Origin of the sequence: Dysgonomonas sp. HDW5A (genome assembly GCF_011299555.1) — a bacterium.
Classification (GTDB): Bacteria; Bacteroidota; Bacteroidia; order Bacteroidales; family Dysgonomonadaceae; genus Dysgonomonas_A.
The window spans coordinates 3,806,319-3,863,989 of the sequence record NZ_CP049857.1; the positions used below are offsets into that span (position 1 = coordinate 3,806,319).

At 34.5% G+C, this 57,671-nt stretch carries 46 protein-coding genes and 1 riboswitch (2 of these 47 cut by a window edge); of the genes, 36 read left to right on the plus strand and 10 right to left on the minus strand.

From position 1 onward, the window contains the following. Window positions 1-232: the 5' portion of a hypothetical protein gene (locus G7050_RS15630; RefSeq protein ID WP_166117128.1), read on the minus strand. The gene continues 785 nt to the left of window position 1, outside the view; only the first 232 of its 1,017 coding nucleotides appear in the window; the start codon lies at window positions 230-232; the stop codon falls past the left edge of the window. Window positions 233-462: 230 nt separating this feature from the next. Here G7050_RS15630 and tsaD point away from each other — a divergent pair, with 230 nt between their 5' ends. The 15 genes from tsaD (at window position 463) to G7050_RS15705 (ending at window position 15,910) form a co-directional block, all read left to right on the plus strand. Further along, window positions 463-1,479, plus strand: a complete 1,017-nt coding sequence (gene tsaD, locus G7050_RS15635; protein ID WP_166117129.1) for a tRNA (adenosine(37)-N6)-threonylcarbamoyltransferase complex transferase subunit TsaD — start codon at window positions 463-465, stop codon at window positions 1,477-1,479. A 10-nt stretch (window positions 1,480-1,489) separates the two neighbouring features. Further along, window positions 1,490-1,780: a YciI family protein gene (locus tag G7050_RS15640; protein ID WP_166117131.1), complete on the plus strand. Its 291-nt coding sequence runs from the start codon at window positions 1,490-1,492 to the stop codon at window positions 1,778-1,780. 16 nt (window positions 1,781-1,796) lie between these two features. Next, window positions 1,797-2,465, plus strand: a complete 669-nt coding sequence (locus G7050_RS15645; protein WP_166117133.1) for a hypothetical protein — start codon at window positions 1,797-1,799, stop codon at window positions 2,463-2,465. Window positions 2,466-2,505: 40 nt separating this feature from the next. After that, a complete protein-coding gene (locus G7050_RS15650) occupies window positions 2,506-3,735 on the plus strand; it encodes a M48 family metallopeptidase (protein WP_166117135.1) in 1,230 nt (409 codons plus the stop codon). Between the two features lie 6 nt (window positions 3,736-3,741). Next, on the plus strand, window positions 3,742-6,078 hold the full coding sequence (locus G7050_RS15655) for a glycoside hydrolase family 3 N-terminal domain-containing protein (RefSeq protein ID WP_166117137.1): 2,337 nt from the start codon (window positions 3,742-3,744) through the stop codon (window positions 6,076-6,078). Between the two features lie 95 nt (window positions 6,079-6,173). Next, a complete protein-coding gene (locus tag G7050_RS15660; RefSeq protein WP_166117139.1) occupies window positions 6,174-7,313 on the plus strand; it encodes a glycerate kinase in 1,140 nt (379 codons plus the stop codon). 201 nt (window positions 7,314-7,514) lie between these two features. Next, window positions 7,515-7,973, plus strand: a complete 459-nt coding sequence (argR, locus tag G7050_RS15665) for an arginine repressor (RefSeq protein WP_166117141.1) — start codon at window positions 7,515-7,517, stop codon at window positions 7,971-7,973. Window positions 7,974-8,001: 28 nt separating this feature from the next. Further along, on the plus strand, window positions 8,002-8,607 hold the full coding sequence (locus tag G7050_RS15670; protein WP_166117143.1) for a GNAT family N-acetyltransferase: 606 nt from the start codon (window positions 8,002-8,004) through the stop codon (window positions 8,605-8,607). Further along, window positions 8,604-9,803 carry an argininosuccinate synthase gene (gene argG / locus G7050_RS15675; protein WP_166117145.1) on the plus strand — a complete coding sequence of 400 codons (1,200 nt, stop codon included), beginning with the start codon at window positions 8,604-8,606 and terminating at the stop codon, window positions 9,801-9,803. Before G7050_RS15670 ends, argG begins: the two co-directional genes overlap by 4 nt. Before the next feature lie 51 nt (window positions 9,804-9,854). Then, window positions 9,855-10,205, plus strand: coding sequence for a cupin domain-containing protein (locus tag G7050_RS15680; protein ID WP_166117147.1), 351 nt, complete (start codon window positions 9,855-9,857; stop codon window positions 10,203-10,205). 24 nt (window positions 10,206-10,229) lie between these two features. Then, window positions 10,230-11,198: an N-acetyl-gamma-glutamyl-phosphate reductase gene (gene argC / locus G7050_RS15685; protein ID WP_166117149.1), complete on the plus strand. Its 969-nt coding sequence runs from the start codon at window positions 10,230-10,232 to the stop codon at window positions 11,196-11,198. Window positions 11,199-11,303: 105 nt separating this feature from the next. Beyond that, the gene (locus G7050_RS15690; RefSeq protein WP_166117151.1) at window positions 11,304-12,680 is read left to right on the plus strand and encodes a hypothetical protein; all 1,377 of its coding nucleotides are present in this window, start codon (window positions 11,304-11,306) and stop codon (window positions 12,678-12,680) included. A 32-nt stretch (window positions 12,681-12,712) separates the two neighbouring features. Further along, entirely contained in the window at window positions 12,713-13,834 is a 1,122-nt protein-coding gene (locus tag G7050_RS15695; protein ID WP_166117154.1) for an aspartate aminotransferase family protein, read from the plus strand. 78 nt (window positions 13,835-13,912) lie between these two features. Then, window positions 13,913-15,199 (plus strand): solute carrier family 23 protein, encoded by a 1,287-nt coding sequence (locus tag G7050_RS15700; protein ID WP_166117156.1) that lies wholly within the window; start codon window positions 13,913-13,915, stop codon window positions 15,197-15,199. 48 nt (window positions 15,200-15,247) lie between these two features. Continuing rightward, window positions 15,248-15,910 (plus strand): M949_RS01915 family surface polysaccharide biosynthesis protein, encoded by a 663-nt coding sequence (locus tag G7050_RS15705; protein WP_166117158.1) that lies wholly within the window; start codon window positions 15,248-15,250, stop codon window positions 15,908-15,910. A 63-nt stretch (window positions 15,911-15,973) separates the two neighbouring features. Here the strand turns inward: G7050_RS15705 and G7050_RS15710 are convergent, their stop codons facing one another. Beyond that, window positions 15,974-16,327 (minus strand): cupin domain-containing protein, encoded by a 354-nt coding sequence (locus G7050_RS15710; RefSeq protein WP_166117160.1) that lies wholly within the window; start codon window positions 16,325-16,327, stop codon window positions 15,974-15,976. A gap of 139 nt (window positions 16,328-16,466) precedes the next feature. On the opposite strand from G7050_RS15710, the gene G7050_RS15715 reads away from it, so the two are divergent. Then, window positions 16,467-16,781: a hypothetical protein gene (locus tag G7050_RS15715; RefSeq protein ID WP_166109442.1), complete on the plus strand. Its 315-nt coding sequence runs from the start codon at window positions 16,467-16,469 to the stop codon at window positions 16,779-16,781. A 144-nt stretch (window positions 16,782-16,925) separates the two neighbouring features. Then, window positions 16,926-20,612 carry a phosphoribosylformylglycinamidine synthase gene (purL, locus tag G7050_RS15720; RefSeq protein WP_166117162.1) on the plus strand — a complete coding sequence of 1,229 codons (3,687 nt, stop codon included), beginning with the start codon at window positions 16,926-16,928 and terminating at the stop codon, window positions 20,610-20,612. Window positions 20,613-20,707: 95 nt separating this feature from the next. Here purL and G7050_RS15725 read toward each other — a convergent pair whose 3' ends face one another. The 3 genes from G7050_RS15725 to G7050_RS15735 all read right to left on the minus strand — a co-directional run bounded on the left by G7050_RS15725 (window position 20,708) and on the right by G7050_RS15735 (window position 24,738). After that, entirely contained in the window at window positions 20,708-21,541 is an 834-nt protein-coding gene (locus G7050_RS15725) for an energy transducer TonB (RefSeq protein WP_166117164.1), read from the minus strand. 313 nt (window positions 21,542-21,854) lie between these two features. Continuing rightward, window positions 21,855-22,883, minus strand: a complete 1,029-nt coding sequence (locus G7050_RS15730; RefSeq protein ID WP_166117166.1) for a 2-oxoacid:ferredoxin oxidoreductase subunit beta — start codon at window positions 22,881-22,883, stop codon at window positions 21,855-21,857. A 4-nt stretch (window positions 22,884-22,887) separates the two neighbouring features. After that, on the minus strand, window positions 22,888-24,738 hold the full coding sequence (locus G7050_RS15735) for a 2-oxoacid:acceptor oxidoreductase subunit alpha (RefSeq protein WP_166117168.1): 1,851 nt from the start codon (window positions 24,736-24,738) through the stop codon (window positions 22,888-22,890). 238 nt (window positions 24,739-24,976) lie between these two features. On the opposite strand from G7050_RS15735, the gene G7050_RS15740 reads away from it, so the two are divergent. The 3 genes from G7050_RS15740 to rimM all read left to right on the plus strand — a co-directional run bounded on the left by G7050_RS15740 (window position 24,977) and on the right by rimM (window position 28,113). Beyond that, window positions 24,977-26,743 carry a S41 family peptidase gene (locus tag G7050_RS15740; protein WP_166117171.1) on the plus strand — a complete coding sequence of 589 codons (1,767 nt, stop codon included), beginning with the start codon at window positions 24,977-24,979 and terminating at the stop codon, window positions 26,741-26,743. 242 nt (window positions 26,744-26,985) lie between these two features. Next, window positions 26,986-27,582 (plus strand): DUF4290 domain-containing protein, encoded by a 597-nt coding sequence (locus G7050_RS15745; RefSeq protein ID WP_166117173.1) that lies wholly within the window; start codon window positions 26,986-26,988, stop codon window positions 27,580-27,582. A gap of 3 nt (window positions 27,583-27,585) precedes the next feature. Next, window positions 27,586-28,113 (plus strand): ribosome maturation factor RimM, encoded by a 528-nt coding sequence (gene rimM / locus G7050_RS15750; protein ID WP_166117175.1) that lies wholly within the window; start codon window positions 27,586-27,588, stop codon window positions 28,111-28,113. 392 nt (window positions 28,114-28,505) lie between these two features. Here rimM and G7050_RS15755 read toward each other — a convergent pair whose 3' ends face one another. The 4 genes from G7050_RS15755 to G7050_RS15770 form a co-directional block, all read right to left on the minus strand. Continuing rightward, entirely contained in the window at window positions 28,506-28,904 is a 399-nt protein-coding gene (locus tag G7050_RS15755; protein ID WP_166117177.1) for a thioesterase family protein, read from the minus strand. 58 nt (window positions 28,905-28,962) lie between these two features. After that, entirely contained in the window at window positions 28,963-30,990 is a 2,028-nt protein-coding gene (locus G7050_RS15760; RefSeq protein WP_166117179.1) for a TonB-dependent siderophore receptor, read from the minus strand. Window positions 30,991-31,148: 158 nt separating this feature from the next. Further along, window positions 31,149-32,123: a nitroreductase gene (locus tag G7050_RS15765; RefSeq protein WP_166117181.1), complete on the minus strand. Its 975-nt coding sequence runs from the start codon at window positions 32,121-32,123 to the stop codon at window positions 31,149-31,151. Between the two features lie 60 nt (window positions 32,124-32,183). Beyond that, the gene (locus G7050_RS15770; RefSeq protein WP_255499192.1) at window positions 32,184-32,783 is read right to left on the minus strand and encodes a TetR/AcrR family transcriptional regulator; all 600 of its coding nucleotides are present in this window, start codon (window positions 32,781-32,783) and stop codon (window positions 32,184-32,186) included. A gap of 167 nt (window positions 32,784-32,950) precedes the next feature. Between G7050_RS15770 and G7050_RS15775 the strand changes: the two genes are divergently transcribed. From G7050_RS15775 to G7050_RS15795, 5 genes are all read left to right on the plus strand, one after another. Next, entirely contained in the window at window positions 32,951-33,469 is a 519-nt protein-coding gene (locus G7050_RS15775; protein ID WP_166117185.1) for a hypothetical protein, read from the plus strand. Continuing rightward, window positions 33,450-36,824 (plus strand): AAA domain-containing protein, encoded by a 3,375-nt coding sequence (locus G7050_RS15780; RefSeq protein ID WP_166117187.1) that lies wholly within the window; start codon window positions 33,450-33,452, stop codon window positions 36,822-36,824. Before G7050_RS15775 ends, G7050_RS15780 begins: the two co-directional genes overlap by 20 nt. A gap of 574 nt (window positions 36,825-37,398) precedes the next feature. Continuing rightward, window positions 37,399-37,890, plus strand: a complete 492-nt coding sequence (locus G7050_RS15785) for a helix-turn-helix transcriptional regulator (RefSeq protein WP_166117189.1) — start codon at window positions 37,399-37,401, stop codon at window positions 37,888-37,890. A gap of 129 nt (window positions 37,891-38,019) precedes the next feature. Continuing rightward, a complete protein-coding gene (locus G7050_RS15790; protein WP_166117191.1) occupies window positions 38,020-38,799 on the plus strand; it encodes a dihydroorotate dehydrogenase electron transfer subunit in 780 nt (259 codons plus the stop codon). Next, window positions 38,787-39,698, plus strand: coding sequence for a dihydroorotate dehydrogenase (locus tag G7050_RS15795; RefSeq protein ID WP_166117193.1), 912 nt, complete (start codon window positions 38,787-38,789; stop codon window positions 39,696-39,698). Before G7050_RS15790 ends, G7050_RS15795 begins: the two co-directional genes overlap by 13 nt. Window positions 39,699-39,786: 88 nt before the next feature. On the opposite strand, the gene G7050_RS15800 is transcribed toward G7050_RS15795, so the two are convergent. Beyond that, entirely contained in the window at window positions 39,787-40,395 is a 609-nt protein-coding gene (locus tag G7050_RS15800) for a SagB/ThcOx family dehydrogenase (RefSeq protein WP_166117195.1), read from the minus strand. A 172-nt stretch (window positions 40,396-40,567) separates the two neighbouring features. Between G7050_RS15800 and G7050_RS15805 the strand changes: the two genes are divergently transcribed. The 11 genes from G7050_RS15805 to G7050_RS15855 form a co-directional block, all read left to right on the plus strand. Continuing rightward, entirely contained in the window at window positions 40,568-41,758 is a 1,191-nt protein-coding gene (locus tag G7050_RS15805) for a DUF4105 domain-containing protein (RefSeq protein ID WP_255499193.1), read from the plus strand. 62 nt (window positions 41,759-41,820) lie between these two features. Next, the gene (locus G7050_RS15810; protein WP_166117197.1) at window positions 41,821-43,404 is read left to right on the plus strand and encodes an alkaline phosphatase family protein; all 1,584 of its coding nucleotides are present in this window, start codon (window positions 41,821-41,823) and stop codon (window positions 43,402-43,404) included. 49 nt (window positions 43,405-43,453) lie between these two features. Beyond that, the gene (gene secA / locus G7050_RS15815) at window positions 43,454-46,750 is read left to right on the plus strand and encodes a preprotein translocase subunit SecA (protein ID WP_166117199.1); all 3,297 of its coding nucleotides are present in this window, start codon (window positions 43,454-43,456) and stop codon (window positions 46,748-46,750) included. 226 nt (window positions 46,751-46,976) lie between these two features. After that, the gene (gene gyrA / locus G7050_RS15820) at window positions 46,977-49,541 is read left to right on the plus strand and encodes a DNA gyrase subunit A (protein WP_166117202.1); all 2,565 of its coding nucleotides are present in this window, start codon (window positions 46,977-46,979) and stop codon (window positions 49,539-49,541) included. A gap of 24 nt (window positions 49,542-49,565) precedes the next feature. Beyond that, window positions 49,566-50,831 carry a hypothetical protein gene (locus G7050_RS15825; RefSeq protein WP_166117204.1) on the plus strand — a complete coding sequence of 422 codons (1,266 nt, stop codon included), beginning with the start codon at window positions 49,566-49,568 and terminating at the stop codon, window positions 50,829-50,831. Window positions 50,832-51,336: 505 nt separating this feature from the next. Then, entirely contained in the window at window positions 51,337-51,915 is a 579-nt protein-coding gene (locus tag G7050_RS15830) for a superoxide dismutase (RefSeq protein ID WP_166117753.1), read from the plus strand. Window positions 51,916-52,049: 134 nt separating this feature from the next. Further along, window positions 52,050-52,137: riboswitch (TPP riboswitch) on the plus strand. 110 nt (window positions 52,138-52,247) lie between these two features. Then, complete coding sequence (locus tag G7050_RS15835; RefSeq protein WP_166117206.1) at window positions 52,248-54,461, plus strand: TonB-dependent receptor; 2,214 nt, start codon at window positions 52,248-52,250, stop codon at window positions 54,459-54,461. A gap of 8 nt (window positions 54,462-54,469) precedes the next feature. Then, the gene (gene pnuC, locus G7050_RS15840; protein WP_255499194.1) at window positions 54,470-55,075 is read left to right on the plus strand and encodes a nicotinamide riboside transporter PnuC; all 606 of its coding nucleotides are present in this window, start codon (window positions 54,470-54,472) and stop codon (window positions 55,073-55,075) included. Next, complete coding sequence (locus tag G7050_RS15845) at window positions 55,072-55,716, plus strand: thiamine diphosphokinase (RefSeq protein ID WP_166117208.1); 645 nt, start codon at window positions 55,072-55,074, stop codon at window positions 55,714-55,716. Before pnuC ends, G7050_RS15845 begins: the two co-directional genes overlap by 4 nt. Before the next feature lie 157 nt (window positions 55,717-55,873). Then, the gene (locus tag G7050_RS15850; protein WP_221412848.1) at window positions 55,874-56,524 is read left to right on the plus strand and encodes a DedA family protein; all 651 of its coding nucleotides are present in this window, start codon (window positions 55,874-55,876) and stop codon (window positions 56,522-56,524) included. 59 nt (window positions 56,525-56,583) lie between these two features. Beyond that, on the plus strand, window positions 56,584-57,671 hold the 5' portion of the coding sequence (locus tag G7050_RS15855; protein WP_166117212.1) for an NAD(P)/FAD-dependent oxidoreductase. Its footprint extends 232 nt past the window's final position; only the first 1,088 of its 1,320 coding nucleotides appear in the window; its start codon is at window positions 56,584-56,586; the stop codon falls past the right edge of the window.

The window sequence follows — 57,671 nt, forward strand, 5'->3', positions numbered from 1 at the left end:
CAGTACCGAAAGCCTCTAAAAAATTCCCATATGATACAATCAAAGAGTCCTGTTTTTGAGAAGACGGACTCAATAAATATGCATACAAATCCTTATCAAAACGCTTAATATTGACTAAATCGCTCTGATTTTGTACAAATGCAACGTCATCCCTCTGTTTACTATTGCCGGTGCAACTATACAATGATGATAATGAAATGAAGAAGAGGTATAAAGTAATGACATATCTCATATATATTTAATAATCAGTGTAAAATTACTATGCGAGGCAAAGTTAAATATTTTTTTTAATTAAAGATGATACTTTATATAAAAAAAGGTCTCTTTGACACTTACTAAGAAATAGCCTGATAAGTAGTCTATTATATTAAAACGAACTACCCAGAAGGCTATTTTAGTATTTGAAAAACAGAAATAAACCTATACATTTGTATAACTATTTCATTAAAGATAATAACTATTATGATCAATATATTAGGCATAGAATCATCGTGTGATGATACTGCCGCTGCTGTAATACAAGACGGGGTTTTACTCTCAAATATCATATCAAGCCAAAAGGTACACGAAAGTTATGGAGGGGTTGTTCCCGAATTAGCTTCACGAGCTCATCAACAAAATATTATTCCGGTAGTAGATGAAGCTTTAAAAAAAGCAGGCATATCCAGAGAAGAATTAACTGCAATTGCTTTTACCCGTGGTCCCGGGCTTATGGGCTCTCTATTGGTAGGCACATCTTTTGCCAAAGGTTTATCTACAGCTTTAAATATACCTATGATTGATGTAAATCATTTACAGGCACATGTTTTAGCTCATTTTATAAAAGAAGATAAAGAGGATGATAATCAGCCTTCTTTTCCATTTTTATGTCTACTGGTTTCAGGTGGAAACTCACAGATTATCGTTGTCAAGTCTCACAAAGAAATGGAGATTATCGGACAAACTATTGATGATGCTGCCGGAGAAGCTTTTGATAAATGTGCAAAAGTAATGGGACTAGGTTATCCTGGAGGCCCCATTGTTAACAAGCTGGCTAACCTAGGTAATCCAGATAGATTTAAATTTAACAAACCTCATATACAGGGGTATGATTATAGTTTTAGCGGATTAAAAACCTCTTTCTTATACTTTCTTAGAGATGAACTGAAAAATGATCCTGACTTTATAGAAAAGAACAAAGAGGACTTATGTGCATCACTGCAAAAAACAATTATTGATATTTTAATGGATAAACTGCGTAAAGCCGCAAAAGATTTAAACATTAAAGAAGTGGCAGTAGCCGGTGGAGTTTCGGCAAACTCAGGATTAAGGGACGCTTTTGAAGATCACGCTCAACGTTTGGGGTGGAAAATTCATATACCTAAATTCTGCTATACAACCGACAATGCTGCTATGGTAGCTATATCGGGTCATTACAAGTATTTAGATAATGAATTTTGTCCTATGGATGCTGCTCCATTTGCAAGGGTAACCGTTTAAAAAACAGATTATGTTTATAGTTATTCTAACCTATAAAGTACCTCTTGAAGAAATTGAGGCTCATTTAGAAAATCATATTACCTATTTAAAAGAGCAATATAAAGCAGGTAACTTTTTAGCTTCAGGAAGAAAAGTTCCCCGATCGGGAGGGGTTATATTAGCTAAAACTGCCGAGAAATCGGAACTCGAATTAATATTACAGCAAGATCCTTTTAAACAGAATAATCTTGCTGACTATGAACTCATAGAGTTTTCGCCCTCTATGACCTGTAAGGAATTAGACTTTTTAATTGAACACTAACACTGAAAAATTATTTATGAGCGACAAGGAATTTGACGAAATTCATGATTACGATTATAATAAAGGCTTTGAAGAATCGGATATTACCAGAAGTGAAATAACTATTGATGATCATCAATCTGATATTTCGTGTCCAAGTGAGCCTGAAACAACGAGTCGATCGATGTTCTCCAATCAAAACGAAAATACTAGTTCTAGTGTATTCGATAATGAAGCTACAATGAACATGATTCAAGAAAATGTAGTGAATAGTATTGATATTGAAGAACTAAGGGAACAGCAAAATTTCCCGTTAGGGTTGATAGGAGGTGTCGTAGCTTCGTTTTTATGTATATTTATTTGGACATTAATTACGGTGTTAACCAAATACCAAATAACCTACATGGCAATAGGAGTCGGGTTTGCAGTCGGATTTTCTATTCAAAAACTAGGAAAAGGAATTACTCCAGTTTATGGCATTCTGGGAGCAGTACTGGCTTTATTGACTTGCTTTGTTGGTAATTTCCTAAGCTCAGTTTGTCTAATAGCAGATGAATTGAATTATAGTTATAGTGAAATGTTTTCGAGTCTCGATGTAGATACTTCAATCCTTATTGTAAAAGAAACTTTTCAGTTTATGGATATTGTATTTTATGGTATTGCAATATATACCGGATATCTATGTTCTGTAAAGAGTGAGTCTTAATAAATACCAAGCTCCCATTAATAAAGTACACCAATTATATATGATATATTACACCATCCTATTATTTGTTATTCTTGATTTTATCTGGACTCAATATCTGGCATATCGAAATAGAAAGCGAATGAGTCCAAACATTCCTGAGCAATTGATAGGAATATATGATCAAGAGAAATACGAAAAACAACAAGCATATCAAAAAGAAAATAGCCGGATGGGATTATTTTCGGGATTCATATCGTTTATAATAATTCTTCTGATTCTTATATTTCAAGGATTTGGATGGTTAGACCAATATGTAAGAGCATACACTGACAATATGATTTTTGTATCCCTTATTTTTATTGGTATCCTATATCTTGGAAATGAGATTGTTTCACTTCCTTTTTCTCTTTATGATACTTTTGTTATTGAGAAAAAGTATGGATTCAATAAATCCACTCCTAAATTATTTTGGATGGATCAACTCAAAAGCCTAGTTCTTTCTATACTTTTAGGAGGCGTAATATTATCTTTATTGATTTGGTTTTACAGTAGTTTAGAAAATTATGCCTGGTTATATGCTTGGGGACTTGTAACAGCATTTACTTTATTTATAACTTTCTTTTATTCCAATATTATTGTACCTCTCTTCAATAAACAAACTCCATTGGAAGCTGGAGAATTGCGGAATGCTATTGAAGAATTTTCAAACAAAGCAGGCTTTAAACTTACAAATATCTATGTCATGGATGCATCGAAACGATCAACCAAAGCCAATGCTTACTTCACGGGGTTAGGTAGTAAAAAACGAATTGTACTATTCGATACCCTGATAAATGATCTTTCTACAAACGAAATTGTTGCTGTATTGGCACACGAAATAGGCCACTACAAGAAAAAGCATATTATTCAGCATCTTATAACTTCTATCTTATATACAGGTGCTTTACTTTTTATACTTTCATTCTTTTTAAGCAGTACTGATCTGGCTTTAGCATTAGGAAGTAATATTCCGTCATTTCATTTAGGAATTATAGCCTTCTCGATTTTATTTACACCTATATCTATAATATTGGGATTGTTGATGAATATATCGAGCCGAAAGAATGAATATGAAGCCGATGCTTATGCTGCCGGTTTTGGTTTAGGAGATTCTTTAATCAGCGGTCTGAAAAAACTGTCGGTAGAAGCTCTTAGCAATCTGAATCCCGATCCTTGGAATGTATTCATTTACTATTCACACCCCACACTTTTGCAACGTATCGAACGACTAAAATTATATCTAAACTAATTTATAATGAAATTCACTTTATTACTTTTATGTGTAGCTCTTTCCTTTGGGCACACATATTCGCAACCCAAGTATAAAAACCCCAAACTAAGTGCTGAAGAACGGACTCAGGATCTGGTTAGCCGAATGACTTTGGAAGAAAAAGTAGGTCAACTTCTCTGTCCTTTAGGATGGGAAATGTATGAAAAACAAGGCAGCAAAGTTACTCAATCAAAAAAATTTGAAGATATTGTCAAAGAAAGACAGATTGGTATGCTATGGGCAACTTTCAGAGCAGACCCCTGGACTCAAAAAACATTGGAAAATGGATTAAATCCAACACAGGCAGCCGAAGCAGGAAATGCGCTTCAACGATATATTATAAATAATACCCGCTTAGGAATTCCTATTTTCTTGGCTGAAGAATGTCCTCATGGACACATGGCTATCGGAACAACTGTTTTTCCGACAGCAATAGGTCAAGCAGCAACTTGGAATCCTGAACTTTTAACCAAAATGAGTTCTACGATTGCACAGGAAGCTCGTTTACAAGGTTCTCATATCGGATATGGTCCTGTATTGGATTTAGCCAGAGAACCTCGCTGGTCTCGTACCGAAGAAACTTATGGTGAAGACCCCGTCTTAATAGCTCATATGGGCGAAGCATTTGTAAAAGGTTTCGGAAGCGGTGATTTAACGAAAGAAAACAGCCTTATATCAACACTTAAACACTTTGTTGCTTACGGTGTACCAGAAGGCGGACATAATGGAAATCCCAATAGTGTTGGAATGAGGGATCTCAAGGAAAATTACTTACCTCCTTTCCAAGCAGCAGTAAAAGCAGGTGCATTGTCTGTAATGACAGCCTATAATTCTGTAGATGGGATTCCTTGTACCTCTTACGAATATTTATTAAAAGATGTACTTCGTAAAGACTGGGGATTTAAAGGATTCACCGTTTCCGATCTAGGTAGTATCGAAGGTCTCAAAGGTAGTCACCATGTTGTAGAAACTATCCAAGATGCAGCTATATTATCTGCAAATGCCGGATTGGATGTTGATTTGGGAGGAAACGCTTTCTTCCTATTGATTGATGCAGTAAAAAATAATAAGATAAAAGAATCTGTTATTAATGATGCTGTAAGCCATGTTCTTAGATTAAAATTCGAAATGGGTCTTTTTGAAAATCCTTATGTGGATGTGAAAAAAGCTGCCGGAAATGTAAGAAATCAAGAGCATATCAACTTAGCTCGTAAAGTAGCACAGGAATCGGTTACCCTTCTAAAGAATGAGAGCAATATTTTACCACTAAACAAGAACCTCAAAAAAGTAGCTGTTATTGGACCTAATGCCGATAATATCTACAATCAATTGGGGGATTATACAGCTCCTCAGGAGAGAAATAATATAAAGACTGTATTAGACGGAATAAAATCGAAACTGAACGCTACTCAAATAGAGTATGTAAAAGGAACTGCAATCAGAGATACTACTAATTTAGAGATTGAACTAGCTGTTGCTGCTGCAAAACGAGCTGATGTTGCCATAGTTGTTGTTGGTGGATCGAGTGCCCGCGACTTTAAAACAAAGTATATTGATACAGGAGCTGCGGTTGCCTCAAAAGACAACATCAGTGATATGGAGAGTGGAGAAGGTTACGACAGAGCTTCACTGGATTTGATGGGAAAACAACTCGATTTATTAAAAGCCGTAAAAGCCACCGGAACACCAATCATTGTAGTCTACATTGAAGGTCGCCCCTTAAATATGAATTGGGCTAATGAAAATGCCAATGCACTTCTTACAGCGTGGTATCCGGGACAAGAGGGAGGAAATGCCATCGCTGATATTCTCTTTGGAGACTATAATCCGGCTGGTCGCCTGCCTATTTCTGTGCCACGTTCAGTAGGTCAACTTCCGGTATATTATAACAAAAAGAATCCCAAAGGACACGATTATGTAGAAATGTCGGAAGCTCCGCTTTATCCTTTTGGATTTGGTTTAAGTTATACTTCTTTTGAATATAGTAATCTGGATATACGCAAAGTAAATAATACGAGTTATGTTGCTGAATTTACAGTAACAAATTCAGGTAATTTTGACGGTGATGAAGTCGCTCAATTATATATAAGAGATGAAGTCGCATCCACTGTTCGCCCCGTAAAACAATTGAAACATTTTGCACGTATTAATTTGAAAAAAGGCGAAAGTAAAAAAGTGTCTTTCGAACTTTCTGAAAATGATTTCACAATCATCGATCAGCAAATGAACCGAATTGTTGAACCCGGAAAATTCACAATAATGATAGGTTCTTCATCCGAGGATATAAAATTAAAAGACATAATAAATATCGAAAATATTTAAACGATTTAATAAATCATTATTGATAAGCTCCGTAAGTAAATTATTTACGGAGCTTTTTTATTAACTTTATACTTATATCCATCTATAAAATACCCATGAAAAATCTAACATTTGTTTTAGCACCCGACTCATTCAAAGGTTCAATGACAGCACAAGAAGTATGCGATGCTATGGAAAGAGGCATCAGAAAAGTCCTTCCCGAAGCTACTTGCATCAAAATTCCAATGGCAGATGGGGGAGAAGGCACTGTTCAATCCTTAGTAGATGCAACAAAAGGGAAGGTTTACGAACTGGAAGTAATGGGACCATTAACATCTCTGGTTTTAGCTCAATACGGAATATTAGGAGACGAAAAAACAGCTGTTATCGAAATGGCTTCGGCAAGTGGCATACAATACATAAATGAAAAGACCCGAAACCCATTAATAACTACAACTTATGGAACAGGTCAATTAATAAAAGAATGCTTAAACAAAGGTGTTTCTAAAATTATTCTGGGTATTGGAGGTAGTGCAACTAATGATGGAGGAGCAGGTCTTGCTCAAGCATTAGGGGTGCGTTTTTCAGATAAACACAATGATGAGTTACCGTTCGGTGGAGCTGCTCTATCTCAATTAGAGAAAATTGATTTATCAAACTTAGATGCTCGTTTATGTAATGTTGAAATTGAAGTTGCCTGTGATGTAACTAACCCTTTATGTGGAGAAACAGGAGCTTCGAAAGTATTTGGTCCTCAAAAAGGAGCAACACCCGATATGGTATATATTTTAGATAAAGCACTTTGTCGTTATGCTGAGATAATAAAATGTCAGCTAGGTAAAGACATATCAAATATTCCAGGAGCAGGGGCGGCAGGAGGAATGGGTGCCGGTCTTCTAGCATTTACAAATGCGAGATTAGAACGGGGAGTAAATATCGTGATCAATTATACCAATCTGAGAGAAATTATCAAAAAAGCAGATTTTGTATTCACGGGAGAAGGAGGCATTGATTTCCAGACACAATACGGAAAAACACCTTATGGAGTTGCTCAAGTCGCTAAATCAGAAAACAAAAAAATAATTGCTATTGCCGGTTATATAGGCAAAGGTATTGATCAGTTATATGATTGTGGATTTGATGCAATTCTAGGAATTTTGCCACAAGCTACATCTTTGGAAGAAGCTCTATTAAAAGGTAAAGAAAATGTGGAGCGAACTATTGAAAATGTAGTCCGCATACTTCTTTTGAGATAAAAATCTATTGCGGCTTATTAGTAATAGCAAATATTCAATAATACATTCTAAAACCACAGCCATTTATTGTATTTAAACTTACCAAAGCAATAAATAGTTTTGCGAACTCAATACTATTATCCAATAAAAAATATATCCTCAAAATGTTTGAATATACAATATTATGTATAAATTTGCATCATAAATGTATATTTATTCAAAATGGGAAAGAAAAACCGACATACCACCATCAAAGAAATTATATTATCTGAAGATATAACCAACCAGGATATGCTTCTGAATGCTTTGATAAATAAGGGGTTTGATGTGACACAAGCAACACTTTCCCGTGACATTAAAGAACTGAAAATAATAAAAGCACCAACATCAAGGGGGAGCTATGCTTATCAATTGGCTGATGCAGTTGTAAATTCTCAAGACAATATAATGCCTTTGTCATCTTTTGGATTTTTGAGCATCGAATTTTCAGGACAATTGGCTGTTATCAAAACACGCCCCGGATATGCTATGGCAATTGCAGGGGAAATAGACTCGAAAGCTAACCAAACAATAATAGGAACTGTAGCAGGAGACGATACCATTTTATTAATACCCAAAGATAATATCAGTAGGGAAGAGGTATTGGCATCGCTTTCCTCGTTTATTCCAAATATGAAATGATCAACAATATTTTATCGACAGATAAAAAATGAAAGAAGAATTAGAACCAAAAATAACTATCGAAATAGCCAATGATAAACATATTCAATATGTTCAGACTATATTAGATACAATTGAAGCTGCAGCCAAAGTGCGTGGTACAGGTATAGCCAAAAGGTCGCCCGAATATGTCGAGCTTAAAATGAAAGAAGGCAAATCGATTATCGCACTTGCCGGAGACGAATTTGCCGGTTTTTGTTATATCGAAACCTGGGGTAATAAACAGTTTGTCGCCAACTCAGGATTAATTGTTGTCGACAAATTCAGAGGACATGGCTTAGCTAAACGCATAAAGCAAATGGCTTTTGCTTTATGTCGTCATAGATTTCCTGATGCTAAAGTTTTTGGCTTAACATCCGGTGCAGCTGTTATGAAAATTAATACCGATTTGGGTTATGTTCCTGTAACTTTCGCTCAATTGACGGATGATGAAGCTTTCTGGAGAGGTTGTCAAGGATGTGTGAATTATGACGTACTTACTCGTACCGACCGCAAATATTGTATTTGTACAGCCATGCTTTATGATCCTAAAACTCATGAGGACAAACCCGAAATTAAAGATTTACTGAAAAAATTAAAAGATACTGACAAATGAAAAAGAAAGTCGTTTTAGCTTTTAGTGGAGGATTAGATACTTCATTTTGTGCCAAATACTTATCGGAAGAAAAAGGATACGAAGTATATACAGCCATAGCTAATACCGGAGGCTTTTCGCCGGACGAACTAAAGATAGTTGAAGAAAAAGCCTATAGATTAGGTGCAGTAAAACATGTAACACTGGATGTAACGCAAGAATATTACGATAAAAGCATCAAGTACATGGTTTTTGGAAATGTTCTGAGAAACGGAACTTATCCTATTTCAGTAAGTTCAGAACGTATATTTCAAGCAATAGCTATTATTAATTATGCGAAAGAAATAGGTGCTGATGCTGTTGCACATGGTAGTACAGGTGCAGGTAACGATCAAGTACGTTTCGATTTGACTTTCGATGTATTAGCACCCGAAATAGAAATCATAACTCCAACACGTGATATGATTCTTACCCGTGAGTATGAGATTGATTATCTTAAAAAACACGGTTATGAAGCAGATTTCACTAAAATGGAATACTCTATAAATAAAGGTCTCTGGGGAACAAGTATTGGTGGAAAAGAGACTTTGAAGTCAAACCAAACTTTACCAGAAGAAGCTTATCCTTCTCAATTGACAAAGAAAGAATCGGAAATTCTTACAATAGATTTTGAACAAGGGGAAATTACAGGCGTAAACGGAACAAAATACACCAATAAAATTGAGGCAATCAATAAAATCGAAGAAATAGCTTCGGCTTTTGCCATCGGTCGCGATATGCATATTGGTGATACAATTATAGGAATAAAAGGACGTGTAGGCTTTGAAGCTGCTGCTCCTTTGGTAATTATCAATGCACATAAAATGCTCGAAAAGCATACTCTAACCAAATGGCAACAATATTGGAAAGAGCAATTAGGTAACTGGTATGGAATGTTTCTACATGAAGCACAATATCTTGAACCTGTAATGCGTGACATTGAGGCTTTTTTAACCAGCTCTCAGGAAAATGTAACAGGTACAGTAACTATAAAATTGATGCCTTATCATTATGTTTTAGTGGGTGTTGACAGTGAATTCGATTTAATGAAGGCTGACTTTGGAGAATATGGAGAAATAAATAAAGCTTGGACTTCTGATGATGCGAAAGGCTTTACTAAAATTTACTCTATCCCGACAAAAGTATTTCACAGTGTTCAAAAGAAAAACGGAAAGTAATTTACTTACTCACTTTTCTATATAAGATAGAATATAACTAAATAGGCTGTGATGTATAAGAAAGTATCTAAAAATGAGGCTGCTCATTATATTTGGGGCGATAGATGCGATAGTTGGGTGTTAGTAGATAAGGACACTCTATCTGTTAAACTAGAAAGTATGCCTCCAAATACTAGAGAAAATGCTCATTATCATGCAAAGGCTTCGCAGTTTTTCTATCTACTTAAAGGAGAAGCATTGTTTCATATAAATGACGGTGAATCTGTTACAGTATTGGCTCAGGAAGGATTACTAATACCTCCTCACACAATACATTTTATAGAGAATAAAAGTAATGAAGCTATTGACTTTTTAGTTATTTCTCAGCCTACAACAAATAATGATCGGTTTTTAGCTGATTAAAGAAGAATAAAGCACATAGAAAAAATGATAAAAGCAGGAATAATAGGAGGTGCAGGATATACAGCCGGAGAACTGATTCGTTTATTGATTAACCACCCTCAAGTAGAATTGGTTTTTGTAAATAGCACCAGCAATGCAGGCAATAAACTGACCGATGTTCATGGAGGATTATTAGGTGAAACAGAAATGACTTTTACCGATCAACTTCCTTATAACGAAATTGATGTGTTATTTTTCTGTACTGCACATGGTGATACGAAAAAATTCTTAGACTCAAATAATGTTCCAGAGAATCTCAAAATAATAGACCTTTCAACCGATTATCGTAAAGAATCACCTGAGCACGAATTTGTATACGGTCTACCTGAATTAAATAGGGAAAGAATAAAAAAAGCAAAACGAATTGCCAATCCAGGGTGCTTTGCCACTGCCATACAGTTAGCTTTACTACCTTTAGCAAAAGCTCAATTATTGAATACCGAAGTTCATGTGAATGCAATTACGGGATCGACAGGGGCAGGTGTAAAGCCTTCGGCAACCTCACATTTCAGTTGGAGAGAGAATAATATTTCGGTGTATAAAGCATTCGAACATCAGCACTTAGGCGAAATTCGTCAATCATTGAATCAACTTCAAAACAGTTTCTCTGAAGATATTAACTTCATACCTGTTAGGGGTAATTTTACCCGTGGAATATTTGCGAGTATCTATCTCAATTTTGCAGGGACTGAAGAAGATGCAGTTAAATTATACAAAGACTTTTATAAGGATAGTCCTTTTGTAATTATTACAGACAAGAATCCTGATTTAAAACAAGTTATCAATACCAATAAGTGTGTGCTATATGTAGAAAAGCATGGTAATAAACTGCTTATTCTTTCTTGTATCGACAATTTGGTGAAAGGAGCTTCGGGACAAGCTGTTCATAATCTAAATCTTATTTTTGGTTTGGATGAAACAGAGGGATTAAAACTGAAAGCAACAGGATTTTAAGGTTTCAAATCAATATATTTTCCACTAAATTAAACAACAAAAAATATTTAGTGATATATTTGAGATTAATAAGACCTTAAATTTATTAATTTAAAAGTTACGCCTATGTCTTTCCAGATAGACGATCAGACCAAAAAAGACCTTGATATTTTTGGTACATATAAAAGTGGAAAATCTGTATTCGACTTATTCGATCTTACCACATGTAAAGGTGGACAAGACAAATTATATAAGTTCTTGTCAGAACCAATGACAGATCTTGAAAAGATAAAAGAACGAAAAGATGCAGTCTTATTTTTCAGGAATCATGTAACATCAAGACTGAATATCGATAAAGATTCTTTGGATTATGCTGTTTACTATCTGAAAGATCGAAATTCATCCGTTAGGCGTGCCTCCAAAGTGTGGTCGGCAGAGAGAAGTATCATGAATAAATTGAACCCATCTCAAAGCTATCATGTTGTAGAAAACGGGGTTAACTCGTTGGTTAATATTCTTAAGACGCTCTATGCTTTTTCATCGAACTTATCAAAGGAAGTGGAGGATAGTAACTTTCCCTTGCTACTAAAAAAAGATAATGACAAAGTACTTGAAATATTCACTATAGAAGAGTTTCAAAATGCTCTTAAAGTAAAAAGTCTCAAGCCTTACGATGTGGATGTATATGATTCTATTTTCAGATATTACCAAAGTCGTAATATTCAGTTTTTGATTAATCTCATCTACGAATATGACGCCTTACAAGCTATAGCCAATGCTGCCGATAAATATAACCTTGCTTATCCTGAGGTTTTACCCAGATCGGCAAACTGCCTTGATGCAGAAGGGCTTTTTCATCCTTTTGTCGAAAATGCTGTAGCGAATAATGTGAGTTTCGGAGGAGATTCAAACCTTCTGTTTATTACCGGACCTAATATGGCAGGGAAATCTACTTTTCTTAAAGCTTTGGGAGTTTCTGCTTATTTGGCTCATGCCGGATTTCCGGTACCTGCCAAAAGAATGAAAATAAGTCTAATATCGGGATTATGTACTACGATCAATATATCTGATGATATACAATCGGGATACAGCCATTTTTATGCCGAAGTTTTAAGGGTAAAATATGTAGCAGCACAATTAAAGGAAAATAATAATCTGCTCGTAATCTTTGATGAATTGTTCAGAGGAACAAATGTAAAAGATGCTTACGACGGAACTTTAGCTATAGTATCAGCTTTTGCACGTATTAAGAGTTCATTCTTTGTTATATCGACACATATAATTGAGGCTGCCGAAAGCTTAAGTGCAAATGAGAATATAAGTTTCCGAAGTTTCGAAATACGCGAAGTTGACGGACATCCGACATATACTTATAAGCTGAAAGAGGGTATATCGACCGATAGATTAGGCATGTATATAATACGCAAAGAGAGGGTAGTGGAGATGATAAATGAAGTACTGACTACCAACCCCGAAGATATAAATATAGAAAATAATAAATAGGTCGTTTTTAGACCTTAAATATAAAATATAAGATGAAACTATTCGATGTATTTCCATTATTCGATCTCAATATAGTAAAAGGGAATGGATGTTATGTATATGATGAAAAGGGTAATGAATATTTAGACCTTTATGGCGGACATGCTGTAATTTCGGTAGGACATACTCATCCATATTATGTGGAAAAAGTTACAGACCAACTGAATAAGTTAGGTTTTTATTCAAACTCGGTTATCAATGAATTGCAACAAGAAGTTGCTCAAAAATTAGGAGAACAATGCGGCTATCCCGATTATTTTCTTTTCCTAATTAATTCAGGTGCCGAAGCAAATGAAAATGCAATAAAACTGGCATCTTTTCATAATGGAAGAAAGAAAGTTTTAGCATTCAAGAAAGCATTTCACGGACGTACATCTGTAACTGTTGCTACAACTGATATTCCGGCATACTCTGCTCCAGTGAATGAAAGTTCAAATGTTGTATTCGCTCCATTCAATGATATCGAATTTATCAAAAAGGAACTGGCTACAAAGGAATATTGCTCTGTTATCATAGAAGGTATTCAAGGAGTTGCAGGTATCCATATTCCTGATGACAGTTTTCTGAAAGAGCTTCGTGAGGTTTGTACCGAAACAGGAACCATCCTTATTCTGGACGAAATCCAATCGGGTTACGGACGTAGTGGAAAATTCTTTGCACATCAGTACGCAGGTATTGAAGCCGATATTATCACAGTAGCAAAAGGTATCGGTAATGGTTTCCCGATGGCAGGTGTTTTAATAAATCCTATGTTCAAAGCTGTTTATGGTCAATTGGGTACTACATTTGGCGGTAATCATTTGGCTTGTGCTGCTGCGATTGCAGTATTGGACATAATGAAAAAAGAAAATCTAGTTGAGAATGCGTTGAATATAGGAGAATATTTAATTACTGAACTAAAGAAACTATCGGGAATAAAAGAAGTACGTGGACGTGGTCTTATTATAGGTATCGAAATGAACGAGCCTATTAAAGAAAAAAGATCAAAACTCCTGTTCGAAGATAAGATCTTTACTGGATCAACCGGAACTCATGTATTTCGACTCTTACCCCCCTTGTGCTTAACTAAAGAGCAAGCCGATGTATTTCTGACTAAATTTAAGCAGATATTATAATTCTATATAAAAAGCACCTATTTTAGCGGTGCTTTTTTATTGCCTGAAAAATAAAATTAAACAACCAGATACTATACCATGACATCTTCGAGTAAAATAGTTCTTCGTATAGATGAAAAGCCCAAATTTCATCAGTGGATATTACTAAGTATTCAACACTTGTTTGCCATGTTCGGAGCAACAGTACTAGTTCCTGCTCTAACAGGAATGAGTCCTGCCGTAGCTCTCGTTTCAAGCGGCTTAGGAACATTGGCTTTTATAGCGATAACCCGCGGAAAAGTTCCTTCTTATCTGGGATCGTCTTTTGCTTTCATAAACCCACTTATTGCTGTAAAAGCTTTTGATGGATTTGCAGGTATAATGGTAGGCAGTTTTATGGTTGGGATCATTTATGCCATTGTTGCCTTGATTATTGCCAAAACGGGAATCAAATGGTTAATGAAATTATTACCTCCCATTGTTGTCGGACCTGTTATTATGGTGATCGGACTAGGCTTATCAACTGTAGCAGTGGGCATGGTTACCAATCATGGTGGAGGATATGATATAGATTATGTTCTGGTAGGACTTGTAACTTTAGTTATCACTATTATATTTGCTATTTACACCAAAGGATTTTTGAGCGTAGTTCCTGTTCTTATGGGTATTATCGGAGGATATATCTTTGCTGTCTTCATGGGAATAGTTGATTTTCAAAGGGTAATAGAAGCAAACTGGTTTGAAGTGCCTCCTTTCGAAATTCCGTTTGTAAATTTCACTCCTCACTTCACTTGGAAAGTATTCTTGTTAATGGTTCCCGTGGTTATCGTACCCATTGCTGAACACATAGGACATCAATTAGTATTGAGTAAGGTAGTCGGAAAAGATTTATTGGAAGATCCGGGATTGCATAAATCTCTATTTGGTGACTCTGTAGCATCTATAATTGCTTCCTGTATCGGAGGACCTCCCGTTACTACTTATGGTGAAAATATTGGTGTACTGGCTATTACCAAAGCATTCAGTATATATTTATTTATTGGTGCCGCATGTTTCGCTATCCTTTTCGGATTTTGCGGGAAAGTATCGGCTCTTTTATCTACTATTCCAACACCTGTTATGGGAGGGGTGTCTATACTTTTATTTGGAATTATTGCTTCCAGTGGACTGAGAATGCTTGTTGAAAATAAAATAGATTTTTCTCAAAAAAGAAACCTTATTATAGCATCTGTCATTCTGGTTATTGGGATAGGGGGAGCAGCATTGCATATTGGCAGTCATTTTTCACTCGAAGGCATGGCATTAGCCTCTATTATTGGAGTAGTGTTGAATCAGATATTACCGGGAAAACAAGTTGTTGATTTTAAAGATATGTTTGGAGAGTAAACATTGAAGTAATAGAAATCAACAGACTATATTCGAATTAAACTATAAATGAAAAAAATAATTTCACCAATCATCTGTGTAGCCTCTTTGTTATTTATGTTCTCGCCTTGTAAGGCTAAAGAAAAATCAGACATAGAAGATACAACTATTACTTTGATTAATAGCCTACCTAAAGAGTTAGTTTATGAAGGGAAAGTAAAAGAGGCTATTAATTGGGCGGATAAAGAAGGAAAACACATCGCTTTTATTACAGAGACAGGAATCTATGTAAGTGAAAAATTCGGACATGATAATGATGGAGCCGATGCTGAAATTTTTGCATACCATTATTTGTTTAATGAGAAAACAGATAGGCATGAGTTAAAATGGAAGATCTATGACTATATTTCAGATTGTCCTGTAGATATTGCTGCAAATTTCATAGAGAATACCTTTAAAGTAACAGATTTAGATAATAATGGAATACATGAAGTTTGGGTTATGTACCAGAAAGTTTGTCATGGAGATGTAAGCCCTTTTGAAATGAAAGTAATAATGTATGAAGGCAATACAAAATATGCCATGAGAGGAGAAAATAAAATACAACTTTCAGATAACGAATCCTTTGGAGGTGAATATAAGTTCGACAATAATTTCACTAAAGGAAAAAATGTATTTCGAGAATACGCCAGAAAAATCTGGTCTGATAATATTATGGTAAAATGGGAGTAATTGCCCTGATTATATAAAACATAAATACTTCGCATACAATAAAATAAGAGACACTAGTGTCTCTTATTTTATTGTATTATAAAAATCTTCTCTTACAGGACTAAAAGTATCAATAATAACACCTGCCTCTAAGCAAACTAATCCATGCATAATATTGGGTTCTGCAAAAAAGCCATCACCCGCTTTCAATGTTTTAGTCTCTCCATTTATGGTAACCTCATACACTCCCGATTCAATATAAGCTGTTTGTACATGAGGATGCGAATGTTGATAACCAATAGCTCCTTTTTCAAAGATTACTTTTACAGTCATAATCGCATTATTATACCCCACAAACTGGCGGGTTATACCTTTATCAGCAAGATATACTTGTTCTTCATCTTTTAGAAAGAAAGGTTTACTTTTAATCTTTTCCATTATTTCGTTTTTTATTTAGAAGCAAGATAGAGATTTATCTCAAATATTCAAAAGAAACCGATTATAAGTATAAATCGTTAAACTATTTTTTATACATTGGCGTTATAAGAAATAGAAAACCATTTAAACATTAAATAATATGGAAAACTTATTAAAAAGATTGCAGGAAGAAGCAGGCTTATCGGAAGAACAAGCCGTAAAGGCTGTAACTATAGTTAAAGATTTTATGGATAAAGAAGGTCTTGAGATAGATTGGGATAAATTCTTTAAAGGAAAATATGGGGATTTGAAAGAACAAGCTAAATCTTTGTTCGATGTACTTTCACACAAAGCACGTGAATATTCGGACAAGATAGAAGATAAAGTAGAAGATCTCACCATACAAGCAAAACGTACAGCTCGCGACCTTTCTCAAAAAGCAAGCGACTATCTGGACGACGAAAAGAAGAAATAAAGTCATTTATGACACTAAGGTTGGTAATTTAATTATCAACCTTTTTTATTTTATGTCTTAAATAAAGAATTTTGTCTTTATTAGTTGTATACTTTTGATTAACTTTGTCGAAGATTAATAAAGTGATAATATAGCTTAATCAATATGGTATCTTTCTTCCTTAATTCTGCTAAAAACATCATTGCAGTAGAAACCTCTTCTCCAATCGAATCTTCTGATATCCAAAAGTTAAAATGGCTCTTCGACGAAGCTCAATTAGTTGAATCTACTGAGATTCAAGGACACTTCGTTGGACCTCGTAAAGAGATGGTTACTCCTTGGAGCACCAATGCCGTTGAAATAACTCAAAATATGGGTGTTACAGGTATTATTCGTATTGAAGAATATTTTTCTGCAGAGCAAGATTCTAAATATGACCCAATGCTTCAACAAAGATATAATGGGTTAGGACAAATGTTATTCACAATCGATAAGAAACCCGATCCTATTCTTGAGATCGACGATATTGCAGCTTATAATGCCAAAGAAGGCTTGGCTTTAAGCTCCGACGAAATAGATTACCTAAATGGCTTAAGTGCTAAACTGAACCGAAAATTAACAGATAGCGAAGTATTCGGTTTCTCTCAGGTTAATTCAGAACACTGTCGTCATAAAATCTTCAACGGTACATTTATTATTGATGGTGAAGAAAAAGAAAGTACGCTTTTTCAATTGATAAAAAAGACTTCGAAAGTCAATCTAAATAAACTGATCTCAGCCTATAAAGATAATGTTGCATTTAACGATGGACCCGAAATTGAACAGTTTGCTCCTGCAAGTGGAGATAAGCCTGACTATTTTGAGACTAAACAAATTAAATCTGTTATTTCGTTAAAAGCCGAAACTCATAACTTCCCAACTACAGTAGAACCATTTAATGGTGCTGCAACAGGTTCGGGAGGAGAAATACGTGACCGCCTTGCCGGAGGTAAAGGATCTTTACCCATAGCAGGAACAGCCGTTTATATGACAGCATACCCACGTACCAAAGAGGGTAGAGTATGGGAAGAAACTATGCCCGAAAGAGATTGGTTATACCAAACTCCCGAAGAAATTCTAATAAAGGCTTCTAATGGAGCTTCAGACTTTGGTAATAAGTTCGGACAACCTCTGATTTGTGGTTCTGTACTGACTCTTGAACATCAGGAAAACCAAAAGAAGTTTGCATACGATAAAGTAATTATGTTAGCCGGAGGTGTTGGTTTCGGAAACAAACGCGATGCTATAAAAAACGAACCCGAAGTCGGTGAGAGTGTTGTTATATTAGGTGGTGATAACTATCGTATCGGAATGGGTGGAGGTGCAGTATCATCTGTTGATACAGGTCAATACTCCAGTGGTATTGAATTGAATGCAGTACAACGTGCCAACCCTGAGATGCAAAAACGTGTATCGAATGTGATCCGTACTTTATCGGAGTCAGATAATAACCCTATTGTATCTATTCACGACCATGGTGCAGGAGGACACTTAAATTGTCTTTCGGAACTTGTTGAACATACAGGAGGTATAATAGATGTATCTAAACTTCCGGTAGGAGACCCGACTTTATCTTCGAAAGAGATTGTAGGAAACGAGAGTCAGGAAAGAATGGGTATGATAGTTCCTGCTGAAACAACAGAAGCTATAAAAAGAATAGCCGAACGCGAACGTTCACCTATGTATGTAGTCGGAAAAACAACCGATGATAAAAAATTCGTTTTTGAACAAGCTGACGGAAAACGTCCTATTGATTTAAGTTTAGAGGATTTCTTCGGAAAAGCACCACGTACAATTATGTGTGATGAAACTATCGAAGAATATTTCTCTAATCCCGAATATAAATTATTAAGCCTTAAAGGTCATTTAACAAATGTTCTTCAACTCGAAGCTGTTGCATGTAAAGACTGGCTAACAAATAAAGTAGACCGTTCTGTAACAGGAAAAGTGGCTCGTCAACAATGTCAGGGAGAAATACAGCTACCACTAAGTGACCTTGGTGCCGTAGCACTCGATTACAGAGGTCGTTCGGGTATTGCAACATCTATTGGTCATGCACCTCAGGTAGCAATGGTAGATTCGGAAGCAGGTTCTGTAATGGCTATTGCTGAAGCTTTAACCAATATTGTATTCGCCCCTCTTGAAGATGGTATTCAAGGTATTTCATTAAGTGCGAACTGGATGTGGCCTTGTAAAAATCCGGGAGAAGATGCCCGTTTATACCGTGCAGTAGAGGCTTGCTCAAACTTCGCCTGTGAATTGGGAATCAATATTCCAACAGGTAAAGATTCACTGTCGATGACTCAAAAATATGGAGATGATAAAGTATATGCACCCGGTACAGTAATTATATCTGCTGCTGCCGAAGTGAAAAATATACGTAAAATTGTATCTCCTGTATTAGCATACATCAAAGGAACTTATTTGTATTACATAGATTTCTCTTTTGATACTTTCAAATTGGGAGGTTCTGCCCTTGCTCAAACGATGAGTAAATTGGGTGAAGAAGTGCCAACTGTAAAAGATTCAGAATACTTCAAAGATGCATTTACTTGTATTCAAGAGCTAATAGAAAGAGGTTTGGTATTGGCTGGACATGATATTTCTGCCGGAGGTATGATTACAGCTATGTTGGAAATGTGTTTCGCAAATCCTCAAGGAGGCTTAGAAGCCAGACTGGATAAATTGCATCATGCAGACCTTATCAAAGTACTATTCTCTGAGAATCCGGGAGTACTAATCCAAGTGAAACATCATCATCTGGTTGAAAAGATATTAGATGATTACGGCATCGGTTATGCAATAGTTGCAAGACCTACCGAAAACAGAAAGCTGACTATTCAGAAAGACGAATTCTATGAAGAATTCGATATTGATGAATTAAGAGATATCTGGTACGAATCGTCTTATCTATTGGATAGACTTCAAAGTGGAACAGATTTAGCCAAAGCTCGCTTCGAGAATTATAAAAACCAACCCGTAGAGTTTAAAATCAATAGTTCTTTCAATGGCAAATTCTCTCATTTAGGAATTACACCTGCCAGAGAAGGACGATCAGGTGTAAAAGCTGCTATCATCAGAGAAAAAGGAACTAATGGTGAGCGTGAGATGGCTTATACTTTATATTTGGCTGGCTTTGATGTAAAAGATGTACACATGACCGACCTTGCTTCTGGAAGGGAAACTTTAGAAGATATAAGCTTAATCGTTTTTTGTGGTGGATTCTCCAACTCTGACGTATTAGGTTCTGCTAAAGGATGGGCAGGAAGCTTCATGTACAATGAAAAAGCTAAAATTGCCTTGCGTAATTTCTATGCTCGCCCAGATACTTTGAGTTTGGGTGTTTGCAACGGTTGCCAATTGGTAATGGAGTTAGGATTGATTTATCCGGAACACGATCAAAAACCAAAAATGCATCACAATGCATCACATAAATTTGAGTCTACATTTATATCAGTTGATATACCTAAGAATAATTCGGTGATGTTTGGCACACTATCAGGAAGCAAACTGGGTGTTTGGGTGGCTCACGGAGAAGGACGTTTTTCAATGCCTAAAGCCGAATCGGAATATAACATTGTTGCTAAATATGCTTACGATGAATATCCGGGTAATCCTAACGGGTCTGACTTTTCAACAGCTGCAGTTTGTTCTAAAGATGGTCGCCACTTAGCAATAATGCCTCACCCTGAAAGATCAATATTCCCATGGCAATGCGCATATTATCCATTCGAAAACCGCAAAGATGACGTTACTCCTTGGATGGAAGCATTTATCAATGCTAAAAGTTGGATAGAAAATCATAAGTCTTAAGAAAAATAAGAACTTTAAATAAAAGCAAAAGACCAATACTTTTTAAGGTATTGGTCTTTTTTGTATTCAATTTTGAAGTGAAAGTCTGCCGCTTCTTATCTCTGCAATTTAAATAATACAGGAAGAGTAAAATATACTGCCACCGCATGTCCATTTTGCATACCGGGAATCCACTTAGGCATTCCTTTTACGACTCTAACTGCTTCTTTATCACAAGATGGATCTAGTGCTCTCACAACCTGTATATTAGATATACCTCCGTCTTTTCCTACAACAAATTTAAGAACCACACGTCCTTCAATTCCATTTTCGGCAGCAATTGTCGGATATTTTATATTTGCACTCAGATATCTCATTAATTCCGCATTTCCACCGGGAAATTGAGGCATCACTTCTACATGTTCGTGAACTTTATTAGGTTCTTGTGGTGGTTGATTTATAATTTGACGTTGTTCTCTTTGTAGCTCTCCAGGGTCTATACCTGTTCTATTATTTGTTTCTACTGTTACATTAGTTATTAATGCTGTACTTTCATTTAGTTCTTGTTGAGATACCAATTCTCTCTCACTATTAACGAATTCGTCAGGGGTTACTACCGGTGGAGTAAATTGTTGAGAATTTATAATAGGAGTAGGAGGTGGCGTAATAAGAGGTTCTATTATTTGCTCTTCCTCTTTATTATCGAGATCATCTAATATAGTTGGCCCATCAAAAATTACGACATCCACATGCTCTTTGGGAGGATTCACTGCTTTTAATAAAGAAGGTAGTCCTGCAACCACTCCTACAAAAATCAATACAACCAAAAATGCTAGAATATGTCTCTTTGAAGAACTTTGGCGTAAAGCATACGCCCCATAGGATTTGTTTTTACCGGTGAATACTATATCACACCAGTCTGTAGAATTTAGTTGAATGTTACGTGCCATAATCATATAATTTAAATGGTTATTACTACATATTCATTCCCTCTTTGCTTAATAGATAGAATTGTTTTATTAATTCCATAATTAGCAGACAAAAAATTACACTTCTTTTATTTTAGTAGCAGAAAGTATTTAATGATATATTCTTTATTTGTAAGGGCAGACATATGTGTCTACCCTCTGTGGGTGAACAATATAGGTTCACCCCTACACCCAACGATAATAAGATCTGAGACCTCAATAAAATTCTGATAAAATAAAAGAGCCTGTTTCTTAAGAAACAGGCTCTTTAGCTTAATATATAAAGCTTATAATATTATTTTACTTCCCAAACTTCACCACTCATCAGAAAATCGTTTAGCGTATGCACCTCTGTTTTAACCTGAACATCATCGATCATTTTCTTTACTTCCTGATCATAACACAAGCCTGCTACATTACGAATGACACCAATAGCTACTGGAAATCCATTTTGAGGAGCCATTAATCCTAATTTCAAATGCAATATATTATCTTGTGTGGTGGCATCATGCACCAATACATCTTCAATCGTATAGCCATCCTGCCCGATAGTTACCACCTTAAGATTAAAACCATCCAACACCAATCCCTTATCCATGTTAGTACCGAAGATCATTTTCTCTCCGTGCTTCAATAAAATCGTACGGTCATCTCTATAAGCCTTGTCTACAATTTCTTTGTGTATATTATCATTAAAAATTACACAGTTTTGAAGTACTTCTACGACAGAGGTTCCTTTGTGCTGTTCTGCCTGTACGAATGCATCTGTAGTATTTTTTAAATCAATATCAATACAGCGAGCAAAAAATGTACCCCTTGCACCTAAAGTCAATTCGATAGGATGAAATGGATCTTCAACCGTTCCATAAGGAGATGATTTAGAAACAAATCCTCTATCGGAAGTAGGAGAGTACTGACCTTTTGTCAATCCATAAATCTTATTATTCAGAAGTAATATATTTATATCAACATTTCTTCTTATAGTATGTATAAAGTGATTTCCTCCGATTGCCAAACTGTCACCATCACCAGTAGTTAGCCATACCGATAATTCGGGTTTAGCCACTTTCACGCCTGTAGCAACAGCAGCACCACGTCCGTGAATAGTATGAAAACCGTATGTATTCATGTAGTAAGGCAAACGGGAAGAACATCCAATACCCGAAATTGCTGCTACATTATGAGGATCTATTTGTAATAATACCATTGCCTTATGCAAGCAGGTAAGGATAGCATGATCTCCGCATCCGGGACACCAGCGAACATACTGATCGCTTTTATAACTTCGGGTGTCATGAACAATAGGATTAGTTATTGTATCCATATGTTTATTTATTTTTAAGCTCTTGTGTGAAAAATTCAATCAAATCAGAAACAACAAAAGGTTGACCATTCACCTTGTTATATTTCATGATTGGCAGATTATTAAAATGCTCAGCTAAATATCCGGCAAACTGTCCATTATTTTGTTCAGCAACAATTATTTTTCGGTACTTCCTAAGTACACTTTCTGTATTCTTAGGAAGAGGACTGATAAAGTTGAAATGAGCTAATGCTACTTTATTTTCTCCTTTGTTCATTTCTTCTACAGCCTCTCTTAAATGACCGTATGTACCACCCCAACCAACGATTAGTATATCAGATTCACAATTCCCCAACACCTCTAATTCAGGTATAAAGTCCGCAATTCTTTCTATTTTAGCTTTTCGGGTATCTACCATTTTCTGATGATTATCAGGATCGGTCGAAATGGCTCCTGTAAAATAATCCCGTTCCAATCCTCCAATACGGTGAGTATACCCCTCGGTACCTGCCGGAGCCCAATAACGAGCAAAAGTATCTTCATTTCGAGCAGCTACAGTCCATTCATCACCGGTATATAAACTGATATCATTAGGAATTATAGATGGATATTTATCCAAATCAGGAATCTTCCATGAAGAAGAGCCATTTGCAATATAGCTATCTGTCAATAAAATAACTGGAGTTATATGTTCCAAAGCTATCTTTGAAGCCCAGTAGGCTGTATCGAAACAATTTGTAGGGCTACTTCCTGCAATTACGACAATGGGACTCTCTCCATTTCGACCATATAATGCTTGTCTTAAATCTGTCTGCTCTGTTTTAGTAGGTAATCCTGTAGAAGGCCCCCCCCGTTGAACATCTACAATTATCAATGGTAATTCTGCCATAACTGCTAAACCAATGGCTTCACCTTTTAAAGCAAGTCCTGGTCCTGAAGTAGAAGTTACAGCCAAACTACCGGCAAAGCTAGCACCGATAGCTATACATATTCCGGCAATTTCGTCTTCAGCCTGTACCACTTTCACTCCCAAATCTTTTCTTTTTACCAATTCGTGTAAAATATCAGTAGCTGGAGTTATAGGATATGATCCAAGAAACAATTGTAGATTAGCTTTTTCAGCAGCAGCAATCAAACCAAAGGCTGTAGCCGAATTACCATTCACATCCATATAATATCCCTTTTCCATTTCCAGAGTATCTACTCTATATGAAGAAACAGACAGGCTTGTATTATATCCATAATTATATCCATTCGCCAAAACCGTTAGGTTAGCATCAGCTAAGACTGGCTTTTTCGAAAATTTAGTAGATAACATCTGATTTACAACATCTATAGGTCTGTTGAACAACCAACAAACAACCCCCAGTGCAAACATGTTTTTACATCTGAGCTTACTTTTCATATCTAAATCAAAAGCAGTCAAACTGTCTTTTGTTAATGTTGTAATAGGAATGGCTACAATTTGTTGTGTAGTAAGCCCCAATTCAACAAAAGGCTCTTCAGTTTTAAAAAGAGCTTTATCGAGATCTCTTTTTTGAAAAGAATCTGTATCGATAAGTATTATCGAATTCTTCTTTAACTGGTTTGCATTTACTTTTAGTGCAGCTGGATTCATTGCAACTAAAACATCCGCTTTATCACCTGAGTTATATACTTGTGTACCTATATGTAATTGAAAGCCCGACACACCACTCAATGTACCTTGAGGTGCTCTGATTTCGGCTGGAAAATCGGGGAATGTTGATATTTGATTTCCTAAAATAGCAGATAAATTTGAGAATAAAGTACCTGACAATTGCATTCCATCTCCAGAGTCACCGGAGAAACGGATTACAATATCCTGTACATCCTGAACTAGTGTCTTTTCCAACATGGTTTTTTAGTTTTATTTCTTATCACAAAGGAATAAAAGAGTGGTCGAATAAACAAGTAATAATAAGAAATTAAAAACTTTTATACCCACTATTATGTTTTTAAATACATAATAACAAAAAATAAATCTTGGTTTGTAAAAAAAGTTGTTACTTTGCCCAGGTTTGTTAGAATAGACAACTAAGGTGTAATCAGAAGATAAACAACTATTAAATAATAGATTAACACATATAAATTAGATGAAAAAAAGACTTGGATATCTTGTTTTTTCAACATTTCTCCTGACAGGATCGTCGTTATACGCTCAAGAGAATACAAGTAATGAGAAACGCTATTTTGAAATCAATAAAAACATCGAGGTTTTCAATTCAGTAGTGAAAGAACTCGATATGTTTTATGTTGATACAATAGATGTACAAAAGACGATAGAATCTGGTATAGTAAACATGTTGGCAGGACTAGATCCTTATACTAACTATATGACAGAAGAGGAAGTTAGCGATTTTACAGTATTAACTACCGGAGAATATGCCGGAGTAGGAGCTGTTATATCATTCCGAAATATAGACGGTCGTGATATCGTTTATATTTTGGAGCCTTATGAAGGTATGCCTGCAGCTAAAAGCGGACTAAAAGTGGGAGATATTATACTTTCCATAAATGGTGAAGATATGACTACTGCCGAAAAAGTTCAGGGAGAGCCCTTTGGCAAGACTTTATCAAATAAAGTAACCAATAAACTTAAAGGACAAGCCGGTACTGAAATCACTGTAAAAGTTGAACGCCCTGGAGTTAAAAAACCAATAGAGGTAAAGATCGTACGACAAAATATACAGATTACGTCTGTTCCCTATTATGGCATCCTTAAAGATAATGTAGGTTACATTGTTTTAACAGGATTTACCGATAAGTGTGCACAAGATGTAAAGAATGCTTATCTTGATCTTAAAAAACAAGGCATGACATCTCTGATACTAGACCTTCGAGGAAACGGTGGAGGTATTATGGAAGAGGCTATTCAATTAGTAAATTTCTTTGTACCTAAAGGACAGGTCGTATTAAGTACAAAAGGTAAAATGAAACAATGGGATAGAACTTATCGTACAACCTTAGACCCTATTGATACAGATATCCCTTTTGTAGTGCTTGTAGACAAAGGTTCTGCATCTGCCTCTGAGATTGTATCAGGAGCACTACAAGATCTTGATAGAGCTGTTATTATGGGACAACGTACCTATGGAAAAGGTTTGGTACAAGCTCCAAGAGAGTTGCCATATGGCGGAAGTCTTAAAGTAACGACTTCGAAATACTACATCCCAAGTGGTCGCTGTATTCAAGCTATAGACTACACTCATCGCAACGAAGATGGAAGTGTAGGTCGTATACCTGATAGTTTGACAACAGTATTCAAAACAGCAATAGGACGCGAAGTTAGAGACGGTGGGGGAGTAACACCGGATATTAAACTGGAAGAAATAAAAGTACCTAGTATTACTTATTATCTACTTAACCAATATTTAGTGAACGATTGGGTAACTGACTGGGCTATTAAGAACCCAAAAATTGCTCCTGTTGAACAGTTCAGCATAACCGATGCAGATTATGAAAGTTTCAAAGCTCTTGTGAAATCTAAAAAAGATTTCAAATACGATCAGCTTAGCGAAAAACGCTTAAAAACGCTGAAAGATGTTATGGACTTTGAAGGATATTCTAAAACTGCCAGCGAAGAGTATAAAGCATTAGAAGCTAAACTTGTTCCAAACTTGGATCGTGATTTAGACAATTTCAAAGATGATATTAAAAAGCTTCTGAATATGGAAATAGCTAAACGCTACTACTTCCAAAAAGGCGAGAGAATTGAATCTTTGAAGACTGATAAAGATGTTGAGCAAGCTATTGAATTATTGAACAATAAAGAACAATATAAAGAGATATTTACTCCCGGACGTAAAATTATTGATCTGGCAAGTAAAACCGGCTCAGAGGAAGAAGCCGAGAATATATAATTACATATAGGCTTTATAACAAAAACACATAAAAAAGTATCTCATCTTATCCGTGAGATACTTTTTTTATTACCTTTGTCAAACTTAAGAACTACTTTAAGGTCACAAGCCTTTTTATGACTTTCGCAATGATAACCAGAGACTGTTATTATTAGATAAAGAAATAAATACTTAATGGTACTTATTAGAAGAACTTTCGTTTATATACTTTTCTTATTCTCACTTATATAGATTATTTATACATGGATTATAACACGCAATTAAAAAAGCTTGCTCTTCCTGAATATGGAAGAAATATCCAAAACATGGTCGATTTTTGTTTGACTATCGATGATCGTAACGAACGCAGAAGGTGTGCCAATACGATTATCAATATTATGGGAAACATGTTTCCACATTTACGTGATGTGAACGACTTCAAACATATACTTTGGGATCATTTGGCTATCATGTCAAACTTTGAGCTTGATATTGATTATCCTTACGAAATCATAAAAAAAGAAGATCTATTTTCTAAACCCGGTAAGGTAGAATATAGTCGTCCAACGATGTTTTTTAAACATTATGGAAAAACATTGGAAAAACTGATCACTCTTGCTGCCGAATATCCTGAGGGTAAAGAAAAAGAGCAATTAGTATGGTTGGTTCTAAACCATATGAAAAAAACTTATATTCAATGGAATAAAGAAGTAGATGATGCGAAACTATTTCAAGATTTGTATGATCTATCGAACCAGAAAATAGACAAGCGAAACTCTGATATGAAATTATCTGATATGAAAGATCTTAATCAGAGAAAACAACAACGTAATAACGGATCACAGCAAAAGAAAAAATAATATATGATTCGTGAAGACGAAGTTCTAAGGATTGGTAAATTTATTAAACCTCATGGAATTAAAGGCGAAATTGCTTTTGCTTTTGATAACGATATATTCGATAGAGTTGATTGCCCTTATTTAATCTGCTCTATCGATAACATTTTAGTACCATTTTTTGTCAAGTCATACCGATTCAAAGGCAGCGACACAGCCCTAATACTCCTAGAGGACATTGAATCTGAAATTCAAGCAAAGCGTTTCAACGGATTAAGTGTATATTTTCCGCGTAAATATTTTGATGAGAATGAGGAGGTTGAACTTACTCTTAATTATTTTATTGGTTTTATTGTAATTGATAAACAATTGGGAGAAATAGGGACTATCACAGATATTGATGAATCTACAATCAATACATTATTTCTTTTAAAGAGAAAAGAAAACGACAATGAGATTATTATCCCCGCATCAGATGACTTTATAACCGATATCGATTCTGAGAAAAAAATACTATATGTAGATCTACCTTCGGGATTGGTAGATATCGATTAAAACTTCGTACTAAAACATAAAAAAAAGAGGATAGATCTAACTTCCTCTTCATAACCACAAATTACATAAAAAAAAATCTCTCAATATAAGAGATTTTAAAATATTACTAATAACCTAAACCTAAATGATTGGGTTTTACCAATCTCAATAACCAATCTTCAACCTTTTTACCTAGCTATACACTAAATACCTTAACTTTATATGACAAAGATATGCGATATATTTTTAACCACCAAATATTATATGCTATAAAACATATTCATCCCTATTGTTTTTCTCAATATTAAGATAGACTATATTTATTGTGAGAGCTTCAATCCTTATAATAACTAGGTTTCTATAAAAAAAGAGATGAAATTTTATTTTCATCTCTCTTCTATCAATATATAATTTTACAGATACTTTTCTAATATTTGATCAAAAAGATCAGGTCGCCCTACTTTTCCATTAATCAGACATACAACTTCAACTCGAGCCTCAGAACACAAGGCTTTGTCGGATAATCTTATTATTTGTTGATTAAAGTAATATCTTATACCTTTCTTCTCAAGATTAATAGTACAAATAAACTCATCAGAACCAACAAGTGAATTTTTGTATTTTATGGTTATACTCGAAACTATAGGATCTATTCCCTGATTGTGAACTTCCATAAAACTTACACCACAAGATTCCAGAAACTCATGCCGTGTGACTTCATAATAATGCTGATAATTAGCGTTGTTCACAATCCCCTGAGCATCTAACTCATAATCACGAACTTTCATTTTATATTGAAAAATAGGCTCCATCTTTATGTATTTATTATAATACAAAAGTATCTTTAAAAATTAGAAAGTCAAACTATAACTATTTTAAAGTGTAGGAAAGCCCTGCCATCAACCAGAAACCTGCTTGTGGAATATTTCCCAGATCGAAATATTTTCTATCGAAGATATTATTCACGGTTGCTGTTGCCACAAAATCTTTCAATTTCCAATTGATTTGTAAATCCAAAGTTGAAAAGTAAGGGTAGGGCTGCTGTGTTGTCGGTTTCAGGTTTTCATACTTAAGATATGTCCCTATTCTTTTCTGCCATCGGAAATTCCAGTTAGCGCTAATATCCTTATAAATAGGATGATTAATTTGTGCAGTAAATTTATCTCTCAAATAATTCAAAGTAAAATTCGAAATCAACTCCCCTGAATTATGTTCCTGATGTAAGCGGGAATATCCTAGCTGCAATATTGTTGATGGACTGATAGATGGAAATATTTCCCTAAAATAGAAAGTAGCTCCCATATCTACTCCAGTCTTATTTATTTCCGTTATATTTCGGGATTCCCATTTATCATCCGGATTCTCTTTTATCCAATCTATCATATTTTTACCCTTCATATAATAACCTGTAATATATGCTTTCACAAAAGGTGTATTATATTTAAAACCCAAGTCTATTGACTCTGAATCTTCCGGCTTTAAATCACTATTTCCAATGTGGGTAACAGTTGTGTAATACAAATCGGTAAATGTAGGCATTCGGGTAGCTTTATTCCATGACGCATACACCTTAAAATTATCTGACATCCTAAAGCCAGCATTTATTGCCGGATAAAATTTGTAATCCTTTTTTAAGAACGTATTATAATTGGCAAGTACACCAACCGAAAGTGTAAATCTACTCAATAATAAATTATGTTCAATTGCATAACTTATATTCGTTCTGTTATCAGAATGTGTATATATCCCACTAGGATTATCCATTTTTTCACCTAATACAGTACTCAATATACCTTCATTCCTAAATTCTGCACCAAAGCTGGTTATACCTATTTGAGATGTATATTGCAAATTAAGATTAGAGCCATATACATCCGTTTTATGATGATTATAAGGCACCTTAGATTCATCCCCCTTTATCAATTGAAAGCAATCATTATGCCTGTTCCAATAAGCCAGAGGTATAAATTTCAACTTATCACCCATCTCTCCCTTTACCGAAGCGAGATAAGAATTAGTTTTATCATACTGATTAGGATATGCTGCCGAATAAAATGTATTCGCACCATATTGCTTATCGTTATATCCTAACTGTATATCAACTTTCGATTTTTCAATATTTAATCTGGTTTGAGAAAGCAAATTAAATATATCATAATCACTGTTATTTATATAGCCGGATGAAGTCATATATCCCGCAGATAATTGTGTAGTTGCAACTTCACCTTTTATCACCCCTCTAGCTTCAGTATTTAATAAACTATGAGACCCGGCCTCTACTCTAGCATATGCTTTATGATCGGGATTTTTTCTGGTAATAATATTTATTCCACCCGAAAAAGCACTTGCACCATAAATCAATGAAGCTGGTCCATAAATGATTTCAATACGTTCAATGTCTGATAAATTGATAGGGATGTCGAAACTGTAGTGTCCCGTTTGTGGATTGGAGAGATTTACTCCGTTTAGTAGAATTGCTGTTTGGTCGAAAGATCCTCCCCGGATCGAAATGTCGGCTTGAACTCCATGTCCTCCGCGCTGCTGTACATCTATGCCTGCAACATAGTTTAATAAATCTTGAATACTCTGGACCGGCGCCTGCTCAATTTCACTGCGTGTTATTACTGTTACTTGCTTTGCAGCCTGATTAATAGGGAGATCTATACGAGAGGCAGTAACCGTAACTTCATCAAGCTCCTTTTCCGTTATCTTCTCTGCCTCATGCGAGTTAAGACTTGATTGTGCCGATGTTTCTGCTGCATGAGCAAAGGTGAGGACACAACCTGCCACAACCCCAATGTTTACAACCTTGTGCATACTGTTAAATGCACTGTAAGCCTGATGAGCAAATCGTTTGAAACGAAATGCTTTCAGCTTGTCAAATTGTTTTCGATTCATAATTTTGATTATTATTAATAAAATTAATTCATGTCAAAATTATATAAATAAATTCGAGTAAACCACCCAAAATCTTTTTTTGAATATACCGATTTACATTGTACACTATAAATGTTTATTAATTAGTACTCTAGCCCAGCCTATACTAATAATTAAAATCATTCAATTATAACATCATTTACTTTTTTACGAGGAGAGAATGGAGTTGGCTCAGCATACCCAATACGCAAAAGTAGAGTAGGGTATTCGCCTTTGATTTGACCAACATTCTTTTGTATCTCCAAAGCTAATTCATCAATTTCGCAAGGTTGGTTCATATAGGCATTTGCTATATTCTGCTGAGTAGTAGTCAATAGAAAACGCTGAAGATGGCGCCCCAAATCAACCCATTCACGCAATGTATTGTTCTTTGTGGTAAATAAAACTAAATGCGAAGACGATTCAATCTTTTTCAAATCCCCTTTATTTTGTTTATTCGGTTTGAGATAAGATTTTATAATAAGTTTTGAGACAAATGAAGGCATAGCCGGAGCTCCCATAGTTTTATAAGTCAATCCGGTAGGATTCTTTTTTACTTCAGTATTATTAAAACGCATACAGTTCAATAGTTCATCTTTAAAAGCTTTATCACTCATCTGTACCTCGTTACCTTTCTCGATATAGGACTTTAAAATATTGAACATCGAATCATTCTTAGATATAATATACCTATTAATATCATCAGTCAGAGGTAGGTTATTCAAATTTAATATTATATCATCCGATACCGTTTTATTATTGTATAGTTTTCGATTCGTCTGACGACTTTCTATTGATTTATGCAAGGAATCAGCGATAATACTATTACCTCTATTCAAGTGAACTACTATTTTTTTATTAGTTTCATCGATCTCTACATTTGAATCATAGCCGAGGACAGAAGCTTCAATGCATAGGTTTTCAGTGGCAGCACCTAAACTTATAAATAACTCCCTGTTCGATTTGTCAACAATAGGCAAAATCTCTTCCATATTAGGTAAAATATTTATAGCACTGTCCTCCAATTGGAAAAACCAAGGCTGCGAATTATGACCGGAAGGGGCTTTTATTGCAGCTTCCACCATTTTTATATAATCTGAATTTTGAGCGTTCATTAAGCACACTATTAAATTTATAAAAAGAAAAATTTTAACTCTCATATCTTCTTTATTTTATCAATTATACCACTTGTCAACCAGCAGATCGATACCACAAGCAAGCTGTTCCCAACCCTTATCGCTTTGTAAATCTACTCCATTATACATAGAACAATTGTCGCTAAGAAGAACCAGATAGCTAATTGCAGCACTCAGCAAAGTCGCTATTGCAGCAACCTCCTCCTGAGGATGTTTTGACAATTGGCTAACTATAGTTATCAAGGTTATTCCTTTAGCTTCTCGTTTCAACCTTAGTTTTTCAATCACACTATTATGACTTGTCAATTCCCACCGATACAACTCTTGCTCCAACTTGTTATTTCTCAATTGGTGGATTCGATCACGAAACATCTTTTTTATAAACCCTTTGAGGTTTTCATCTTTCGGGAAATCCACAGTAAAATTTATCCAGAAGTCATTCTGAGAGAGATATTCTACAATCATATTATCTACTGACCCAAAATAGCGATATATCAAAACTTTAGAAACACCTGCTTTAGAAGCAATTGCATTCACCCCAACCTTATCAAAACCATCTTTAATAATTATTTCACCAACAGCATCTAATAATCTCCTTGCTGTTAATCCCCTATCTTTCTCATTATTAATATTTTTCATACCAAACCTCCCAATGTTACTATTCGGTAACAAATATATGTAACTCGCCGGTAACATGCAAGTATTTTCAGGAAAAACATTAAGACATATCAATCATAAATAATATACGCTGTCTGCATCGTCTCTTTTTACTATATTTGTCCTCTTAAATTATTTATTATACTACAATGAAAAGAAGTTTTTTTATTTACACACTATTAGTACTAATCATTGGACTTGGATTCACCTCTTGTGAAAAAAATAATGATTATTGGGCTTCATCAACTTTTGATTATGAATTACCCGCTATAACAAGAAATGGAAATTTCACCACTAGCGGAACAATCCGCATAGGAGATATTAGAAACATTAATCAATCACAATCTTCTATCATTGACATCGAAACAAAAAATGCCTGGTTATTATTAGATGGGGACATAACCAGAAATGATGACTTCATAATTTATGACATTACAGTTAACGGTATAACGCTTATTTTAACAAACTATAGATACAACGCAACAGCAACAGGACAAAGTATTACTTTCCAAAACGATCCGGCATATATTGATTTCATGTATCGAGCTATGAAATTGTTGAATGAAAGAGGACAGATTAATGTCTCTGTTAGTGGCTGGTCACGAATGAGTCAGGGAAGCTTATATATCACATTGTGTCATAATTTAGATGTACTTGTTAGAGAATAACGAAAAAAAAATACACGAGATTATATCGGAAATTGAAGAAAACAATAATTCGAAAATCTCTCTTCGTGAAAAGTATATTCACTTAAAACGAATATTAGAAAGAAACTGCAAAGAGATTACAACAAAAGACTCTTTGCAGTTTCCTTCATTATTTTCACGCATAGTTTACATTTCTCAAAGCTACAATCTACCCAAAGGATTAGAATGGCAGCTACAAAACATAAGGGTAAAAGCATCTTTTCTTTTAAAAAATGAAAAAAATACTGTCTCTGAAAGACAATATGACTCCGGCTATAAGAGCCTAATTGAATTTATATCGTTCATTTACTCTGATATCCCGACTTGTAAATATGAAGAGAATACACAAATAGAGGAAGAGAGAATAATTACCAATCTTACCTATTTACGTATACAAGTAGTTGAAATAGATTGGGATAATGAATTTGTAATAGGTGTCAGCAACTCTATATCGAACTCCACAATCAGGATTAAATACAATGTCAAGAATATCAATGATACTTTTAATCCCACTATAAGTCGTTTATGGATAGGGGCACAGCTCAATTTATTGGAATGTAAATTAGACAATGATGGAAACTATATTCCACACTTTATAGTTTTAGAACCCGATTACCTGATTGATGCATCAGCAATAGCAGAATGTTTTCAAAATTATGGCAGATCCCATTTACATTATTTCCGGCGAAAATTTGAGCAAACACCTAATTCTCAACATATACTTTTAGGAAATTTAGCTAACTTTTTTCTAGATGAATTTATATTTTCAGATAATCCCGAATCGCTCGAATTCAATGATATATTCTTAAAAGGATTCAAGCAAAAACCGTTCGAATTTACAAGTTGTAATGATATCAAACAGACTGCAGATTTCCGGACTTTTATGACAAAGGCTCGAACTCAGTTCACAAATATCAAACGCGTCATAACTCATGATTTCCCTCAGAATAATATAGATGCAGAAAAATGTACTCTGGAACCATCTTTCTTCAGTGAAAAATTTGGATTTCAAGGACGATTAGATTTATTACAATTACCTGATTCTAAATCTGACAATATCCAAATCATAGAATTAAAATCGGGAGGATTACCTTATCCAAAAGAAGAGACAGGTAAAATAGCGATCAACCACGAAGTACAAACTGCCATTTATCGGTTAATAATTCAAAGTGTTTATGGCTATGATGAAAAGAAGATTACATCTGCCATCTTATATTCCGCTGCCGAAAATTCAGGAGAAAACCTTCGTTTAGCTGTAGTATATAAAACTTTAGAGAAAGAAATAATTAATCTTCGGAATCTCATTGTTGCTACAGAACATGATCTGTATGTAGGTAATTATGAAACTGTGGAGAAATTATTTTCTGATATATGTAATTTAGATAACTATGGTAAAACTCCTGCTTTCTTCATTGATCAAATAGCAGATTTTCATAAAGTAATCTCAAGTATTTCAGATATAGAAAAGAAATATTTTTTCAGATATATCATATTTTTAGCTAGAGAATTGTATATTCAAAAAATAGGAGATGATCATTTCGAGTCCAACAAATCGACTGCAAGTCTTTGGAATACAGAATTTAATGATCGAATAGATTCTTTTGATTTAATATCTGATCTCAAAATAAAAGAGATTGACGATACAGGACGGGATATGAAAATTCTTTTTGAGAGAAGTTCATCTTCAGATTTTATTAACTTTAGGGAAGGTGAAATTTGCATACTATATCCACATGAAGAAATAACCGATTCGGTATTAACCAATCAGATATTAAAAGGGACAATTGCTAAAATTACCCCTACACATATCCTTTTGAGATTTCGATATAAACAAAAAAATAAAACTTATTTCAATAAATACTCTTCCTGGGCGATTGAGCATGACAAACTAGACCATGCTTATAATAATATGTATAAAAGTTTATATACTTTTATATCTTCACCAACTAACAAACGTGAAATAGTATTAGGACTTAAAGAGCCTCAATCTAAAGAATCAGATCATCAAACATCTGATAAAGAGATTACTATATTAGAAAAGCAGAATCTCATAATAAAAAAAGCAATTGCATCAGAAGATTATTTTTTAATTGTAGGCCCTCCCGGAACCGGAAAAACATCCATATTTGCCCGTCGATTAATTGAGCATTATTACAACAATACAGAGGATAATATTCTCATAATTGCTTACACCAATAGAGCTGTAGATGAATTATGTGAATCTATAAATCACGCATTTAGCTGTAATAATAAAGAATGTGACAATTATATCCGTATAGGAACCGAGCTTTCATGCGATCAGCATTACAGGCACAGATTGTTACAAAACATAGCTGATAAGGCAAAGAGTAGGGACGAACTTCGAGAAATTATAAATAAGCAAAGAATATTTATAGGAACACTTGCTTCTATTACAGCAAAACCTGAATTATTTGATATAAAATATTTCAATCTTTCTATAATAGATGAAGCATCTCAAATACTTGAACCTCAGATCATAGGAATACTTCCTAAGGTTGAAAAATTTATTATGATAGGTGATCATAAGCAGCTATCGACAATCACATTACAAAATCAAGATAAATCACAATCCAACAATAAAGAATTAAACATAATAAAATTATTAGACTGTGGAGAATCTCTATTTGAGCGCCTTTACAGAGCTTGTCAAGCAAACAAGTGGGAGCATGCATACGATACATTAATATATCAAGGACGTATGCATCAGGCATTAGCTGAGTTCCCCAATAAGAAATTCTATAACGATGTCCTTTTACCGGCTAGTGTATGGCAAAAAGAATCTTTATCTTTTAAGATAACTGATAATCAGAATGTTTACGACCAAATAGTTAGTCAAAAACGACTTGATTTTATTAATTGTATAGATTATAATAATGGATCGAGTGATAAGATTAACTACAAAGAAAGTGAAATAGCAGTTGAATTATCAAAGTCCATATTACAGACATACAAAAATAATAATCTAAACTTTGATCCTCTTAAAACACTGGGAATTATAACTCCTTATCGAAATCAAATTGCTTTAATAAAGCACCAACTACACGAAACCAGAATTCCTGAGCTTCAAAATATTATGATAGATACCGTTGAGCGTTATCAAGGAAGTCAGCGTGAAATAATAATCTTATCATTCTGCATGAATAAACCATACCAGCTTGATTTCTTCTGTAATTTAAATAGTGATAAAACTGTAGATCGAAAGCTTAATGTTGCGATAACTCGTGCCAGACAGCAACTTTTTTTACTTGGCAATGAATATATACTAGCTCAAAATCCTATTTACAAAAATCTACTTGAATATATAAATTCATTATAATCTTCTTCAGATCAATACTCCTATAATATCCTCCATATTGTAAATCATTCTATTTTTCGACTAAATTAAAAGTATACAAATGTTTAACTTGAGTAAAATACACATTTGTATCGAAAAACAATTGAAGCACATTTGTGTATTATATATTTATGTGATTAAATAATTTATAGTATTATTCTAATGTAAATCGGAAATACATACGTAAATTACACTAATGTAAATTGAAATAAACAGTTAATTAATTAAAACTATATATCTATTTATTAGACTATTAAATATATAAACATAAATAATAAGTTTAATAAAAAAGCTCTTATTCCTTACTACCACTTGTATATAAGGAACTAAAGTCATTTTATATAACTTATTAATATAATAACTAATATTTTATATATATAATATAAATATATACTTCATAACAATTTAGTTCTGTATACAATAATATATAAATTTAAATTTACATCTAAACACTATTGATGTATACAAATATACACGGAAGCTATTTATTTTTGTGAAATATTTGTTATACATTTGTATAGTTACATATGTTTACATCTTATAGATAAAATAAGGTATGAAAGAGCGCATTAAAAAGATAATGGAATCGGAAAATATGACTCCAGCCCGATTTGCCGATAGCCTACAGATTGGTAGAGCGGTAATTTCTCATATATTAAATGGTAGAAACAATCCTAGCCTGGATGTCATTACCCGCATTCTTACTCAAATGCCCGATATTGATTCACAATGGTTATTAACTGGTTCAGGTAATATGTACAAAAGTGAGATAAGTAGTCATAGCAGTGATAGTGATATCAAAAATCAGAATAGCTTACCTGATTTATTTTCACAACTATCTCAAGAGAATGAGAATTCAGTATATTCGACCAAAGACTCGGAAAATCTGAAATATCGCAAGGAAAATATAGTTGACACCTATCAAAAAGAACCACAATCGGCTATAAACGAAAGAATTATATACAAAGAAGCCCCTTCAAAAAAAGTTAAACAGATAATAATTTATTACACTGATAATACTTTTGAAGCTTTTACTCCCGGCCAATGACAATTTTCTTAAACCCTTTATTCTGAAAAAGCATAAGTTTTGATTAACTTTGTGTGATTTTTAATTCTTGTAGTAATTATACTAACCAAAGCAATAAAAAAGGTCTCAGATCTTAGAAAATTTGTGCAAATGAAAAAAATGCTTGATTTGATTATTGTCAACAATGATCAGCTAAATCAAAATTATAGCCTTCTCAAATTATCAACTACTGATGGAGCTATACTACCAGAAATGTACCCCGGACAATTTGTAGAAGTTCATGTAGCTGATTCTCCTACTACTTTTCTCAGACGTCCTATATCTGTTAATTTTATAGATAAGTCTAAAAATGAGCTTTGGTTATTAATCCAAAAGATTGGTGATGGCACAAAGCGAATGGCTGAATATCAAAAAGGAGATATCGTAAATTTGTTACTTCCTCTTGGAAATTCGTTTACATCGCCTGAAAATACGAATAGCGAACTCTTATTGATTGGTGGTGGCGTAGGTACTGCACCTATGTTATATTTAGGGGCTCAGTTAAAACAACAAGGCTTCAAGCCCAACTTTCTCCTCGGAGCACGTTCTTCGGAAGATCTTCTTCAGTTAGATGAATTTGCTAAATATGGAGAGGTATATACTACTACAGAAGATGCCAGCCACGGCGAAAAAGGCTATGTAACTAATCATTCAGTTTTAGAGAAAAAGAATTTTACACATATATATACTTGTGGACCTAAGCCTATGATGATGGCTGTGGCAAATTATGCTCATAAAAAGCAGATCAATTGTGAGGTTTCACTAGAAAACACAATGGCTTGCGGTTTTGGCGTATGTCTTTGCTGCATCGAAAATACCCAACGAGGTAATGTATGCGTATGTACAGAAGGACCGGTGTTCAATATTAAAGAATTGAAATGGATAAGCTAAGAGTAAATATAGGTAACCTGAGTCTTAAGAACCCTGTAATGACAGCATCGGGTACTTTTGGTTATGGAAAAGAATATGCGGATTTTATTGATCTATCGAAACTTGGAGGAATCTGCGTGAAGGGAACTACTTTACATGATCGTCAGGGCAATGATTATCCGAGAATGGCAGAAACCCCTTCGGGAATGCTTAATGCTGTAGGCTTACAGAATAAAGGTGTAGACTACTTTGTTTCGAATATTTATCCCGAAATAAAAGATTTTGATACTCATATCATAGTTAATGTATCAGGTTCTACCCTTGAAGATTATGCTGAATGTGCAGCCAGACTAAATCATTTGGATAAAGTTCCCGGAATAGAATTAAATATCTCCTGTCCGAATGTAAAAGAAGGCGGTATGGCTTTCGGAACTTCGGCTTGCTCTGCAGCAGAAGTTGTAAAGGCTGTAAGAAAAGCATACGACAAAACAATAATAGTCAAACTATCTCCTAATGTTACTGATATTACAGAGATAGCACGTGCCGTTGAATCTGAAGGAGCTGATGCAGTATCCTTGATCAACACACTACTAGGAATGGCTATTGACATAAATAAACAAAAACCTATTTTATCGACAGTCACAGGAGGCTTATCAGGGCCTTGCGTTAAGCCAATAGCACTACGTATGGTTTGGCAGACATATAATGCCGTAAAAATCCCTGTAATAGGTATGGGAGGTATATCATCATGGCAGGACGCTATCGAGTTTATACTTGCCGGTTCATCAGCTATTCAAATCGGAACATATAACTTTATTGACCCAACTATATCAGTTAAAGTATTAGATGGTATATTAGCATACATGGATCAACATAATATTAAAAATATTAATGATCTAGTTGGTCAACTAAAATCATAAACATCTGTAAACAAAACACTTATTAAGATAAAATAAAAAAGGTTGCCGATAAGCAACCTTTTTTATTCTATATACATTTATATATCAATTATTTAGGATATCCTACAGCTTGTACCAATGTTACTTCCTGTTTATCTGTCAATTTTAAGGCAGGAGGTAATTTTGCTCTGCTGAATGAACCTCTGGCAACAGTACCCAAACCTTCAGATGCACAGAAAAGATATACATTTTGAGAAATATAACCTGTATCAATAAAAGCAGCTTCTCTATTTGATGCTTTATCCAGATTAGCCACAAATACTAAATTTACAGCAGCATCGTTTACATAAGCTTGTGAACCGAGACCATCTCTTAAATCGCCTTTAACATGCAACTTTAGTTTATTTTCTTTAGCATCATAAAAATAAACACCGTCTTTAAACATCACATACACATCAATCTCCTGACGATCTTGAGACGAAGGTGCTGTTCTTTTGTCAGGGCGATTAAATCCGTTAGTAGCCCAAAGCAAATTAGACAAGGTCTGATTGTCTAGTTCCTTACCTGAGAAATCTCTTGATGACTGTCTGTCATTCAATGCTACAAATAATGGTTTACCTCCTGTTTTTACTGGAGCTGGTAATTCTATGATTTCTTGCTGAGCACAAGCGAATAAAGCTGATGCAAATAAGCAAATAGCAATTAGTAAATGTTTCATGTTTCTTTCTTTTTTTTATAAATTAGATATACAAAAATATGCTTTTATTAAGAGAATACATCTTGATGTATTTCCTTTTGTTATTTTTCGATGTACATTTTTTATATAATTAAGAAGTTTGTCATATACAGATATACATTATCTTTGTATTTCACATATTCAATTACAAATAGTGATAAAAAAAATATTTTACATCATACTGCTGTTTTGTATCAGCATACAACATATAGAAGCTCAACAGGTACAATTATCTGATTCAGCAAAAATTAGCTTGCTAACTAGTTCTCCTTGGGATAAAGAGGTTTACGCCATATTCGGACATACCGCCATAAGAATTGAAGATCCTGTTAATCAATTTGATGTTGTATTCAATTACGGATTATTCAGTTTTGATACTCCTAATTTTATGTTTCGGTTTATAAAAGGCGAAACCGATTATATGGTTGGAGCCGAAAACTTCAACAGATATATAGAAGAATATAAATTAAGAGGTGTTGGAGTTACTCAGCAAACATTAAATATAACCCAAAAAGAGAAACAAAATATATTTGATGCTCTAGTTATAAACAGCTTACCCGAAAACCGAGTTTATAGATATAACTACTTCTATGACAATTGCTCAACTCGTCCAAGAGATATAATCGAAAATAATATTGAAGGAATTATTCACTATAATCCAACAAATAATAAGCAAACATACAGAGACTTAGTCCATGAATGCGTTTGGTCAAAACCATGGATACGTTTTGGGATTGATTTAGTTATTGGAGCTGGTGCTGATAAAGAAATAACAGATAGACAAAAAGATTTTTTGCCTTTATACTTAATGGATGCTTATACTCAAGCAACCATAAAAAATGCAGATGGTAGTAATCGCCCTCTTTTATCTGAACAGGTGGATATATCTATTTCTCCTAAAAATGACACATTTATACTAATAGATCCACCCTTTGTTATTGGTTGTTTATTATTAGTTTTTACTTTGATAATTTCAGTATTATCCTATAAAAAAAATAACATCTTAATTGGGAGTATATTCGATACTCTTTTGTTTGCTGTAGCAGGTATTGCCGGATGCATAATATTCTTTCTGATGTTCTTTTCTACACACCCCTGTACCAATCCAAACTGGAATATTATATGGTTAAATCCACTTCAATTACTATTCGCATTTTTCTTTTTAATAAAACTGCTCTCAAAATATGTGTACTACTATCATTTTATTAACTTTGCAGCATTGATACTGCTGCTTTTGGCTTGGTTTTTGATACCACAGTATCTGGAGTTAGCTTTTATTCCATACATCCTTTCCCTATGTATACGATCGGGAGTGAATGTATTACAATATAAAAAAAAATCTTAATCCTCTATAATTAAATAAATTACATAATTATAGAGGAATAAAAAGATTAGCTTGATAGTTTAATGATAAGAATAATAACATCCCTTGTAGCTGTACTTACAGTGACATCTATACAATCGCAAACAGCTTTGAGAGAAACTCCAAAGTTGGTGATTGGCATAACTATTGACCAGTTACGGGCTGATTATCTCGAACTATTTCAGCATACTTTCTCTGAAAGAGGATTTAAAAGACTCTTAAATGACGGTTTGGTATATCAGAATATGGTATTTGATTTTCCAAATCTCAATGAAGCCTCCTCGATTGCCACGCTATATACAGGTACAAACCCTTCTCATCACGGAATAATTTATAGTAAACGCTTTCTACCTGACAGAAATTCAGAAGTTTCTATTTTTGAAGATAATGCTTTCCTTGGAAATTATACCAAAGAAAAGCTTTCTCCTGCCGCTTTACGTGTAGGAACTATTACCGATGAACTGAAAATTGCATCTAAAGGAAGATCCGATATATATAGTTTTGCTCCAAATTCGTTTCAGGCACTAATTTCTGCCGGACATGCTGCTAACGGAGCATATTGGATCGAAGACTATTCCGGAAAATGGGCTACATCGACCTATTTTAAAGACTTCGATTGGAGCGTAGAACAAGAAAACAGATCGAATATCTATCCGAGCAGAATAAATACACTTGTTTGGCAGCCGTTACTAAGCACTGACAGATATAATTTATTTCCCTATGGAAGTGAAGCTGTTAGTTTTAGCAATAAATTACTAAAAGCAGATAATTCATTCCAATTATTTAAAGAATCTCCTTTCGCCAACGAGAATATAACCAAGACAGCTATAACATTGATGCAAAAAGCTGATATGGGAAAACGCTCACGTCCTGACTTTCTGGCTCTGACATATTATGCAGGAAATTTCTCGGCATCATCCGATGGCGAATATTCATACGAGATACAAGATACATATGCTCGATTAGACAGAGAAATAGCTACATTATTGGATCAAGTTGAAAAGACTGTTGGTCTACAAAATACTTTAATCTTTGTTACTTCTACAGGATACTATAGCTCCAATGTAGTTAGTACCGATAATGTACGGTCTTCAGCAGGTATATTCTATACCAACAGATGCGAGGCTTTACTCAATATGTACCTCATGGCTATATATGGTAAAGAACAGTGGGTAGAGAAATATCACAATCAACAAATATATCTGAACCGAAAACTGATAGAAAGCAAAAATATCAGCTTAGAGGAAATTCAAAATAAAGCTTCCGAATTTGTAGTCCAATTCACCGGAGTACAAGATGCAACAACATCTATACGACTTCTTACAGGAAAGACAGACTCTAATATGCAGGCTTATCGAAATATCTTAGACAAAGATATTTCAGGAGATATTATAATCCAGATTCGCCCCGGATATCAGATTATAGATGAGCAAAATCCCTCGTCATTAAAAAAAATACAACGAGAGACTGCTGTAGTTTGCCCCGCAATTTTCTTTGGTTATAATATTAAACCGGAGAAAATAAAAAGAACAATTAAAGCAACAGAAATAGCACCAACGGTATGCCGTATTTTACGTATACGCTCTCCTAATGCCGCTAAAGACCAACCATTACCCGAGTTTCTTTAAGAAATGAAACTCACTATTAAAAACTTTAAAATAATAACAAACAATATATATGGGATTTAATGACATTCTAGCCAAACTTTTTGGCAATAAATCTACAAGAGATGCAAAGCATATCACACCTTATGTGGAAAAGATAAAAGCTGCATACCCGGCCATAGAGGCTCTATCTAATGATGAATTAAGAGCTAAAACCGAAGAACTTAAGAAAACGATACAAGATTTTGTTTCAGCAGAAAAAAATAAAATAGCTGAACTTAAATCAGGAATCGAAGATATTGACATCGACCAAAGAGAAGATATCTGGGCACAAATAGACAAATTAGAAAAAGAAGTTACCGATAAATACGAAACTGTACTAGATCAAATTTTACCGGAAGCATTTTCTATTGTAAAAGACACTGCTCGTCGTTTTACTCAAAATGAAGAAATTGTAGTTACTGCAACCGATTTTGATAGAGAACTTGCAGAAACAAAAGACTTTGTACGCATTGAAGGAGATAAAGCGATTTATCAGAACCATTGGATGGCCGGAGGTAATGAAATTACCTGGGATATGATCCATTATGATGTGCAGTTATTCGGAGGGGTTGTTCTTCATAAAGGTAAAATTGCAGAGATGGCTACCGGAGAAGGAAAAACCTTAGTGGGTACACTTCCTGTTTTCCTGAATGCTCTTACCGGAAATGGTGTTCATTTGGTAACAGTAAATGACTACTTGGCACGACGTGACTCGGAATGGATGGGACCTCTATATATGTTCAATGGTTTATCTGTTGAGTGTATAGATAAATACCAACCTAACTCTGAAGGTCGCCGCAAAGCTTATCAAGCCGATATTACATTTGGAACAAATAACGAATTTGGATTTGACTACCTTCGTGACAATATGGCTATCAGCTCTTCAGACTTGGTACAACGCAAGCATAACTATGCGATTGTCGACGAGGTTGACTCTGTGCTAATTGATGATGCACGTACACCTCTTATCATTTCGGGACCAATACCTAAAGGTGAGATTCAAATGTTTGACGAATTTCGCCCCCGTGTAGAAATTATCGTAAAAACACAAAGAGATCTTTGTACAAAACTTCTTGCTGAAGCTAAGTCAAAAATGTCTTCTTCTGATTCTAAAGTACAAGAAGAAGGAGCTCTATTGTTATACAGATCATATAAAGGTTTACCTAAAAACAAACCTCTTATCAAATTTTTAAGTGAACCCGGTATTAAATCGGCAATGCTTAAAACAGAAGAGCACTACATGTCAGAACAAATGCGTAATATGCATATTGTTACTGATGATTTGTACTTCGTTATTGATGAAAAAAATAACAGCATTGAGTTAACTGATAAAGGTATCGATCTTTTGACCGGTAATTCGGATGACCCTCATTTCTTTGTTCTTCCAGATATTGGTGCTCAAATGGCTGAAATAGAAAATGCCAATACTACTGATGAGCAAAAAGCGGAACAAAAAGATGAATTGATGCAAAACTACAGTGTCAAATCAGAGCGTGTTCACACAGTTAATCAGTTACTTAAAGCATATACTTTATTTGAAAAGGACGATGAATACGTTGTTATTGATAACAAAGTAATGATCGTTGATGAGCAAACCGGTCGTATTATGGACGGTCGTCGCTATTCTGATGGATTACACCAAGCTATAGAAGCTAAAGAACAAGTAAAAGTAGAAGCTGCTACTCAGACTTTTGCGACTATTACCCTGCAAAATTATTTCCGTATGTACAATAAACTGTCAGGTATGACGGGTACTGCCGAAACAGAAGCTGGTGAGCTATGGGATATCTACAAACTAGATGTTGTGGTAATTCCAACCAATCGCCCTATATCTCGTCAAGATATGAATGATCGTATCTATAAGACAAAACGTGAGAAATATGCAGCAGTAATTCAAGAAGTAGAAGATCTTACATCAAAAGGACGTCCTGTTCTAGTTGGTACAACTTCTGTAGAAATATCTGAATTATTGAGTAGAATGCTTACTCAACGCAAAATCAAGCATAATGTACTGAATGCTAAGTTACACCAGAGAGAAGCCGAAATTGTAGCTCTAGCCGGACAAACTAGTGCTGTTACAATTGCGACAAATATGGCAGGTCGTGGTACCGACATTAAGCTTTCCCCAGAAGTTAAAGCTGCAGGTGGTTTAGCTATTTTAGGTACTGAAAGACACGAATCTCGTCGTGTTGACCGTCAGTTACGTGGTCGTGCAGGACGTCAAGGAGACCCGGGTTCATCTGTATTCTTTGTTTCATTAGAAGACCAATTGATGCGTTTATTTGCTACTGAGCGTATTGCCAGTCTAATGGACAGAATGGGATTCAAAGAAGGAGAAGTTCTTGAGCATAATATGTTGAGCAAATCGGTTGAACGTGCTCAGAAGAAAGTTGAAGAAAATAACTTTGGTATTCGTAAACGTCTGTTAGAATATGATGATGTAATGAACTCTCAACGTGAGGTTATTTACAAACGTCGTCGCCACGCCCTTATGGGAGAACGTATTGGCATAGACATTATAAATATGCTTTTCGATTCTGCCAGCTCAATTACAGAACAATACGCAGAAAGTCAGGACTATGAAGGTTTGAAAATAGAAATACTTCGTGTATTATCAATGGAATGTCCTATTGATGAAGCTACATTCAGATCAGCAAGACCCGATAAGCTTGTAGATATCGTTTATGAGCATGCTGTGAAGAATTTTAAACACAGAATGGACAGACTGGCAGAAATTGCTAATCCTGTAATTAAAGATGTATATGAGAATCAAGGAGGAAACTTCGAAAATATATTAATTCCAATTACTGACGGTAAGCGTATCTATAATGTTACTTGTAACTTGAAAGAGGCTTACGAAACAGGTTCTAAAGGAGTTATTAAATCATTCGAAAAATCAATTCTTCTACATACAATAGACGAACAATGGAAAGAACACTTGCGTGAGATGGATGAACTGCGTCATTCGGTACAAAATGCAAGTTATGAACAAAAAGATCCACTATTAATTTACAAACTTGAATCTTTCAGTTTGTTCAAAACAATGGTTGACAGTATCAATAAGAAAGCTGTAGCTATTTTGATGCGTGGTCAAATACCGGTTCGCCAATCTGAAGAAGTACAGGAAGCTAAAGTTGAAGAAAAGACCGACTTCAGCAAATACAAAACAGAAAAAGAAGATATAGACGAAGAACAAGCTCCAAAAGAAGAGAATAAAAAACCTAAACAAGCTCCGATAAGAGTTGAGAAAAAGTTAGGTAGAAATGATCCTTGCTTCTGTGGCAGTGGCAAAAAATACAAAAATTGCCACGGACAAGATGAAGTTTAATCATTAAGTTATCTTCTGAGATATACAGGAGTCTTATATTGCTAAAAATAAGCAATATAAGACTCCTCTCTTTTTTATTACAATCTTCATCCGGAACCTTTACTTTGTGTGGAAATGTTTCCAAAATTGAAAGTTTTTTTGTAATTTAGCAGGGTTTTTAAAGTCAGTAAGGCTTTAGCAATAAAAGGAAACAAATAAAAAAATATTATATTAAAACTTATCTTTAATGATAGATCAGGAAGATAGAATTATTAGAATTAACATCGAGGACGAAATGAAATCGGCATACATTGATTATTCAATGTCTGTGATTGTAGGTCGTGCTTTACCCGATGTTAGAGATGGATTTAAACCTGTACACCGCCGTATTCTTTTCGGTATGAGTGAATTAGGAAACACATCAAATAAGCCTTATAAAAAATCTGCGAGAATTGTAGGGGAAGTCTTAGGTAAGTTCCACCCGCATGGTGATTCATCCGTATATTTTGCCATGGTTCGCATGGCTCAAGAATGGAGTATGCGCTATTTGTTAGTTGATGGCCAGGGTAATATGGGTAGTGTGGATGGAGACTCTCCTGCTGCTATGCGTTATACCGAAGCTCGCCTTAGCAAACTTGCAGAAGAAATGCTAAAAGATATCGACAAAGATACTGTTGACTTTCAGCTTAACTTTGATGATACTTTAAAAGAACCCACAGTCTTACCAACACGTATTCCCAATTTATTGATAAATGGGGCCTCTGGTATTGCTGTAGGTATGGCTACTAATATGCCTCCTCACAATATGTCTGAAGTAATCAATGCAACTGTTGCTTATATTGATAACAGAGAGATTGATATTGAAGGATTGATGGAATATGTGAAGGCTCCTGATTTCCCCGGAGGTGGATTCATTTATGGTTATCAAGGAGTTAAAGATGCTTTTGAAACAGGACGTGGGCGTGTTATTATGCGTGGACGTGCTGAAATTGAAATGGATGGAAACCATGAAAAAATTGTTGTTTCCGAAATTCCATATCAGGTTAATAAAGCTGAGTTAATCAAGCATATTGCAGACTTAGTAGGAGATAAAAAAATTGATGGTATCAGTAATGTCAATGATGAGTCAGACCGCTCAGGGATGCGTATTGTTGTTGACATCAAAAGAGATGCCAATGCGAATGTTGTACTAAATAAACTATACAAACTTACCGCCCTACAAAGTTCTTTCAGTGTTAATAATATTGCTCTGGTAAAAGGACGCCCTCAAATGTTGAATTTGAAGGATATGATTTCATTGTTTGTTGAACACAGGCATGAAGTTGTTATTCGCAGAACAAAATACGATCTTCTAAAAGCTCAGGAAAGAGCCCATATTTTGGAGGGTCTTATTATTGCATCTGATAATATTGATGAAGTAATTGCTATCATACGTGGATCTAAATCTCCACAAGAAGCAATCGAGGGATTAATCAACCGATTCCAATTATCTGATATTCAATCTCGTGCAATTGTAGAGATGCGCTTACGCCAATTAACTGGACTGGAGCAAGATAAACTACACAGTGAATATTCAGAGATACAAAAACTAATCGAGTATCTTAACAGCATCTTAAATGATGAAGCACTTTGTATGCAAGTTATCAAAGATGAACTGGTAGAAGTAAGAGATAAATATGGAGATAATCGTCGCAGTGAGATCGTTTACTCGGATATTGAAATGAATCCGGAAGATTTCTATGCTGATGACGAGATGATTATAACAATATCTCACCTAGGATATATTAAACGTACACCTTTATCTGAATTTAAGGCTCAGCATAGAGGTGGAGTGGGAGTTAAAGGTTCAGAAACACGTGATACGGACTTTGTTGAATATATCTATCCAGCATCTATGCACAACTATATGTTGTTCTTCACTCAAAAAGGTAGATGTTATTGGCTAAGAGTATTTGATATACCTGAAGGCAGTAAAAACTCTAAGGGCAGAGCTATTCAAAACATGTTGAATATTGAGGCTGAAGATAAAGTAAATGCATTTATTAGAATTAAAGGTCTTAATGATACTGAATTCGTAAATAGCCATTTCCTTGTATTCTGTACTAAACAAGGTGTTATTAAGAAAACAAGCCTTGCAGCATATTCTAGACCTCGTCAGAATGGTGTAAATGCCATAACAATTCGTGAAGACGATAAAGTGATCGAAGTATTGTTGACTGATGGTAACAGTGAAATCTTAATAGCAAATCGTAATGGTAGAGCTATTCGTTTCCATGAATCCGACGTTCGTGAAATGGGACGTACAGCAACCGGCGTACGTGGTATGCGTATAGATGAAGATCCTACAGATGAAGTAATCGGTATGATTGCTATGTCTAAAGATGCTCCAGAAGAAACTATAATGGTGGTCTCTGAGTTAGGATATGGAAAACGTACCAGACTGAATGACGAAGATGGAGAACCTGTTTATCGTATCACCAGCCGTGGAGGTAAAGGGGTTAAAACCATGAGCATTACAGAGAAAACTGGTAAACTTGTTTCTATAAGCAATGTTACAGATGAGAATGACTTGATGATTATTAATAAATCGGGAATAACTATCCGAGTAAAAGTTGATAATCTGAGAGTTATGGGACGTGCTACACAAGGTGTGAAACTGATTAATTTAGGTAAACGTAATGATCAGATTGCATCAGTATGTAAAGTTATGTCTGAGAAGGATGAAGACATCATTGTTGATGATGAAATAATCTCTGATGAATTAAATAATGAGAACAATATATCTTCGAACGAAGAAAATTCTGCCGAATAATAATTATTAAAACTTTAATAAACGATGAAGAAAGTACTTTTGACAGCAACATTGTGCATGGTAGTAGCACTATCTTTTGCACAAAAAAAGGCGGTAAAAGATGCTAAGAGTGAAATGAACTCGAACAATTTTACTGAAGCTCGAGAACTAATTAAACCTGCACTTACAGACCCAGAAACAGCTAATGATGCTGAAACTTGGAAAGTAGCAGGAGACATTGAAAATAAAGCCTTTGATGCTCAAAGAACAAATCAAATGCTTCAAAAAGAATTTAAAGAAGATGTTATGTATGACGCTCTCTTAAATTCGTATGCTCCTTACATCAAAGCAGATGAACTAGGACAAATACCTGATGAAAAAGGTAAAGTGAAAAATAAATTCAGAAAAGATATAGCAACAACATTGAGAGTGAATCATCCATTCTTCATCAATGGTGGTGTATATTACAATGATAAGCAAGATTATAGCAAAGCATCTATATTTTTTGAAAAATATTGGGAATTACCATCTTTACAAGTATTTGCTGATGATAAAGACAAAATAAATACAAATGATAGTACATTTCAAACTATTAAATATTACGCTGTTATCACTGCTATTCAAGCTAAAGAAGATCAAAGAGCTATTCAATTATTAAGTAGAATCCTTTCTGAACCATTTACACCTAATAGTACTTACAAAGAAAGTGATGTATATGAGCTTTTAGCTAGCGAATATGAAAATACTAAAGACAGCGTAAACTTTGTAAAAACGTTGGAACTTGCAGCTGCTAAATTCCCTGAAAATAAATACTTTGTTCCAAACTTGATAAATCAATATATCAAAGCTGGCAAATCAGAACAAGCTATTGCATATTTAGATAAAGCTATTGCCAATAATCCCGAAGGGGCATGTGATATGTATAGCGTAAAAGCTTCATTATTTGCAGAAAAGAAAGATTTTGCTACTGCTGATGCTACTTATCAGGCTGCTTTAAGTAAAGATGCTGCTTGTGAAAGAGCCTTAGAAGGTTTAGCTGTTTCATATATTGTTCAAGCGCAAAACTTGAAAGAAGAAGCAGGAAACGTTTCTACAGCAAAAGAAAGAGCTGAACTTGATGACAAGGCTAAAGATCTATACAACAAAGCATTTCCTTTATTGGAGAAATATAAATCATCATTGGAAGGTCGCAAAGCAGACGAACAAGAAATCAAATCAATGCTAGTAAAATTACAAAACGTATACTATAATCTAAATATGGAGAAAGAATACGAAGCTGTAAGTGCTGAACTTGAGAAATATAAATATTAAATTCAGAAAAGAATATAATATCTTTATAAAGAGGAGGCTACCCGAAAGATAGCCTCTTTTTTTGCTTAAGTAGGCCCAGTGACCACATAGCTGCGAAAATTAAACTGTAGATATTTGAAAAAAATTAAATTATCGTGAATAAAATGTTCTTAAATATGACGTCAAATATAAAATAGTCATTAGTTACATAATTACCATTATGTTTAATTACACTTTTAGATATTCTAATCAAGAAAAGCTAAGACGGGTTTACAACATTAAGTTAACTAAAGATTTATGTTAAAGAATATACCCCATCAATACAGACTTAGAAACAATCTATATAAATAACAGAGCAGATTTGAAACAAATATCATTTAGTTTTGTTTTATTTGTATAACGCTTAATTAAAAACAACAAGTTTATGACTACGATTATATCTTACTTTCTAATTACTTTACTTAGTTTAAATTTAAACGTAGAAGATCAAACAAATAATAATAACGATAATAAAAGTATAAAAGCTATGAAATTTGAAATGCCTAAGTTGCCATATGCAACAAATGCCTTAGAGCCAGTTATCAGTCAACAAACTGTAGAACTACATTATGGTAAACATCTTCAAACGTATGTAAATAATCTGAATAATTTAGTACCGGGAACTAAATTTGAGAATTCAGATCTAATTACGATCATTAAAGAAAGCGATGGAGCTATATTTAATAATGCAGGTCAAATTTTGAATCATGATCTTTATTTTGCTTCATTTACAAACCCTGGTAAAGGTGGTTCTCCAAAAGGAAAATTAGCTGAAGCAATTACTGCCCAATTTGGTTCATTCGAGAACTTCCAAAAAGAATTCAATACAGCTGGTGCTGGTTTATTTGGTTCAGGTTGGGTTTGGTTAGCTAAAGATGCCAGTGGTAAACTTTCGATCGAAAAAGAACCTAATGGCAGTAACCCTGTTGTAAAAGGTCTAACTCCAATCTTAGGTATTGATGTATGGGAACATGCTTATTACCTTGACTATCAAAATCGTCGTGCTGACCACTTAGCAGAGGTTTGGAAAATCATCAATTGGGATGTTGTTAGTGCTCGTTACTAATTATAAGTCAACAATATATTAAAAAGAAAGCTCCTAGTTATAGGAGCTTTCTTTTTATCCCCCCTATCCTATTTTCCTACGACATTTAACATAAACTTGTCTGCTTTATATCTTTTCTTTCATATCTTTGCCTCCTGATCTAGGGGTGCCCACAAGGCTGAGATTATACCCGTATAACCTGATCCGGATAATGCCGGCGGAGGGAAATAGATATGCTTTTAGCGCGCACTGCATACTACTTCAAAATAAAGGTACACTCTCCTATCCCCTTTTTTATTTAACAAATTAGATAAAATAGATCTGCTTTTTTATCGTTAATCATCATTATTTAAATGAAAAAGGAAATAATATCTCTTACAGCTTTTCTCTCCAGTATTTCTATCTTTTCAGAAGAAATACCTGACAGTCTAAAACAAGTGAATCTCAGCGAGATTATTGTATCAGCCACACGAGTTAATGGACGTGCTCCAATTGCATTTTCAAATATGAGTGCTGTACAAATTAAAGAAAATAATGCAGCAAGGAATATTCCTTATATTCTAGAAACCATGCCTTCGGTAGTTGCTTTTTCAGAAGATGGTTCCGGTGTTGGTAACACCTCTCTTCGTATAAGGGGAACAGATGCTACTCGTATTAATGTTACTCTAAATGGTATGCCATTAAATAACCCTGAAAGTCAGGAAGTATATTGGGTAAATATACCTGACATATCTAATTCTCTACAAAGTATTCAAGTGCAACGGGGTGTCGGATCATCAACAAATGGTTCTGCGGCATTTGGAGCTAGTATATCATTAAAAAGTCAAGGAGCAAAACCTGAAGCATACGGTGAAGCATCAACAGCTATTGGAAGTTATAATACTTTTACTTCTACTATTGCAGCAGGAAGCGGTATTTTAAAGAATGGACTTTCTTTTGATGCCAGATATTCTCGTGTAACAGGAGATGGATATATCAGAAATGGTAGTGTAAACCACAGATCTGCATATGCAGCATTATCTTATTATAACGACAATCAGTTATTTAAACTGAGCTATATCAATGGTATTCAGCATACAGGGATAACATGGGAAGGTATTAACCCTGAACAGATGAAAATTGATCGCAGATACAATCCGGCAGGTCGATTCTATGACAGTGCGGGAAATGTGCACTATTATGATAACGAAACTGATAATTATTATTCCAATATAGTACAGTTTACATACTCAAATGCTTTATCAGAACAATTGTCTTTAAACATTGGATTAAATTACAATCATGGGTATGGCTATTACGAGAATTATAAAATGAATCAGAAATTTTCCAAGTTTGGTTTAACCCCACAATTGGTAAACGATTCATTATATAAATCTTCAGATATTATCAGACGTAAATTAATGAAGAACAACTTTTATACGGGGAATATCACTTTAAGCTATGCTACAGATCGATTAAATCTTATTGGAGGAGTTATGCTGTCTTCCTATGCCGGAGATCACTATGGCGAGCTTAAATGGGCTAAACTCAATCAAAATATACCGTCTAATTACGAATGGTATATGAACGATGCAAATAAAAAAGAATTTAATATATTCACCAAAGGTACTTACAGGGTTACAGACGCATTCTCTATTTTTGGAGATCTTCAATATCGCTATATCGATTACAGAATGAAAGGTATTGATGATGATTTAGAAGATATAACTAATAATAATTACTTTAGTTTCTTTAATCCGAAAGGAGGAGTTTCTTATAATTTCGATGCTAAAAACGATATTTATGCTTCTCTTTCTTTTGCTCAACGTGAACCTCTTCGCACCGATATAAAGGAATCATACAAGGGAGGCAGCTATCAGCGCATTAAACCAGAACAGATGCTTGATTATGAATTAGGTTATAGATACGCTTCAAAAGAGGCTTCCTTCAATGCAAATATCTATTATATGAAATACAAGGATCAGATGGTGCAAACAGGAAAACTAAATGACGTAGGATATAAGTTGATGGAAAATGTACCTGACAGTTATCGTCTGGGATTAGAGCTTATTGGTGCATATCAGTTTGCAAAATGGGTACGATTAGATGCAAATGTTACTATAAGCAGAAATAAGATAAAAGACTATACAGCTTATTTTGATTTATATGATAATCAAACAGATTATAATTTTGTCGGTCAGACCTCAGAGCACTTTAAATCTACTGACATTTCATTCTCTCCTAATGTTATAAGCAGTGGTACTGTAACTGTTACTCCCTATAAAACTCTTACATTAGCACTTATTGGTAAATATGTAGGAAAACAATATTATGACAATACTTCTAACCCCGAAAATCAATTAACAAACTATTTTGTGAGTAACTTTGCAGCAAGTTATACATTCAAAACTCAAAAAATAGGAGAAATAAATCTTCAATTCTTTGTCAATAATATATTTAATAAAGAATATGTAGCTAATGCTTGGGTATCCACCGACAAATTTAAAGATAATACACAATTGGTATACACCGGTTTATTTCCACAAGCGACACGCAATATAATGGCAAAACTAGGTATCAGATTCTAATAGAATAGATGGAACTAATAGTAAATTTTATTAAAATAAACTGGGTCGAGATTATAGGAGCCATTTTTGGGCTCCTATATCTCTATTATGAATATAAAGCTGATCTCAAAATGTGGCCGGCAGGTATTATTATGTCCTCTTTCTACACCTTCGTCTTTATACATGCCACCTTCTACTCTTTTGCCTGCATAAATATATACTATATATTAGCAGGAATATATGGTTGGATAAAGTGGCATAAAGCCATTAATACTAACTCGGAAGAAAATACTGATATCGGCTTATGCCATGCCCCTACCCGACTGTTTTTACCTCTCAGTATAGCATCTATTGTGATCTTTGGTATAATTGTATTTATTTTACAGACATTTACTGATAGCAAAGTTGTTTATGGAGACAGCTTTGTCACAACAATCAGTATTGTAGCCATGTGGATGCTGGCACAGAAATATATTGAACAATGGTTATTACTCATTGTTATTAACATCGTATCTGTTTTTTTATACTTATATCAAGACCTATATCCGACATCTATTATGTATCTTATATACAGCATAGTATCTGTATTCGGATATATAAAATGGAGAAAAATGGTAACCCAAATAAATAAATGAAGATATTTAAATACCCTACCGTAGAAACAAAAACAGAAGCTGTAATACTAGCTAATGGAGAGTTTCCGACTCATGAAATAGCTCTGTCTATCTTAATCAATAATAACTATATAGTATGCTGTGATGGAGCCATAAATAGCCTATCTCTTACAAAAATTAAACCACAAGCTATTGTAGGCGATTGTGATTCATTATCCGATGAAAATAAACTGAAATACCAAGACCTTATTATTCAGATAAAAGAACAAGAAACGAATGACCTGACAAAATCAGTACAATATTGCATCGAACAAGGTAAAAAGAATTTAATAATTCTCGGAGGTACAGGTAAAAGAGAAGATCATTCTATCGCAAATATTGGTTTATTGGCCGATTATATAGAATATATTGATGACATATGTATGATCACAAACCATGGTGTATTTAATGCCATTAATACTCCCTGTGTTTTTGAAGCATATCCGGGACAACAGATTTCATTATTCAGCATTTCACCTTGTGAAGTAACAACTGATAAATTAAAATATCCGATACAAAACAGGATCTTTACTAATTGGTGGCAAGCCACACTAAATGAGGCAGAATCGGACACATTTACAATAGACACCACTGGTCGTTTGATTGTATTCAGATCTTTCTGATATAGCTATTCACGACAATATAAGCCACTTTGATTATTCATAAAGCATAATATAACTGTATTTTAGCCTTCAATACTATTTTATTAACGATAAAAAAGCAATACCTTTGTTCCACATTAATATTGATGTTGTTTATACTACTTAATCAATGGAATTTATACACTTTATTATCGATTTTATCCTTCACATCGACAGACACTTATTAGAACTAGTTGAAAATTATGGCGTATGGGTATATGCTATTCTTTTTTTAATCATCTTTTGTGAGACGGGATTAGTAGTAACTCCCTTTTTACCAGGAGATTCTCTTCTTTTTGTTGCCGGTGCATTAGCAGCATCTAATGTTACGGGTGATTTTAACATTATTATATTAAATATCATACTCATCACTGCCGCTATATTAGGGGATGCAGTAAATTATACGATAGGTCGCTTCTTTGGGGAAAAACTCTTTAGCAATCCCGATTCCAAAATATTTAAGCAAAGCTATCTGGAAAAAACCCACCAATTTTACGAAAAGCACGGAGGCAAAACTATAATCCTGGCTCGCTTTGTACCAATTGTACGTACTTTCGCTCCATTTGTAGCAGGAATGGGACATATGGGCTATAAACATTTTGCAGCTTTTAATGTTATAGGAGGTGTTATATGGGTTGTGTTATTTACTCTTTTAGGTTATTTCGTAGGTACTATCGAATGGGTGCAGCAAAATCTTAAATTGCTAATGGTAGCTATCATATTTTTATCTATTGTACCCGCTATTGTTGAAGTAATAAGAGAAAGAGCCAAAAGTAAGAAAGAAGCTTAATAAGCATTAATATGACTCATTTATTATAAATAGTATATACTCACTTAACTATAAAATAAATGGAAGCAATAGCCAATATACCGGACTGTAAATCAAAGAAAAGAATTGTAATAATTGGGGGTGGCTTTGCAGGATTAGAAATCGCTCGCAAAGTAGACTCGGCTTATTATCAGGTAGTTTTAATTGATAAAGTAAGCTATTATCAATTTCAACCACTTCTTTATCAGGTAGCAACAGGAGGTTTGGAACCTAGTTCTATATCTTATCCGCATAGAAAAACATTCCAAAAAAAGAAAGACTTTCATTTTAGAACCTGCCTAGCTAAACAAGTTCTTCCCGATGAAAAGATACTCGAAACAAGTATCGGTTCTATTACGTATGATTACTTGATAATAGCTACGGGTTGTGATACTAATTATTTTGGAAATGACAGCCTGAAAGATTCGACCTATGCAATGAAATCTATTTCCGAATCGTTACTTGCCAGAAATAGAATTTTATTTAGCTTCGAGAAAGCTTTAAGTGCCAGAACAGATGAAAAAGTGCGTGAATTACTGACTTTTGTTATAGTTGGAGGTGGAGCCACGGGAGTTGAACTATCGGGAGCTTTGGCTGATATGAAAAAAACAATATTACCTAAAGATTATCCGGAGCTTGACTTTAACAAGATGGAAATTCACTTGGTAGACGCATCCCCCCGTCTGTTATTCGCAATGTCAGAAGAAGCATCGGCTAAAGCAGAAGAAACACTACGAAAAAGAGGTGTCATCATACATCAAAATATATCTGTAAAAGATTACAACAAGCCTTATGTAGAATTATCGAATGGCGAAACCCTGCGTACTCATAATGTATTTTGGGTAGGTGGAGTAAAACCCAATAGTCTGCTTGGGCTTAAAGAAGAATCCTATAACAGAGGACGTATTCTTGTAGACCAATACAATGCAGTTATCGGACATGATAGCATATATTCAATTGGAGATACATGCTTATTAATCTCTAACCATTCTCCTAAAGGACATCCACAAGTAGCTCAGGTAGCTATGCAAATGGCCACTAACTTGGCTAATAATTTGAACCAAGAAGCTAAAGGTTATACTAAAAAGGAGAAATTCGAATATAAAGACAAAGGCTCTTTGGCTACAAT

Coding starts and splice junctions, on each gene's coding strand:
- G7050_RS15710 (WP_166117160.1), bottom strand. CDS start 16,327: ATGGAAAAGATTAAAAGTAAACCTTTCTTTCTAAAAGATGAAGAACAA.
- G7050_RS15825 (WP_166117204.1), top strand. CDS start 49,566: ATGAAGAAAGTACTTTTGACAGCAACATTGTGCATGGTAGTAGCACTA.
- G7050_RS15690 (WP_166117151.1), top strand. CDS start 11,304: ATGTCTTTCCAGATAGACGATCAGACCAAAAAAGACCTTGATATTTTT.
- G7050_RS15780 (WP_166117187.1), top strand. CDS start 33,450: ATGTACTTGTTAGAGAATAACGAAAAAAAAATACACGAGATTATATCG.
- G7050_RS15700 (WP_166117156.1), top strand. CDS start 13,913: ATGACATCTTCGAGTAAAATAGTTCTTCGTATAGATGAAAAGCCCAAA.
- argR (WP_166117141.1), top strand. CDS start 7,515: ATGGGAAAGAAAAACCGACATACCACCATCAAAGAAATTATATTATCT.
- G7050_RS15830 (WP_166117753.1), top strand. CDS start 51,337: ATGAAATTTGAAATGCCTAAGTTGCCATATGCAACAAATGCCTTAGAG.
- secA (WP_166117199.1), top strand. CDS start 43,454: ATGGGATTTAATGACATTCTAGCCAAACTTTTTGGCAATAAATCTACA.
- G7050_RS15680 (WP_166117147.1), top strand. CDS start 9,855: ATGTATAAGAAAGTATCTAAAAATGAGGCTGCTCATTATATTTGGGGC.
- G7050_RS15735 (WP_166117168.1), bottom strand. CDS start 24,738: ATGTTGGAAAAGACACTAGTTCAGGATGTACAGGATATTGTAATCCGT.
- purL (WP_166117162.1), top strand. CDS start 16,926: ATGGTATCTTTCTTCCTTAATTCTGCTAAAAACATCATTGCAGTAGAA.
- gyrA (WP_166117202.1), top strand. CDS start 46,977: ATGATAGATCAGGAAGATAGAATTATTAGAATTAACATCGAGGACGAA.
- G7050_RS15660 (WP_166117139.1), top strand. CDS start 6,174: ATGAAAAATCTAACATTTGTTTTAGCACCCGACTCATTCAAAGGTTCA.
- pnuC (WP_255499194.1), top strand. CDS start 54,470: ATGGAACTAATAGTAAATTTTATTAAAATAAACTGGGTCGAGATTATA.
- G7050_RS15765 (WP_166117181.1), bottom strand. CDS start 32,123: ATGAACGCTCAAAATTCAGATTATATAAAAATGGTGGAAGCTGCAATA.
- rimM (WP_166117175.1), top strand. CDS start 27,586: ATGATTCGTGAAGACGAAGTTCTAAGGATTGGTAAATTTATTAAACCT.
- G7050_RS15835 (WP_166117206.1), top strand. CDS start 52,248: ATGAAAAAGGAAATAATATCTCTTACAGCTTTTCTCTCCAGTATTTCT.
- tsaD (WP_166117129.1), top strand. CDS start 463: ATGATCAATATATTAGGCATAGAATCATCGTGTGATGATACTGCCGCT.
- G7050_RS15640 (WP_166117131.1), top strand. CDS start 1,490: ATGTTTATAGTTATTCTAACCTATAAAGTACCTCTTGAAGAAATTGAG.
- G7050_RS15745 (WP_166117173.1), top strand. CDS start 26,986: ATGGATTATAACACGCAATTAAAAAAGCTTGCTCTTCCTGAATATGGA.
- argG (WP_166117145.1), top strand. CDS start 8,604: ATGAAAAAGAAAGTCGTTTTAGCTTTTAGTGGAGGATTAGATACTTCA.
- G7050_RS15790 (WP_166117191.1), top strand. CDS start 38,020: ATGAAAAAAATGCTTGATTTGATTATTGTCAACAATGATCAGCTAAAT.
- G7050_RS15845 (WP_166117208.1), top strand. CDS start 55,072: ATGAAGATATTTAAATACCCTACCGTAGAAACAAAAACAGAAGCTGTA.
- G7050_RS15695 (WP_166117154.1), top strand. CDS start 12,713: ATGAAACTATTCGATGTATTTCCATTATTCGATCTCAATATAGTAAAA.
- G7050_RS15725 (WP_166117164.1), bottom strand. CDS start 21,541: ATGGCACGTAACATTCAACTAAATTCTACAGACTGGTGTGATATAGTA.
- G7050_RS15810 (WP_166117197.1), top strand. CDS start 41,821: ATGATAAGAATAATAACATCCCTTGTAGCTGTACTTACAGTGACATCT.
- G7050_RS15715 (WP_166109442.1), top strand. CDS start 16,467: ATGGAAAACTTATTAAAAAGATTGCAGGAAGAAGCAGGCTTATCGGAA.
- G7050_RS15755 (WP_166117177.1), bottom strand. CDS start 28,904: ATGGAGCCTATTTTTCAATATAAAATGAAAGTTCGTGATTATGAGTTA.
- argC (WP_166117149.1), top strand. CDS start 10,230: ATGATAAAAGCAGGAATAATAGGAGGTGCAGGATATACAGCCGGAGAA.
- G7050_RS15770 (WP_255499192.1), bottom strand. CDS start 32,783: ATGAAAAATATTAATAATGAGAAAGATAGGGGATTAACAGCAAGGAGA.
- G7050_RS15650 (WP_166117135.1), top strand. CDS start 2,506: ATGATATATTACACCATCCTATTATTTGTTATTCTTGATTTTATCTGG.
- G7050_RS15785 (WP_166117189.1), top strand. CDS start 37,399: ATGAAAGAGCGCATTAAAAAGATAATGGAATCGGAAAATATGACTCCA.
- G7050_RS15705 (WP_166117158.1), top strand. CDS start 15,248: ATGAAAAAAATAATTTCACCAATCATCTGTGTAGCCTCTTTGTTATTT.
- G7050_RS15795 (WP_166117193.1), top strand. CDS start 38,787: ATGGATAAGCTAAGAGTAAATATAGGTAACCTGAGTCTTAAGAACCCT.
- G7050_RS15645 (WP_166117133.1), top strand. CDS start 1,797: ATGAGCGACAAGGAATTTGACGAAATTCATGATTACGATTATAATAAA.
- G7050_RS15730 (WP_166117166.1), bottom strand. CDS start 22,883: ATGGATACAATAACTAATCCTATTGTTCATGACACCCGAAGTTATAAA.
- G7050_RS15800 (WP_166117195.1), bottom strand. CDS start 40,395: ATGAAACATTTACTAATTGCTATTTGCTTATTTGCATCAGCTTTATTC.
- G7050_RS15775 (WP_166117185.1), top strand. CDS start 32,951: ATGAAAAGAAGTTTTTTTATTTACACACTATTAGTACTAATCATTGGA.
- G7050_RS15740 (WP_166117171.1), top strand. CDS start 24,977: ATGAAAAAAAGACTTGGATATCTTGTTTTTTCAACATTTCTCCTGACA.
- G7050_RS15655 (WP_166117137.1), top strand. CDS start 3,742: ATGAAATTCACTTTATTACTTTTATGTGTAGCTCTTTCCTTTGGGCAC.
- G7050_RS15670 (WP_166117143.1), top strand. CDS start 8,002: ATGAAAGAAGAATTAGAACCAAAAATAACTATCGAAATAGCCAATGAT.
- G7050_RS15760 (WP_166117179.1), bottom strand. CDS start 30,990: ATGAATCGAAAACAATTTGACAAGCTGAAAGCATTTCGTTTCAAACGA.